Origin of the sequence: Thioalkalivibrio sp. AKL8 (assembly GCF_000380525.1) — a bacterium.
GTDB classification, from domain to species: domain Bacteria; phylum Pseudomonadota; class Gammaproteobacteria; order Ectothiorhodospirales; family Ectothiorhodospiraceae; genus Thioalkalivibrio; species Thioalkalivibrio versutus.
Genome location: NZ_AQYF01000008.1, coordinates 111593 through 167519, shown reverse-complemented (window position 1 = coordinate 167519; position 55927 = coordinate 111593). Strand labels below are relative to the sequence as shown.

The window sequence follows — 55927 nt, the reverse complement described above, 5'->3', positions numbered from 1 at the left end:
CGGAGCCATGCGGCAGCGTGCAGAGGGCAGACCATCAGAGGGCCGTCTTGCGGGCGTCGTTCACCAGGCGGAAGGCGGTCTTCAGGTGACTGCGCTCCAGGGTGGACAGTCCGGCCGGGTCCAGCGCGTTGTCCGGGGGCTGGCCGTTGCGGATCTGGCGAGCCTGATGGCGGGCGCGCAGGTTAGCGATGTACAGCCAGGCATCGGCCAGGTTGTCGGCCGTGCTCTCGTTGATAACCCCCGCCCGGGCCGCGGCGTTCAGGCGTTCCACCGTGCTGCGTGCCGCGCTGCCGGCGTGCAGGGCAAAGACCCGTGCCATGGCGACGATCGGCAGCAGCCCACGCATCTTCAGGTCGAGGGTGTCGGCGTGTGCGCCGCTGTCTTCCAGCACGAACTGGCGGAAGAAGCCGAGCGGCGGGGGCAGGTTGCGCGCCTGGTCGGCCAGGGTGCTCAGCAGGGCCTCGTGGCGCGCACCAACCTCCAATGCCTGTTGGCGCAATGGTTCGAACAGTTCGGCCGCACCGTGGATCACGCGCATGTCGAGGTAGTGGGTGGCCAGCATCGCATCGCGTGGGGCCGGGTGGTGCAGCACGCGTTCCATCTCGCGCGCCCAGTCAGCCGCGGGTCGGCGCCAGTCGGGATGGGTGGGATCGACATCGCCGGGGCAGGCGCGGATGCCGCAGGCGTCGAGGCCGGCGGTTACCCCGCGGGCAAGCTCCGCGAACCAGACGTCGACGTCCGGCGAGGCGTCATCGGCAATGATGAGAGCGGTGTCCTGGTCAGTGAACACGGTCTGCTCGTGGCGGCCCTGGCTGCCGCTCGCAAGCCAGGCAAACGCGCAGGGGGCCGGGCCGCGGTCGCGTTCGTCCAGCTCGATCAGGCGCTGGGTGAGTGTGTCGATCACCGTGGTAACAGTCTGGGTGAGTTGGGCGGCGTCGGCGCCGGCCTCCACCAGTTGCACCTGCAACTGGGGCAGGGCCTGCATTACGCCCTGCAGGCCGGCAAGGTCGTCGGCACGGCGCAGGTCGCGCACCAGGTAGATGGCGCTGGTGCCCTGGTGGCGGATCAGGTCGGTGCTGGAGAGGATGCCGGCCAGGGTCCCGTCGGCCTCGTGGACGACCGGGAGGTGGTGGATGTCGTGGCGCGCCATGCGCAGCAGGGCCTCGAAGGCGGGGGTGCCGCGCTCAACCGTGGTCAGCGGGCTGGCCATGGATTCGGCAACGGGCTGGCCGGGGTCCACGCCGTTGGCGACCGCACGGCGCAGGTCGGTGTCGGTGAGGATGCCGCAGGGTTCGCCCGGGCGCTCGGGCGTGTGCAGCAGCAGCGCGGAAATGTCGCCGCGGTCCATCAGGCGCGCGGCCTCGCGCAGGCTGAGCGTGCTGACCGCCAGTATCGGGTCGCAGGTCATCAGGGCGCGCACTGGCGTGGTTAGCAGGCTGCGGTCCCCGTGCCCGCCCTGTGCTGTGCGGTCGGTGGCCAGTGGGCGCGGGGCGTCGGCGTCGAGGAACTGGGCGATGGCGTCGTCGCGCGCGGCCAGCTCAAGGGCGCGATCCAGCGGCAGGTGGTAGACCAGGGCGTCCTCGGTGACCGGGCCCAGCGGGCGCGCCGGGGTGTTGGGGATGTGCACCAGATCGCCCTCGCCCAGGCGGTCGTGCAGGGTGTCCTGTGCGTCGCGGATCTCCAGCGTGCCGGTGCGCACGATCCACAGGCCGGGTTCGGCGTCCGGGGGAAAGCTGGTGCCCTCACGCAGGTAGCGCAGAGTGAGCTGGCGCAGAAAGGCATCCCGGCTGGCCTTTGGCAGGGGGGCCAGATCGGGGCAGTGGTCGAGAAACTCGCGGATCTCTTCGAGTTCGCCGTTCATGCGTGGGTCCGTGTGGGGTGGGGCAACCGGCAATCGACCGGGGTGGGGTCGATTGCCGCTTGGCCCGCAGACACTGTGCCAGATAAAAGGGGCCGACCCGGTGCACCTGAGCCGACCCCGTCTTTTCTCCTGTCGAATGACCATCCAGTCATGGTGGCAGGGGTCCCGCCATGTTGGTCATGGCGGGACCGTCCATCAGCCTTCGGTACGCGGTACGCGCACGCTTTCCACCAGATCCTGGATGTCCTTCGGCGGCTCCTTGGTCAGCTTCATCACGATGTAGGCGGTGACGAAGTTGAAGACCGCGCCGATGGCGCCGAAGCCGGTCGGGTTCACGCCCAGCAGCCAGCCGTCCGGGTTGTCCGGGAGCATGGCGGTGCCGGAGAAGAAGAACCAGCCCTTGTACGTGAAGATGTACAGAAGGGTGGTCAGCAGACCCACCAGCATGCCGGCGATCGCGCCTTCCTTGTTCATCTTCTTCATGAAGATGCCCATCATCAGGGTCGGGAACAGCGAGGCCGCGGCGAGACCGAAGGCCAGTGCCACCACCTCGGCCGCGAAGCCGGGTGGATTCAGCCCCAGATAACCGGCGAACAGGATCGCGACACCCATGGCGATACGTCCGGCCATGAGCTCTCTCTTCTCGCTGATCCTTGGCATGAACACGCCCTTCAGCAAGTCATGCGAGATGGCCGATGCAATGGCCAGCAGCAGTCCCGCTGCGGTCGACAGTGCAGCGGCGATACCGCCCGCTGCGACCAGTGCGATGACCCAGCCCGGAAGCCCGGCGATTTCGGGGTTGGCCAGCACCATGATGTCGCGGTCGAGGGTGACGATCTCGGAACCTTCCCAGCCGTATTCCTCTTCGGCGAAAGCCGCGAACTCTTCGTTGCCGTCGTTGTAGTACTGGATCACCCCGTCGTCGTTCCTGTCCTCGAAGGCGAGCAGTCCGGTCTGTTCCCAGCGCTCCATCCACGCCGGCCGGTCCGCATGGGCCAGATGCCCCTCTTCGGTGCCGATCTCGCCCGGGTGGACGGTGTTGACCAGGTTCCAGATGGCCATCGCGCCGACTGCCGGGGCGGTGGTGTAGAGGATGCCGATGAACACCAGCGCCCAGCCGGCGGACTTGCGGGCATCACGCACGCGCGGAACGGTGAAGAAGCGGATGATCACGTGCGGCAGGCCCGCGGTACCGATCATCAGCGCCAGCGTCAGCAGGAACATGTTGAGCATGCTCATGCCGCCTACTTCGGTGTAGGCGTGGAAGCCCAGATCGACCATGGTCTGGTCCAGCGCCTCCAGCAGGTAGGTATCCGTCCCCTGCAGGGTGGAGCCCAGTCCCAGCTGCGGGACCGGATTGCCGGTCAGGGTGATGGCAATGAAGATCGCCGGCACCGTGTAGGCAAAGATCATGATCACGTACTGCGCGATCTGGGTGTAGGTGATGCCTTTCATCCCGCCGAGCACGGCGTAGATGAACACCACGGTCATGCCGGCGATCAGGCCGGTGGCCAGTGGCACTTCCAGGATGTTGGAGAAGGCGATCCCGACCCCGCGCATCTGCCCGATCACGTAGGTCACGGACATCACGATCAGGGAGATCACCGCGATAATGCGCGCGGTCTTCGAGTAGAAGCGGTCACCGATGAATTCCGGCACCGTGAACTTCCCGAACTTGCGCAGGTACGGGGCCAGCAGCAGTGCCATCAGCACGTAGCCGCCGGTCCAGCCCATCAGGTACGCACCCCCGGTGAAGCCGAGGAACGCGATCAGGCCGGCCATGGAAATGAACGACGCGGCGGACATCCAGTCCGCGGCCGTGGCCATGCCGTTGGCGATCGGGTTAATGCCGCGCCCGGCGACGTAGAACTCGCTGGTCGAACCGGCGCGCGCCCAGATGGCAATGCCGATGTACAGGGCGAACGTCGCCCCGACCACGAGCAGGCTTAGAGTCTGTTGATCCATGACAGGCTTACTCCTCGTGGACGTTGAACTTGCGATCCAGGACGTTCATGCGCCAGGCATAAACGAAGATCAGGATGATGAAGGTGTAGATCGAGCCCTGTTGCGCGAACCAGAAGCCCAGCGGATAGCCCCCCAGCTGGAACGCGTTCAGCGGCTGGGAGACCAGAATGCCCAGCACGAACGACACCAGGAACCAGATGGCCAGGCAGATGCCCAGCAGACGCAGATGCGCCCGCCAGTAGGCCTGCCGGCTCAGGTCTTCTTGTGACATGACGATGCTCCTCTCGTAAGGTTTTGTTGTTTGCCGTGTTCCATCACAGCTGGTATTGCACCTCAAGCTGTCCCTGCAGCTTGCGGGCCTGCCGGAAACTCTCCTTGAGCACCCGTCCCTCCAGGGCACCCAGCTCTTCCGGCCGGATTCGGTTGTCGTCGTCGCGTCCCTCGCGCAGCGCCTTTTGCTGGGCGCGCAGGCGCAGCATCTGCAGGTAGCGCAGTGCGGCGTGGTAGTCCTGGGCATCGGCGGCGCGCATTACGTCGGCCGCAACGGCCTGGTCCAGACGTTCGTGGGTGCGTGTGGCCGGCAACTCGGCCGCCAGCGCGATCACCCGTGCGCCGTCGACGAAGGGCGTGAGCCCCTGTTTCTTGATATCGATTCCGTTGGACCCGCTCTTGATCTCGCCGAACAGACCCAGCGGTGGGCGGAACATCTGCTGGTTGGCGGCCATCTGGCGGCGGAAGCGGCTGTTGAAGGCGGTCTTCTGCAGCAGGCGGGTGCGCAGCGCCTCGACGGGTCCGGCATCGCCGTCCACGGCGCGCAGATCGAAGAAGATGCTGCTCTTGAGCAGGTGCTCCGGCGTGCCCTGCTCGATCCAGCGGGTGAAACGCTGATCCCACTCCGGGCCGCTCAGGCAGCACTCCGGGTTGCCGGCCATGATGTTGCCGGGGCACAGCATGAACCCGCACTCGGCCAGCGCCTGGTTCACGTCCTTCGCGTACGGCAGCAGGCGCTCGCGGACCGCGTCCGCGTCGCTGGCCGCGGCGTCGAACAGGATGCCGTTGTCCTGGTCCGTGACCAGGGCCTGCTCCTCGCGCGCCTGGGAGCCGAACGCCAGCCAAGTGAAGTCGATGCCCTCGATGGCCTCGTGCTGCGGCCGCAACAGGGCCAGCACCCGGCGGGTGGCGTGTTCGTTGAGACGCGTGATCAGGCGCAGGACCTGATCGGCCTCTGCGCCCTGGCCGGCCACGGCCTCGATCAGGCGTGGCACCTGGCGCAGGCCTTCGGCGACGGCGGTGACAGAGTCGGCGCGGCGGATCGCGCGCACCAGGCCGTCCAGGGTCAGCGGCTGACTGGTCAGCAGGTCGCGCTCGCCCAGCACGCCGACCAGGCGGCCGTCGCGCACCACACACAGGTGGGTCATCCCGTGCTCGGTCATCGCCTCGATACCCTCGAAGCCCGGGGTGCTCTCCTCCAGCGCCACCGGGTCGGGGGTCATCACGGCCGCGACCGGGGTGTCGAGGTCGACATCCGCCAGCGCCACGCGCGAGAGCAGGTCATGCAGGGTGAAGATGCCCACCGGCCGCTGGTTGTCGTCGACCGCGACGATGGAGCCGACCCGTTCGTCGCGCATCGTGGTCAGGACTTCGCGAAGGCGGGTGTCCGGGCGGCAGGTAACCGGGCTGCGCGCCAGGCGCAGGACCAGCGGCGTGTTGAGTTGTCCCGCGCCACCGTCGCGGGCGGACAGGGTGTCAAGGCCCTGCTGCAGGCGGTCCAGCAGGTTGGCCAGGCGGCGCGTGCAGAAGTCGTTAAAGACCCGCGAACGGGCGCGCAGGCGGTCGAAGTCCTCCAGGCTCAGTTCCAGGCAGACGGTGTCCTCCGCCGCGCGATGCACGGTATGTACCGCGCGGCGGCCGAGGAGGGCGCCGATCGGGAAGCATTCGCCGGGGATCAGCTCCCAGGCCTTGCCGGAGAGCTGTTCGTCCTCGCTGGGGGTCTCGCCGCGGATGCGGCCCTGGCGGATGATGTGGAAACGCTGGGCCGGACCGGCCTCGGGGTCGGTGATGCGCGCGCCACGCGCGTAGAAGCGGCTCTCCAGGCGGGGCAGCAGGAACTCCAGCGCATCCGTCTCGAGCTGGTCGAACGGGGCGTGGGCGCCGAGGAACTCCCGGGTGCTGTCGAGCGCGTCGGACATGGCGGTAGCGGCATCCCCAAGTGATGGTGTTCACGTCTCGGGGGTCTACTGCAAGTTGCACGCCAATTCTTTGGTCCCCGCGAATCAGCAGGTTGTGGCCAAGCGGTCTGTTCCGTGCGTTACGTTGCGTAACGTGGGTGTTTCTTCTCGTTACACCGGCCCGCGGCGTAACGGAGGCAAATGCGAATGCCGACCTGTTCGCATTCGCCCCGGTCGTCAGCAAGCCTTCGTTACACCGGGGGGCGCCTGCCGGTGACGAAGAACACCACCGCCAGGATCAGGCCCACGACAAACAGGATCCAGGCGATTTGCGTGGCGGCCCCGGCAATCCCGCTCAGCCCCAGCGCGCCCGCGACGATCGCAACGATCAGGAAAAGTAGTGCCCATCCCAGCATTGGTTCTCTCCTTTCGACTCGTTTGAAATTTCAGTGTAGGCCAAAATTCGCTGTCCCATGGCTTCTTGTATTCGGCTTGGCGTACCAGTTCTCAGTTCCGGATTCCCATGGGCGACCTGGCGTATGCACCAAGGACACACTGGGGGCAGGTGGGTGATGCTCGCTATGGGTTTTCAATCGGATGAACGTGTGTCCGGTCGGGAAATGTGAACCTGTTCAGGACGGCTTCGGTGTATGCCGAGATAGAGGTCGCCTGCGTCGGTACAAAAATGTTGCCTTTTCGATGGATTTGGAAGCATTGATCGGCGCGCCCTGGAAAAGAATTCCTGGAGGGAAAATGCAATGAGCAGCGTTATCCGAAAATCATGCAAGGATGCGGCCGGTCCGTCCCGATTCCTGTCGCTGCCGGTATATGCGGTAGCCCTGGTGCTTGGCGGCATGCTGGCGGGCTGTTCCGATCCGGGCCCGGCGCAGGAGGCCGGCGAGGCAGTGGACGAGACGGTCGAGGAGGTGGACGAGGACCTGCGTGGCTGGATCGAGGATCTGCGCGAGGATGAGGTGCAAGAGGGCGAATCCGGCCGCGGGGGGCATGACGACGCGTTCTCCGAGGAGGATCCGGCGCACGATATGGACTGATCAGAGGTCGCCGTGCCGTGGGGCCGGGTCGGAAAGGGACTCGGCCAAACGGATGCAGCGATCAGGAAACAAAAGGCTGGTGGGTGGGTCGCCATGAGCGGATGGCGGTTCGCCCATCAGCCTTTTTCTTTGGGTTCTGTGGGTGTGCGCGGTATCACGAGTCGGATCTCGGGGTGGTGCTTTTTTCACGTGTTTAAAAATGAGTCACGCATTTCTGCTTTCCCAAACTGGGGTGGTTCGGGAAAATCGCCGGCGTCTTTATGGCAGTCAAGAAATTTTACATTTCGAGCACGATCAGGAAGGAGACGCGAAGATGAAAAAGATTTTGTTGAACACGGTTGTGGTGGCCGCTGCAGGGATCCTGGCGCCCCAAGTGGTGATGGCAGATGAGTCTGATCGGGGCGAGGGCCTGTACATGGGGCTCGGTACCGGTTTCAGCGCTCTGAAGAACGACCGCGATGAAGTCGCCGATTTCATCGGTTCCGGGGCCTCGGACTACCGCCTGGACGACGACGACAACGTCTGGCGCGGGTTTGTCGGGTACAACTTCAATCCGTATGTAGGGGTCGAGGGGTTCTACTCGGATCTCGGAAAGGTGAAGCTGCGCGGTGACGAGTCCGGTGCGCATACCGACATCAAGTCCCGAGCCTATGGCGCGAGCGTCCTCGGCAAACTGCCGATCGGGCAGCATTTCGAGTTCTTTGCGAAGGCGGGCCTCGCCAAGTGGGATGCAGACGTCCGGGGCAACCTGGGTGATGAGAGCATCACCCTGCGCGACAACGATGGCGTGGATCCGGTCTACGGACTCGGTGCTCAGGTGAATCTGGACAGCTTCCTGATTCGCGCCGAGTACGAACGCTATGACTTCGACAGCGACTACAAGGTCGACGCGTTTACTGCCTCGGTTGGCTGGCGATTCTAGAAAATACGGGCACAGACGGCCCACGAGATAACGTCTTGACGCCGCCCCGGTTGGTTGCCGGGGCGGCGTTTTACGTGGGGAGAACGGCGTGACCCTCAGGCGGCCTTGGCAATGCCTTCCTGGCGGCCCGGGCGGCCTTCCTTCAGGGTGACCAGTTCCTCGGCGCTGGTCGGGTGCAGCGGGATGGTCAGGTCCAGGTCGCGCTTGGTCGCGCCCATGCGCACGGCCACCGCGAAACCCTGCAGCATCTCGTCGACATTGGCGCCGATCATGTGGATGCCCACCACCTTTTCGTCGTCCCCGACGCAGACCAGCTTCATTGCCACCGGCGGCACCTCGCCCTCGGCGAAGGCGCGGTTCAGGCCGCCGAACTGGGTCTCGTAGATACGCACCTTGTCTCCGTGCTTCTCCACTGCCTGCGGCTCGGTCAGGCCCACCATGCCCGCGGTCGGGTGCGTAAAGGTGACCGTGGGGATCTGGTCGTAGTCCACCGGCACGGGGTTCGTCTCCGGGGCATACCAGTGCGCGGCCAGGCGGCGACCGGCGGCGATGGCCACGGGGGTCAGCGGCCCCTTGCCGATGATATCGCCCAGGGCGTAGATGCCCTCGACATTGGTCGCCTGCCACTCGTCTACCGGGATGGTGCCGCCGCGGGCGATCTCGACGCCGACCTCTTCCAGGCCCATGTCCTGGGTGGCCGGCTTGCGGCCGACGGCCCACAGCACCTTCTCGTACGGGCCCAGTTCCTTGCCGCCTTCCAGTTTGACGGTGACTGCGCCGGGCTTGCCGCCCAGACCCGCGGCCTTCATGCCTAGGTGGCGTTCGATGCCCTGGTGCTCCATGTGCTGGTCCAGCGTCTGGGAAATCATCGGGTCGGCGATCTCCAGCACGCGGTCCTCCATGGCGACCACCTCGGTCTTCACACCCATGGAGCGCAGCATGCCGGCCATTTCCAGTCCGATGTAGCCTCCGCCGATTACGGCGATGGATTCCGGCAGCTCGGTCCACTCGAAGAAGTCGTCGGAGGTGGCACCCAGCTCGGCGCCCTCGAGCGGCGGTACCAGCGGGGCGCCACCCATGGCCAACACGATGCGCTCGGCGGTGTACTCGGTGCCGCTGTCACTGACCACCTTGTTCTTGTCGGCCAGGCGGGCGCGTTCCGGGATGTGGGTCACGCCCAGCTTCTCCAGGTGCCCGGACCAGAAGTTGTTCAGGTCCTTCAGCATTGCCTGGCGTTTGTTCGCCAGGTCGGCATAGCGGATGCCCTTGATCTCGACGTCCACACCGAACTCGCCGGCCTCGCGGGCGTGCGACAGGTGCTCCGCGGCGTACCAGGTGAGCTTTTTCGGGACGCAGCCCTCGTTCACGCAGGTGCCGCCCAGGGGCTTGGGATCGAACACGGCGACGCGGGCGCCGTGCGGGGCGGCACGTTCCGCAACGGCCAGGCCGCCGCTGCCGCCGCCGATCACGATGATGTCGTAGTGTTCCATGTCGGTTCCTCGAAGGATTCGGTCAACGTTGGGTTTAGTCGAAGTTTCGCATAACGACCGCCGTCGTTACGGTCGTCAGGGTTTGCCATCCGTGTCCGGACGTCCGGATTCGACGTCCGGACACGGATGGCCACCTGTGGGAGCAGATGGCCATCCGGGGCGGGCCGTGGACCCGCCCCGGGTGGTGGTGACGAGTTACGCCGCCTTTTTCTCGCGGGAGATCCACTCCTGCAGATCTTCCGCGCCGCCGATGCGGTGCCCGCCGACGAATACCTGCGGCACGGTCATCGCACCGGTAGCCGCCCGCAGGCTGCGCAGGCTGGCGTCGCGACCCAGCACGATCTCCTCGTAGTCGAGACCGGCGTTCTCCAGCATCTCCTTGGCGCTGGCGCAGTACGGGCAGCCCGGCTTGGTGAAGACCACCACGTCTTCGGGGCAGGCCGCGTCCGGGGCGACGTGGGCGAGCATCGTGTCGGCGTCGGAGACGACGAAGGGGTCGCCCGGCTCGTCCGGCTCGATGAACTGCTTCTCGATCACGCCGTCGCGCACCAGCATGGAGTAGCGCCAGGAGCGGTGACCAAAGCCAAGGTCGCTCTTGTCGACCAGCATGCCCATCTGTTCGGTGAATTCGCCGTTACCGTCGGCGATGAAGGTCACCCGGTCGGCCTGCTGATCGGCCTGCCAGGCTTCCATCACGAAGCCGTCGTTGACCGAGATGCAGACGATCTCGTCGATGCCATGCTGCTTGAGCACCGGTGCCAGCTCGTTGTAACGCGGCACGTGGGCGGACGAGCAGGTCGGGGTGAATGCGCCCGGCAGGGCGAACACGACCACGTTGCGACCCTTGAACAGGTCTTCGCTGCGGACGTCATTCCAGTCGTTGTCCTTGCGGCAGCGGAAGGTGACTTCCGGGACGCGCTGACCTTCGCGATTTTCGAGTTCCATATTTCGTACTCCTGTTTGGGTGTTAATTGCAGTAGACCAGAAAGAAGATTTTGGTTCGGTCGAGGCGATGCCCGACTGCGAGACTCAAGATAAGGGCTGGCCTCTCATTGATCCAGTTTTCGTTCTCTATACGGTTGTTAGTTTCGGGCTATCGTCAGTTCCGGCCCTTTGTGGCGTCTCAAGGTTGACGCGTCCGCCGGAAATGCGGAAGCTTGCCGCCCGGATTCGGAAAGCCCGAATCGCGGTCCGCGTTATGGTGGTCCGTATCAGTCCCCTCGCGACGACAGGTTGTGAACCCCGCCAGGCCCGGAAGGGAGCAACGGTAGCAACTGCGTCGGGCGCCGGGGTGTGGCGGGTGCGGGCCACCACCCTTTTCCTTGCGGCCCAGATTCCTGCGGTGATTGCCCCGCACCCGGGCACGCAACAGACTCCACTGACGGGGGAGGCATGAGTCACCAGGTTCTAGCCCGCAAGTGGCGTCCCTCGCGCTTCGAGGACCTGGTCGGGCAGCCGCATGTGGTGCGCGCCCTGGCCAATGCCCTGAGTGGCGAACGTCTGCATCACGCCTACCTGTTTGCCGGTACCCGCGGGGTGGGCAAGACCTCCATTGCCCGGATTCTTGCGCGCTGTCTCAACTGCGAGACCGGCGTGACGGCCACGCCCTGCGGCGAGTGCCGTTCCTGTGTGGAGATCGCCGAGGGTCGCCACCTCGACTTGATCGAAGTGGATGCCGCCTCGCGCACCCGGGTGGACGATACCCGCGAGCTGCTGGATAACGTCTCCTATGCCCCGACCACCGGGCGCTTCAAGGTGTACCTGATCGACGAGGTACACATGCTCTCGGAGAAGAGCTTCAACGCCCTGTTGAAGACTCTGGAGGAGCCGCCGGAACACGTGAAGTTCCTGCTGGCGACGACCGATCCGCAGAAGCTGCCGGTCACCGTGCTGTCGCGCTGCCTGCAGTTCAACCTGAAACCGATGCCGCCGGCGATGATCGCCGAGCACCTGACCCGGATCCTGGCCGCCGAAGGCGTCGAGGCGGAGCCGGGTGCCCTGCTGCGTCTGGGCGAGGCGGCCGAGGGCTCGATGCGCGATGCCCTGAGTCTGACCGACCAGGCGATTGCCTATGGCGGCGACCGCCTGAGCGAATCCGACGCCTGCGACATGCTTGGATTGCTCCCGCGCACGCGACTGGCCGCGCTGCTGGATGCGGTGTTTGCCGGGGACGGCCTGGCCCTGCTGGCGGGCTTGGCGGAGCTGGAGACGCTGGGACCCGACTGGTCGCGCCTGCTGGACGAGCTCGCCGCGCTGGTGCATCAGGTGGCGGTGCAGCAGGTGGCCGGTGCCACACCGGCGGCGGGCGAGGAGGCGCTGGTCTGGGCACACGAGGCCGCCGGCCGGGTCGACCCGGAAACGATTCAGCTGACCTATCAGATCCTGATCCACGGGGTGCGTGATCTGCCCTACGCGCCGGACGCGCGCATGGGCGTGGAGATGACATTGCTGCGCCTGCTGGCCTTTCGCCCGGAGCCAGCCCCGGGGTATGGGGAGGACGAGGGCCAGGCCGAACGCCGGCCGGCCACGGTGCGCGGGGAAGCGTCTGCGCCGCGCGCCGCGCCCTCCCGTAATGCCGCAGCGGCGGCGCGACCCGCTGCAGTCGAACCGGCCGTGTCGAAATCGGCCGCGCAGGCGGCCTCGCGCAGCGGTGAAAACTCGCCGCCGCCCCGCGAGCGGGTGAGCGAGCCGCCACCTCCGCGGGAGGCACCCACACCGCCGGTGCACGCCGATGAGCCCACGCACCGGGAGTCGTCGCCGCGACAGGCCACGCCGGCGGCGTCTTCGACTGCGGAACCGGTCGCACCCGCCGTGGCCGCAGACGGGATGTTCGACTGGCACCGTTTTGCCGAGGGTCTGCCCATGGGGACGGTGCGCGAACTCGCCCTGCACGCGGAGCTGCGCAAGCATGACCAGGAGTGCGTGGTGATTGCGGTGGCTCCGGGTACGTTATGTACCGACCGGGCCAGGACCCGCCTGAAGGAAGCGCTGGAGAAGACGCTGGGGCACTCCCTTCGCCTGGAGATTGTCAACCAGTCCGAACCGTCGGAGACGACACCCGCGGCGCGGCTTGCGGCGGCCTCGGCAGAGCGTCAGGCTAGCGCCGAGACGACCATGCGCGAGGACCCGGTGGTCCAGGCCCTGGGCCAGGAATTTGGCGCCGAACTGGGCGCGGTGCGCATTCGCGAAACCAACGAAGACAACTCCGCGGGCGACGCGTCGTCGGCCCCGCGCTAACCCGTCGAATACGGACAAACCCGCCTTTGTGCGGGGCAGGAGATCGAACCGATGATGAAAGGTGGCATGGGTGGCCTGATGAAGCAGGCCCAGAAGATGCAGGAAGACATGCAGAAGGTGCAGGCCGAGCTGGCCGAGATGGAGATCGAGGGCCAGGCCGGCGGCGGGCTGGTCAGCGTGGTGTTGACCGGCAAGTACGCCGCGCGCCGCGTGAAGATCGACCCCAGCCTGTTCGACGATGATCGCGACATGCTCGAAGACCTGGTGGCCGCCGCGATCAACGATGCGGTGCAGAAGGTCGAGTCCACCACGCAGGAGCGCATGGGCAGCCTGACCGAGGGCATGGGCCTGCCGGCCGGCATGAAGCTGCCGTTCTGAACCGGCGGAGCGGGCGCGCCTGATGGAAGCGGAACTGGACGAGCTGGTCCAGGCGCTGCGCTGCCTCCCCGGGGTCGGGGCAAAGTCGGCGCGGCGTATGGCGCTGCACTTGCTGGAGCGCGACCGCGAGGGCGCGCGGCGCCTGTCGCGGGCGGTGGACGAGGCCGTGGCGCGCATCGGGCATTGCTCGGTATGCCGCACGCTGACCTCGGCCGAGACCTGTTCGCGCTGCGCGGACCCGGAGCGCGATTCGCGGGTGGTTTGCGTGGTAGAGAGCCCCGGCGACGTGCTGGCGATCGAGTCGGCCACGGATTTCGGCGGTCGCTTTCACGTTTTGCTGGGCCGGTTGTCGCCGCTGGACGGGATTGGCCCGGAGGAGCTGGGGCTCGACCGACTGGAGGCCCGCTTGCAGGCGGAGGGTGTGGAGGAGCTGATCCTGGCGACGAACACGTCGGTAGAGGGCGAGGTGACCGCGCATTACCTCGCGGAGATGGCCGCACGTCACGGGATTCGTACCACGCGTATCGCCCAGGGTATCCCCAGCGGCGGCGAGCTGGAGTACATCGATGCCGGCACCCTGGCGCATGCACTTTCGGGTCGGCGCGAATATTGATGCGTGGTAATATTTTGATACAGGAGTAGCGGCATGACGGATTGCGTGTTCTGCAAGATCGTGGCGGGCGAGATCCCGGCCCGGGTGGTGTTCGAGGACGACGCGGTGCTGGCCTTCGAGGATCTGAATCCGCAGGCGCCCGAACATGTGCTGGTGATCCCGAAAACGCACATTGCCACGCTGAACGATTTGAGCGCTGCGGAGGCCCCGGTGATCGGGCAGATGGCCCGGGCCGCGGCGGAGATCGCACGCGATCGCGGATTTGCGGAGAACGGTTATCGAACCGTGATGAATTGCAACGACCACGGTGGGCAAACGGTCTACCATATACATATGCATGTCCTCGCTGGGCGTGCACTGAGCTGGCCCCCCGGCTAGCGGCCAGGAACGACAACACGGATTGCTGGTGTGACGCGACAAGGATCGAACGGTGCAGCCCTGAAGCGGCCGCAGGCACAATGCCTGCGGCCGCTTCGTGCGCGCGCGTGGCGCTCGGGCTGGTTCGTGGCTTCGCTGGTGGTTGCGGGTCTCGCACTGGGCACGGGCGCTGCCAGCGCCGCCGACCGTTACTCGCTGGTTGCGCCACCCCAGACCCAGGGGATCGGTGGGGCGGGGGTGACGTTGCGCGACGAGCCGGAAACGGGTCGCGACACCGAATCGCGCTACCGCCTGTCGGTGCGCAGTACCGGCGATGCCTCGGCCCTGGACGAGGCCGACAATGCCTTAGGCGGGACACGCCTGTTCGAGGCGGTGGGTGGCTATCACCAGGAACTGGGTGGGGGCTTCGGCTACGGCCTGAATCTTGGGGTGGGTATGGAGACGCGCCCGGACTGGAACGAACTCGGGCCGTCCGGTGAGTCCACCGCGTACTTCACCGATTTCAGCTTCGGGCCCACCTTCGCCTCCGGGCGTTTCGACAGCCAGTTCCGGGTGGGCGTGCGCCAGCCGCTGTCCAGCGAGGATCGGGATCTGGGCTTCGGCTACGGTGATCGCAGTCGCGAGACGGGCCGCACCGCCGGTTACCTGAGCCTGGATGGCCGCCTGCGTCTGCAGAACCAGTCCGAGCTGTCCCTGAGCCTGTACTACGACGACTATTCGCTGAACTCCGCGGATAGCTGGCTGGCCGATCGCCTCGAGTTTGACGGCGTGAGCCGCGAGCCGGCCTCCTCGGTCATCGGCGTCGAGATGGGCCTGACCTTCTGATCCCGGTCCCCCCGGCCGCGACACCTGCCACACGTTCCGCCGCAACTCTCACTGCACGCCACCGTGCGGCCTCCCCGAGTTCGTCTGGCGCAACCACGACGTACACGAAGGCACGAAGAAGCGCTGGAAAAGCGATTCACAGGGCATTGGGAGGTTGGAAGAAATCCCGACTGGAATTCGTTGACTCGCACGGATCGTTGCGGGGCGCCACCGAACACGCGGTTGCCAATGCCTTTCTTCGTCCAGGCTTCCCCTTCCCGTTAATCGCTTTGTAACCCAGGGTGTTCTTCGTGCGCTTCGTCGAGGAAAAGTTACCCGCGCGCGCGGTTCTGGGCGGGGATCTCGGCGGCGAGGGCGTGCCAGGCCTGCAGGCGTGCGGCGGGGAGTTCGCCGGCCTCGATCGCGGCCAGTACCGCACAACCGGGCTCGCTCTGGTGGCGGCAGTCACGGAAGCGGCATTGATCACCGCGCTCCGCGATGTCCGGGAAGCCGCGCTCCAGGGTGTCCAGGGACGGGATTTCGGGCGTGAAATCGCGCACGCCGGGCGAGTCAATCCAGGCGCCGCCGTTGGCCAATGGAAACCACTGGGCGGTGACCGTGGTGTGGCGTCCCTCGCCGGAGGCGGCCAGGTCGCCAGTGGTTGGCGCGATCGCGTCGACGATCCCGTACTGATCGAGCAGCGCGGCGACCAGCGAGGACTTTCCGACACCGGACTGCCCGACCAGGATGTTGGTCTGGCCGGCCGCAGCCGCCGCCAGGTCGTCCAGCCCGAACCCGCTTTTGGCGCTGACGAATAGCGGATCCAGGTCCAGCTGGCGGTAGGCGTCCAGCCACTCGGGCCGGGCCGCGGGCCCCTCGTCCTGCTTGTTGATCAGCAGGCGGGGGCGGGCGGGCAGGTTGAGGATTGCCACCAGAAAGCGGTCGATCAGGTTGCGCGAGGGTGCCGGTTCCGGCGCGATCACAATCCACACGCAGTCGATATTGGCCGCGATGACCTTGCGCCGGCCGAAGCCGTCGCGACGCACGAGCACGTTGTTGCGATCCAGCTGGCGGGTCACCTCGTCGCCGGTGGCATCCAGCTCGACCAGGTCGCCGCAGGCGAGGTCGCGGAAGCGGCGGTGCAGGCGTAACCGACGCGGGGCCGCGTCGGGCCCCGCGATGTCGGCCATCTGGTTGTGGCGGGCGAAGACCCGGGCGATCTGCGTCAAGCTCGTACTCGGCCGTGGCGGGAAGGGTTAGTCGAACAGGGCATCGACGCGCGCGGCACAGATAAAGTCATTCTCGCTCAGCCCGCCGATGGCATGGGTCGAGAACTCCACCGCACAGCGGTTGAAGCCGACCGCCATGTCGGGGTGATGATCCTCGCCATGCGCGATCCAGGCGACGGCGTTCACGAACGCCATGGTCTCGTGGAAGTTCTTGAACTTGAAGCTGCGCTGGATGCTCTTGCCGGTCTCGTCGATACCCCAGGCGTCGTGCAGCTGTCCCAGGGCGCGCTGGGCATCGTCCCGTGGCATCGGGTTGGTAAAGCCTTCGCAGGACTGGCAGTGCTTGGTCTTCAGATCAGTCATCGAACTGGTAGTACTCCGCGTTGAGGTAGGCGACCACGGCATTGACCTCGTCGTCGAACCAGTTGGTCCCGAGATTCACATTGCAGTTGTTAACCTGGGCCACCAGTTCGTCGTGCGAGCCGACCATGCGGTTCGATCGCGTGTAGAGGTCGGAGCCATCGCCTCCGACCATGTCGGCGTGACAGCTGATGCAGTTGTCGCTGTGCAGCTCCTGTCCCATGCGGATGTCATCCGCCAGCGCGATGTTTGCGCCGCCAAGGCTCAGGGCCAGCGCGGCAGTGCCGGCGGCAATACGTGCGTTGGTATGTCGCATTGTTCCCTCCTGATCACGGGGGTTGGAGTCCGGGGCCACAGGCCCCACAACCATGATGATAGACTCCTGCGGCATATGAAAGGGCCGTGGTCGTCACACGACGGCCTCCCCGCGAAGGAGTACGCGACATGGCCGTGAATGCCGAAAACCTGATCTGGATCGATCTCGAGATGACCGGTCTGGAGCCGCAAACCGACCGGATCCTAGAGGTGGCGACCATCGTCACCGACAAGGACCTTAACATCCTGGCCGAAGGGCCAGTCATTGCCCTGTACCAGCCGGCCGAGGTGCTGGAGGGGATGGACGAATGGAACCAGCGCACTCATGGAACATCGGGGCTGATCGAACGGGTGCGCAACAGCTCGTCGGACGCCCGCGATGCGGAGCAGGCGACCCTGGAGTTCCTGGCGCAGTATGTGCCGAAGGGGGCCTCGCCGATGTGTGGCAATTCCATCTGCCAGGACCGGCGCTTCTTGGCGCGCCTGATGCCGGAGTTGGAGCAGTACTTCCACTACCGCAATCTGGATGTCTCCACCTTGAAGGAGCTGGCGCGGCGCTGGGCGCCGGACGTGATCGCGCAGTTGCGCAAGAACGCGTCGCACCAGGCCATGCAGGATATCCGCGATTCGATCGACGAACTGCGCCTGTACCGCGAACGCTTCATCCAGATGCCGCCGGCGTCGCAGAACTAGCCTCCCGTACTTCCAGGTCCCATGGTGCACTCGGCGTGTGTGCTGCGTGGCGCACAGGCCGGGCCCGGTTCTTCCTCGGGTGTTTACGGTGGGCTCTGTCCGCCGCCGACCCGGGAGGCTGGTCCCGGTTCATCCTCAGTGTTTACTTGCCTCTGGTCCGCCGCCTGCCAGGCGCTCTCTCGCGAGCGCACCGCGAGGCACTTTCTTGCTTGCCCAAGAAAGTACCCAAAGAAGGGCACCCGGATTCCGCCCGGGAACCTTGCTCCAGGGCCCTCGGGCCGGCGGCGCTGAACTCGCTGCGCCTTCGGCTTCGCTCAGACATCCAGCGCCTTCTCCCGGCCCGAGAACCCTTCCGCAAGGGGCTCCATACGGGAGGAGAAAGTCAAAACCGACGCTACTCCGACATTCCTGCCCAGCCATAGGCACTGCCACCCGAACACCCCCGGCGCCCGCTACGCGGGCGCGGCACGCAACGGCCAAAGGCCGAGCGTGCCGAAGATGTCCGAAAGCCTAGCCATCATCCATTAGCCATAGCGCCGGGATAGCCGTTGTTTGGACCTTCCTCCCCGTTGTCGTCGCGCCGAGTGGAGAGGCTTTTCGCGGGAGAAAAGGCGCTGGATGTCTGAGCGAAGCGCAGCGTAGCGAGTTCAGCGCCGCCCGCGAAAAGCCTCGGAGCGAGGGAAACCCCGGCCCGCACAGCGGGCCGGGGTCGCGGCAGTCGGGCGTGTTTCTTGGGTACTTCTTTGCACGAGCAAAGAAGTACCTCGCGGTGCGCTGGCGAGTCAGCGCGTGGCAGGCGGCCGGACGCAGCCACCGTAAACACCGGATGGCGAACCGTGGCCAGCCACAACCAGGCAGGTGGCGGACCGGGGCACCGTAAACTCCGCAGGATGAACCAGGCCCGGCCCCAGGCGGTGAACGGCGCGCAGTAATCGCCGGGATCGCAACGCGAAAGCCGCGGGCTAGTCCAGGCGCAGGGAGTAGTCGATGGCGTGGAGGTGCTTGGTCAGCGCGCCAACCGAGATGTAGTCCACGCCGGTGGCGGCGATGGCCGCAAGGGTATCCGGTGTGACCCCGCCGGAGGCCTCGGAGATCGCGCGGCCGCGAATGCGCTGCACGGCCGTGGCCAGATCTGCCATCGACAGCTCGTCGAGCATGATCACGTCGGCCCCCGCGGCCAGGGCCTGATCGACCTCGTCGAGGTTCTCGGTCTCGACCTCTACCCAGCGCCCGGCGCCCAGGGTGCGGGCCCGTTCCACTGCGGCCGCGATGGAGCCGCAGGCGGCGATGTGGTTTTCCTTGATCAGCACGGCATCCCACAGGGCGAGGCGATGGTTGTGGCCGCCGCCGCAGCGCACGGCGTACTTCTGCCCGTGGCGCAGGCCCGGGAGGGTCTTGCGGGTATCGAGGATGCGGCTGTCGGTGCCCTCCAGGCGGGCGACCCAGCGGGCGGTCTCGGTGGCCGTTCCGGAGAGGGTCTGGAGCAGGTTGAGGGCCGCGCGTTCGGCCGCCAGAACGGCCCGTGCCGGGCCTTCCAGGGTGGCGATCACGCGCGGTTCGTCGTCCACTTCCACGTGGGTGCCTTCGGCCACCTGCCAGTCGATCCGGGTCTCCGGCGCGAGGCTGGCGAACACCCGGTCGAACCAGGGCTGGCCACAAACGATCGCGCTCTCCTTCAATAGCAGCGTGGCGCGCGCCACCCGTTCAGCCGGGACCAGGGCGGCGGTCAGGTCGCCGTCGACACCATCGGGGCCCAGGTCCTCCGCGAGGGCGCCTTCGACCTCGCGCACCAGCATGGCCGCGTCCGGACGTGCGGGGCCCTGTGCGAACGGGTCGGATGGACCGCCCGCAAAGCTGTGCTCATCCCTCATGGCGATCCGGCATCGGGCGATGCGCCACGTAGTCGTCGCGCAGCTTCTTGACCAGGCCGGCCAGCAGGATCAGCGCGATCAGGTTGGGTGCGGCCATCAGGATGTTGGCGATGTCGGAGAAGTTCCAGACCACGCCCAGCGGGATGGTCGCGCCGATCACGATGAGGATGACGAACACGACGCGGTAGGGCATCACCGCGCGTTCGCCGAACAGGAAGTAGGCCGAGCGGTCGCCGTAGTAGGACCAGGCGATCATGGTGGAGAAGGCGAACAGCATCAGGCTGATGCCGACTACCATGGCGCCGAACGGACCCAGCGTGGAGCTGAAGGCGGTGGCGGTCAGCGAGGCACCGACCACGTCGTCGGCGCGGTCGATATAGGCCCCGGTGACGACAATGGCCAGGCCGGTCAGGGTGCAGACCACGATGGTGTCGATGAACGGCTCGAGCATGGCCACCGAGCCCTCGCGCGGCGGGTCGCCGTTCTTGGCCGCGGCGTGCGCCATGGCCGAGGAGCCCAGGCCCGCCTCGTTGGAGAACATGCCGCGCGCGACGCCGTACTGAATGGCGAGGCCGATGGCACCGCCGCCGGCGGCCCAGGGGTTGAGCGCGAGATTCAGGATGGTCCCGATCGCGGCCGGGACGGCCCCGATGTTGGCGGCGATCACCACGAAGGCACCCAGCATGTAGATCACGGCCATGAACGGGACGATGGTCGAGGCGATCATGGCGATGCGCTTCACACCGCCGATGATCACCAGCGCCACCAGCACGGCCATGGTCAGGCCGATCATCAGGGCCATCCAGCCCATGATGTCGTCGTCGGCGCGCAGATCCGGCACGATGAAGGTCAGGCCGTCGACCACCGAGTTGGCCTGCACCATGTTGCCGATGCCGAACGAGGCGATCAGGGTGAAGACGGCGAACAGGATGGCCAGCTTCTTCATCTTGAGGCCGTGGAGCAGGGTGAACATTGGCCCGCCGGCGATGCTGCCGTCCGGGGCGATCTCGCGGTAGCGAACGGCCAGGGTGGTCTCGGCGAACTTGGTGGCCATGCCGAAGAAGGCCGTCACCCACATCCAGAACAGCGCCCCGGGGCCGCCCAGCGCGATGGCCGTGGCCACGCCGGCGATGTTCCCGGTACCGATGGTGCCGGACAGCGCGGTCGACAGCGCCTGGAATGGCGAGATCTGCCCGGTGCCGCCGCCGCGTCCATCTGACCCGCGCAGGGCGCGCCAGCCCTCGCGGAATGCGACGACCTGGACCAGCCCCAGGCGAATGGTGAGGTAGAGCCCGGTGCCCAGCAGCAGGATCAGTGTGAGCGGGTTGCCCCAAAGCAGGCCGGCGGTGTCGCCGAGGAACTGGTCGATGGTGTCGAGCATCGGTGGGTCCTTGTGGTCCGGAGCGGCTTTGGCTGAAAACTCTACCGCGCACAACGGGTGTTGACGATAGCTTTTGTCGAACCCGGCCATTGGGCGCGTCTGTGGAACGCCGCGATGGACCCTGTTTCAATGGCGGCTTCGACTCTCAAGGACGACGCATGACCGAACCCTCTCCCGCCGTTTCCGAGCCGGATCACGGCAAACCGGTGCCCCGGATCTTCCTCGTCGGATCGCTGATCGCGCTGGCGGTCTTCATCTGGCTGGTCAGTCTGCTGTGGCCGATGCTGGAAGAGCGCATTGCCGATCTGAACACGCTGCAGATCGGCTTGCTGGCGAGTTTCGTCGCGGGTCTGATGACCGCGGTGGGGGCGATCCCGATCTTCTTCCTGCGCCGCATCAGTCAGTCGGTCGAGGACGCGATGATGGGCTTCGGCGCCGGCGTGATGCTGTCGGCCACGGCCTTCGAGCTGGTGCTCCCCTCGGTGGAGCAGGCCGAGGCGCAGTACGGCGGCGTGGGGATGGCCATTGTCGTGCTGGCGGTGGGGATCGGGCTGGGTGGCGGTGCATTGCTGGCGCTGCACAAGCTGGTGCCGCACGAGCACTTCTTCATCGGGCCGCAAAGCGGTGCCGACCCGCAGAAGATCCGTCGCGTATGGTTGTTCATCTTTGCAATCGCACTGCACAACCTGCCGGAAGGCCTGGCGGTGGGGGTCGGCTTCGGCGGCGATGACGTGAGCGACGGGATCGCGCTGGCCATCGGGATCGGGCTGCAGAATATGCCCGAGGGGCTGGTGGTCGCCATCGCCCTGCTGTCGCTGGGCTACAGCAAGTGGGCGGCATTCGGGGTGACCTTGCTGACCGGGCTGGTGCAGCCGATCGGCGGCCTGATCGGGGCCGGAGCGATCACGCTGATGGAATTCCTGCTGCCCTGGGGGCTGGCGTTCGCGGCCGGCGCGATGCTGTTCGTGATCAGTCACGAGATCATCCCCGAGTCGCACCGCAAGGGCCACGAGGCCCAGGCCACGGTGGGGGTCCTGGTCGGCTTCGTCGTCCTGCTTGCGATCGACATGGCGTTGTAGGGCGCGCCCAGAGTGTCGCCCGCGCAGAGTGTCGCCACTGGCACCGTCATTGCGAGGAGCCGCAGGCGACGCGGCAACCTCCGTCCGAAACCACCGGATGCTGATCGTGACGCACTGCCAGCTTTCGGAGGTTGCTTCGTCGCCTTCGGCTCCTCGCAATGACGGTGCTTTTTGGATGCATGCGGGGGCAGGTGACGGGGCAGGCCGGGGCGTCGGAATAGTGGCGCGGCCCGTCCGGGCTTTCGCAGCGGGGGTATTTTGGTCTACAATTACTTTCGTCTGTGGGCGCCCGACAATGCCCGCACACCGTTCTGGAAGAGATCTGCGATCGCCAGTCGATTGGCAGACGCCGAAGGCGCAACATCCGCCCGGAATCGCTCAGGCTACAGGACCGGAACGGTGCAGGAGACACACTCTGGAGAGCGGCCGGAAACGGCCCACCGAAGGGGGCGGTCACGCAGTCCGACAACGGGCTGACGCGACGCAAACTCTCAGGTTTCAGGACAGAGGGGCGGCTGGCAGATTCATTCTGCCGGCCGCCCCTTTTTTTATGCCCGGAGCGCGGCGGCCGGGCCTCGCGGTTCCACCGGCGGATGCCGGCGAGCCGACCACGACACGCAAGCAAGGCGAGAACTAGATGACGACGTTGAAGACAACTCCGCTCCATGCCGCGCATCAGCGCGCGGGGGCCAAGCTGGTCGATTTCGCCGGTTGGGAGATGCCGCTGCATTACGGCTCCCAGATGGAGGAGCACAAGCGGGTGCGCGAATCCGCCGGCATGTTCGATGTCTCGCACATGCAGGTCGTGGATATCCACGGCCCGCAGGCCCAGGCCTTCCTGCGCTATCTGCTGGCCAACGACGTGGCCAAGCTGAAGACCGAGGGTCGCGCGCTGTACAGCTGCATGCTGAACGAGGCCGGCGGCGTGATCGACGACCTGATCATCTATTGGACCGGTGGCGATACCTACCGCGCCGTGGTCAATGCCGCCACCGCCGAGGGCGACATCGCTCACATGCAGGCGGTCGCGAAGGACTTTGACGTACACGTGGAGCCGCGCCCGGAGTTCGCCCTGATTGCGATTCAGGGGCCGCAGGCGGTGGAGAAGACCCTGCCGCTGTTGCCGGCCGATCTGCGCAATGCGGGGGATCTCAAGCCGTTTTCCGCGGTCTGGAATGACAAGTGGTTTGTCGCCCGCACGGGCTACACCGGCGAAGACGGCTTCGAGGTGATGCTGCCGGCGGAGGAGGCCGACGGTCTCTGGGAAAAGCTGAAGGATGCCGGCGTGCACCCCATCGGCCTCGGCGCGCGCGACACCCTGCGCCTGGAGGCCGGCATGAATCTCTACGGCACGGACATGGACGACCAGACCAATCCGCTGACCGCCAACCTGGGCTGGACCATCGCGCTGAAGGATGCCGAGCGGGACTTCATCGGCCGCGCGCCGATCGAGCAGTCGAAGGCCGAGGGCGTGAAGGAACGCATGGTGGGGCTGGTACTGGATGGTCGCGGGGTGCTGCGTGGCGGCACCCGCATCGAAACCGAGGCCGGCGACGGCGTGGTCACCTCCGGCAGTTTCGCGCCCAGTCTGGGCGTGTCGGTCGCGTTCGCGCGTATCCCGGCCGAGGTCGAGGCCGAGCAGCTGCACGCGGACATCCGCGGCCGCAAGCTGCCGGTGCGCGTGGTCAAGCCGGTGTTCGTCCGCAACGGCGAGCCGCAGATCGATCTGCCGAAAAACTGAAGCGAGGATTGCCTCATCCCGCGTGCACCGGACTACACTGCGCAGGCGGGATCTAACAAGCAAAAGGAAGATGTCATGAGCGAAGCACCGAAGGATCTGAAGTACACCAAAAGCCACGAGTGGGTGCGCAGCGAGGCCGACGGCAGCGTGACCGTGGGCATCACCGATCACGCGCAGGAACTGCTGGGTGATCTGGTGTTTGTCGAGGCCCCGGAAGCGGGCAGCACCATCGAGGCCGGCACGGCCTGCGCCACGGTGGAGTCGGTCAAGGCCGCCTCGGATATCTATGCGCCGATCTCCGGTGAGGTGACCGCGGTCAACGAGGACCTGGCCGACAGCCCCGAGAAGGTCAACGAGTCGCCCTTCGAGGATGGCTGGCTGTTCAAGGTGGAGCCGTCCGATGCCGGCCAGCTGGATGCGCTGATGGACGCGGATGCCTATGCCGCGCACGTCGAGGCGGAATCCTGAGCGTAGCCGCGTATCACCGGTCCCGGCCGCGTCCGGCCGGGACCCAACCGAACTTCGCCGCAATCGGCGAAAGCGAGACCTGACATGCCGTTTATCCCGCATACCGAAGAAGACATCCGTGCCATGCTCGACAGCATTGGCGCCGAATCCGTCGAGGACCTGTTCGACGAGATTCCCGCCGACCTGCGTGCGCCGCCACTCACGGGGATCCCCGAGGGCGAGAGCGAGATGGGCATCACCCGCCTGATGCAGGAGCGGGCTGCGAAGGACGGCATGCCATCGAATTTCATCGGGGCCGGTGCCTACGAGCACCACATCCCGGCCGCCGTGTGGCAGATCGCTACCCGCGGCGAGTTCTACAGCGCCTACACGCCGTACCAGGCGGAGGCCAGCCAGGGCACGCTGCAGCTGATCTACGAATACCAGACGATGATCAGCCGCCTGACCGGGATGGAGGTCTCCAACGCCTCCCTGTATGACGGCGCCTCCGCCCTGGCCGAGGCCGTGCTGATGGCGGTGCGCGTGAATCGCCGTTCCAAGGCCAAGCGCGTGCTGCTGCCGGGGGCGCTGCACCCGGACTATCGCAAGGTGGTGAAGACGCTGATCGGCAACCAGGGCATCGAACTGGTCGAACTGCCGTTCGACGAAACCACCGGCCAGACCCCGGTGGAGGCGCTGGCGCCGTATGCGGACGACGACGTCACCGCCATGGTGATCAGCCAGCCCAACTTCTTCGGCATCCTGGAAGACGTGGATGCCCTGACCGGGTGGGCCGAAGAACGCGGCATCCCGGTTATCGCCGTGGTGAACCCGGTCTCGCTGGCGCTGCTAAAGCCGCCGGGCGAGTGGGGCGCCAATGGCGTGGACATCGTGGTCGGCGAGGGCCAGCCGCTGGGTGCGCCGCTGTCGTCCGGCGGGCCGTACTACGGCTTCATGACCACGCTGAAAAAGCATATCCGGCAGATGCCGGGGCGCATAGTCGGCCGTGCCGAGGACGCCGACGGCAAGCCTGGTTTCGTGCTGACCCTGCAGGCGCGCGAGCAGCATATCCGCCGCTCCAAGGCGACCTCGAACATCTGCACCAACCAGGGCCTGGTGGTGACGGCGTCGACGATCCATATGTCGCTGCTGGGTGACGAGGGCCTGACCCGCGTGGCCGAGGCCTGCTACGCCAACACCCATGCGCTGGTGGAAAAACTGGCCGCCAAGGGCATCAAGCCGCGCTTTACCGGCGAGTACTTCCACGAAGTCGCGCTGGACTTCGGCGGCGATGCCGCGACCCGCGTGCAGACCATGGCCGATGCCGGCGTGCTGGCGGGCCTCGAGCTGAGCCGGGACTATCCGCAGCTGGATGGCTGCGTGCTCGCCTGCGCCACCGAGACCAAGACCGAATCCGACCTGGAGCAGTACGTGACCACTTGGGAGCAGGCCGCCTGAGGCGGTTCGGCTTCCCACGGTCAACGACACCAAGCGCCATACACATCAAGCCGGGAGGCAACCATGGCCGAAATCAAGCTGCAAGGTAATCCGATCAACACCAACGGCGATCTGCCGCACGTGGGCTCGCCGGCCCCGGACTTCAAGCTGACCAACAAGGATCTGCAGGATGTCTCACTGGCCGACTTCGGCGACAAGCGCAAGCTGATCTCCATCGTGCCCAGCCTGGATACCCCGGTCTGCGCCGACTCCACCAAGAAGTTCAACGAGATGGTCGCCAGCCGTCCGGATCTCGAGATCCTGATCGTCTCCGCCGACCTGCCGTTCGCGATGAGCCGCTTCTGCGCCGCCGAGAACCTGGAACGCGTGACCGTGCTGTCGATGATGCGCGATCGCAACTTCGCCCAGGACTACGGCGTGCTGATCCAGGACGGCCCGCTGGCCGGGATCACCGCGCGCGGTGTGGTCGTGTTGGATACCGACAACCTGGTGATGCACGCCCAGCTGGTCTCCGAGATCGGCGACGAGCCGGACTACGACGCCGCGTTCGCGGCCCTGGATGATCGGGCCAACCTGAGCCCGACCCAGTAATCGGCCGGAGTCCCTCCGTGCCGCCGGTGGCCGGGCCTGTGCCCGGTCGCCGTCACCCGAATACGCAAGCGAGAAACCGCTATGAGCACCACTGAAGCCAATCTGATCTTCGAACGTTCCCGCGCCGGCCGCTCGGCCGTGGCCCAGGCGCCGCGCGACCACGCCGCGACCCGCATCCCGGCGAACCTGCAGCGCAAGTCCGCCCCGGGTCTGCCGGCGGCCTCGGAACTGGACGTGGTGCGGCACTACACGCGGTTGTCGCAGAAGAACTTCTCCATCGACACCGAGTTCTACCCGCTAGGCTCGTGCACGATGAAGTACAACCCGCGCGCCTGTAACAGCCTGGCGATGCTGCCCGGGTTCCTGAACCGGCATCCGCTTGCTCCGGCCAGCCACAGCCAGGGCTTCCTGCAGACGATGTTCGAATTGCAGGAGATGCTGAAGGAAGTGACCGGCATGAAGGCCGTGTCGCTGGCGCCGATGGCGGGTGCCCAGGGCGAGTACACCGGTGTGGCCATGATCCGCGCCTACCACGATTCCCGCGGCGATACCGAGCGCCGCGAGATCATCGTCCCGGATGCCGCCCACGGCACCAACCCGGCGACCGCGATCATGTGCGGCTACGAGGTGCGCGAGATCCCCACCGACGATACCGGTGACGTGGATATCGAGGCCCTGAAGGCCGCCGTGGGTCCGCACACCGCCGGGATCATGCTGACCAACCCGTCCACCGTGGGCGTGTTCGAACGGCGCATCAAGCAGATTGCCGGCATCGTGCACGAGGCCGGCGGCCTGCTGTACTACGACGGCGCCAACCTGAACGCGATCCTCGGCAAGGTGCGCCCGGGCGACATGGGCTTCGACGTGATCCACATGAACCTGCACAAGACCTTCTCCACGCCGCATGGTGGCGGTGGACCGGGTTCCGGTGCCGTGGGCGTGGCCGAACGGCTGCTGCCGTTCATGCCGATCCCGCACGTGATCGAAGCCGAGCAGGGCGGCTACCGCTTTGCCGAGGAATCCGATCGTCCGCAGAGCATCGGGCGCCTGTCCGCGTTTGCCGGGAACGCCGGTGTGCTCCTGCGGGCCTATATCTACATGCGCATGCTGGGGCGCGAGGGCATGGTGCGGGTCTCCGAATTCTCGACCCTGAATGCCAACTACCTGGCGCGCGAACTGGCCGCAGCCGGGTTCGACTTGGCCTATCCCAAGCGCCGTGCCACGCACGAGTTCATCGTGACCATGAAGAAGCAGGCCAAGGAACGTGGACTGACTGCGGGCGATGTGGCCAAGCGCCTGCTCGACCACGGCTACCATGCGCCGACCACTTACTTCCCGCTGCTGGTGCCGGAGTGCCTGCTGGTAGAGCCGACCGAGACCGAGTCGAAAGAGACCCTGGACGGCTTCGTCGAGGCGATGGCCTGCATCTTGGCCGAGTCGGAGAACGACATGGACACGATCAAGGGCGCGCCACACACGCTACCGAACCGGCGCTTCAACGAAGTGGCCGCCGCCAAGGCGCTGGATGTCGTGTTCCAGCCCGCCGAGGACGGGGATGCCAGCGCGCCGCGCACCGGTACGCACGGCTGACGGGATTCCCGGGGACCCGCCCCGGGCTTCCTGGTTCGTCCTGTAACGCCCCCGCTTGTCGGGGGCGTTTCCGTTTTGCAGGGCAGTAAACGCCTTATTGTGGGGTCAAGCGGAAACCGGACTGGTTATCTGGTAGGTTTCTGGACTCAGTCTACCAATCCACCGCCAGGTCCGAGGGCAGAAGGCACGCCGGGCGTGTCTTTGACGAAGTCTCTGCAAAGAGAGACGCAGACGGACAAGGAACCCAATGAGCGAGATTTGTGCCATCCACGGCTATGCGGCGCTGTTCGAGCATGCGCCGGTGGGGCTGGCCGAGATGGATACCGAGGGGCGCATCTTGCGCGCCAATCCCCGCCTGGGCGCCTTGCTGGCCTGTGATCCGGCGGATCTGGCGGACGCGATCCTGCAAGACTACGTGTGCCCGGACGACCGCGAGCGTTGCGCGGCGCGGCGTCACGTCCTGCTGAACGGGGATTGCAGCACCAGCAGCTTCGAGGCGCGTCTGCTGGATGCCACCGATCAGGCGCACTGGGTGGAGTTGGCGGTTAGCCGGATCCCGGCCACCGAGGACTGCCCCGAGGCCCTGCTCGTGGCGGTCGCCGATATTGGCGTGCGCAAGGAGACGGAGCAGCGTACCGAGACCCTGCTGCGCGCCAGTCCGGCCGTGATCTACACCATGGACCCCTCGGACTTCGGCACCATGACCTGGCTCAGCCCCAACGTGCAGGCCGTCACTGGCTGGGCGCCAGAGCAGGTTACCGGCCAGCCTGACTGGTTGCAGGCCCACCTGGCTCGCGAGGATTACCAGCGTTGCGCCGGCCAGGTGAAGCGCTGGCTGGCCGATGGCGCGCGCGGATTCTGTCGCCTGAGCTATCGCCAGCGCATGCCCAGCGGGCACTGGCAATGGCTGGAGGATCAGGTGACGGCGATCCGCGACGGTCAGGGCGCGGTCGTCGAACTGGTGGGTGCCTTCCAGGACGTGGGGGCGCGGGAGGAGACTGAGCGCCATCTGGAAAAGATTGCGCACAACCTGCCCGGGGTGATCTACCAGTACCGCCAGTACCCGGATGGCCGGGCGTCGTTCCCGTATGCCAGTGAGGGCATGGCCGATGTGTACGGCGTGACGCCCGAGGCCGTAATGCTCGATGCCCGCCGCGTTTTCGACGTGATCCACCCGGATGATGTCGAGCGGGTCGCCGCCAGTATCGAGGCCTCCATGCGCTGCCTGGAATCGTGGCGTCAGCGCTATCGCGTGCGCCACCCCGAGCGCGGCGAGATCTGGGTGGAAGGGCATGCCAGTCCCGAGGCACTGGAGGATGGCAGTGTGCTCTGGTTCGGGGTGATCCTGGACATCACCGAACGGGTGCAGGCCGAAGAGGTCCTGCATCTGCGCGAGCGCGAGCTGGCCGAGGCCCAGCGCATCGCGCATATCGGCAACTGGGTGTCGGACTTTGTCCGCAACGAGGTTCGCTGGTCGGACGAGGTCTTCCGGATTTTCGGGATGTCCCGCGGTGAATGGGGCGGGACGCACGAGGCCTTTATGCATGCGGTGCATCCGGGCGATCGCGAACGGGTCCAGGCCGAGGTGGATGCCTCGCTGGGTGGGGACGGGGCGCTTGATATCGTGCACCGGGTTCTGCGCCCGGACGGCGACGAGCGCGTGGTGCACGAACGCGGTTATGTAGAGTTCGATGCCGCTGGACGCGTCCAGCGGATGATCGGCACGGTCCAGGACATCACCGAACGCCATCATCTGGAGCAGGAGCAGCGTCTGCTGGCGGCGACCTTCGACAGCAGTCAGGCGATCTTCATCACCGATGTCGAGGGTACGATCCAGCGCGTCAACGCGACCTTTGCCGAACTCACGGGATTCACCGAGGAAGACGCGGTGGGCCAGAATCCGCGCATCATGAATTCGGGCCGACAGGACCGCGGCTTTTATGACGAGATGTTCCAGTCCGTGCGTGAAAACGGCCACTGGTCCGGCGAGGTGTGGAACCGGCGCAAGGATGGCCGGATCTTCCCCCTGCACGAGATCGTGACTGCGATCCGGGATGCCAGCGGTGTGATCGAGTACTACATCGCCATGTTCCACGACATCTCGCGGCAGAAGGAGCTGGAGGCTGCGCTGGAATATCAGGCCTTCTACGACACGCTGACCGATGCCGCCAATCGGGGCCATTTCGAGGCATTGCTGGAGCAGGAGGCCCGGCGGGCGGAGCGCTATGCGGACCCCTGTTCGCTGGTGATGCTGGACCTGGACCGCTTCAAGCGGATCAACGACACCCATGGCCACGACATCGGCGACGAGGTCCTGCGCCGGGTGGTGGCGACGGCCGGCGAACGCCTGCGCCAGTCCGATGTGCTGGGCCGTTGGGGCGGCGAGGAATTCATGGTCATGCTACCCAGTACCGGTGCCGAAGATGCCTGCTGCCTGGCCGAGGACCTGCGCCGGCAGGTGGCCGCGCTGGATCTGCCCCGGGTCGGGCAGGTGACCATCAGTCTGGGCGTGGCGGAGTGCCGTCGTGGCGAGGCGATCAAGGACTGGATCAAGCGTGCGGACGATGCGATGTACCGGGCCAAGCACTCGGGGCGCAATCGCGTGGTATGGCAGGATTGACGGCCACGGCCAAACTCCTGGGGGAGACTTGATGGATCCTGCGGAGCATGCAGGCGCGGGCTTGTTCCACCGGGCCGCCGTGGGGCTGGTGTTTCTGGAGGCCAGTGGCCGCATTCATGCGGCCAATGCGCGCCTGGCGGAATGGCTGGGCTGCGCGGCGGATGACTTCGATGGTGTGCGGCTGGCCGAGTGCGTGCCGCAGGTGCAGCACAAGGCGTTGATGGACGCCCTCGCACGCTCCGGCTCGGCCGAAGTGACCCTGGAGCTTTCGCTCAGGGCGCCGCACGTCGAGGACGCGAAGGCGGTTGCCTGCACGCTGGTGCTGGCGCCCGATCCGGACGGGCGGCTCGCCACCGTGCAGCGCCAGGCGCAAGGCGATTCCGCCGCCCAGGTCTACGACCAGATCTTTACCGCCAATACCGCCCCGAAGCTGCTGATCAACCCCGAGGATGGCGGGATCGTCGATGCCAATCCGGCCGCAGTGGCGTTCTACGGCTATTCGGCCGAGGCGTTGAAGGCCATGTGCATCCAGGACATCAACACGCTCTCGGCGGACGACGTGCGCACCGAGATGGAGCGGGCGGCTCGCGAGGAACGCCGCTTCTTCGGTTTTCGCCACCGCATCTGCGGGGGCGAGATCCGCGATGTCGAGGTGTATTCCGGCCCGGTGGTGCTGGACGGGACCCAATATCTCTACTCGATCATTCACGATGTCTCGGAGACCCGGCGCTACGAGCAGGAGTTGGAGTTCTACGGAATCGCGTTTGGTCGGCTTCCGGTGGGTGTCTACCGTAATACCCCGGGGCCAGAGGGCCGCTTTGTGCGGCTCAATCCGGCCATGGTGGAGCTGTTCGAGGCGGAAACCGAGACCGAACTGCGTTCGACGCCGGTCCACGAGCTCTACCGCGATCCGGTCGAGCGCGAGGCCTTCAGTCGCGACCTCAAGGCCTACGGGCGGGTTGTCGGTCGCGAGTTGGATCTAAGGACACTGCGGGGACGCCCGTTTCGTGCCCGGATCACCGCGTACCGGACCGAGGATGGGGATGGTCGGCATGTGTTCGATGGCGTGATCGAGGATGTCACTGAATTGCGCGCGGCCGAGGCGTTCCAGACGCGCTTGCTGGGCAGTCTGGCCGAAGGGGTCTTTGGGCTGGATCGCTATGGTCGCTATACCTTCCTGAATCCGGCGGCCTGTCGTCTGCTGGGTTTCGAGGGCGAAGGCGATGCTCTGGGGCGGGATGCGCATTCGACCAACCATCACACGCTGGTGGACGGGACCCCCTATCCACCCGAGGCCTGCCCGATCCGCCGTGTCCTCGAGACCGGCAAACCGGTGGAATCCTGGGACGATCACTTCGCGCGTGCCGACGGGACCCTGTTTCCGGTGAGCGTCTTTACCGCACCCACGTTCGACGTATCCGGGCGGGTCGACGGCGCCGTGGTCTCGTTCCAGGACCAGACCGCCCGGCATGAGCGCGAGGCGCGTCTGACCAAGGCAACCAGCCACCTGCCCGGGGCGATCTACCAGTATCGGTTGTATCCGGACGGACGCCACGCCTTCCCGTTCGTCAGCGAAGGCGTCCAGCGGGTGTACGGGTTGTCCCCTGACGAGATCCAGGAGGACGCCGATGCGGCCTTCGCTCGGGTGAACCCCGACGACCTCCCGCGTATCCAGGCCAGCATCCAGGAGTCGGCGCGCTTGCTGGGGCCCTGGCAGGTGCGTTTCCGCGTCCGCCATCCGTTACGCGGGACGGTCTGGGTCGAGGGCCGCGCGACGCCGCAAGTCCTGCGAGCGGACGGCAGTATGGTCTGGCACGGGGTGATGATCGACATCACCGAGCAGGTGGCGATGGAGGAGGCCCTGCGTGAGCGTGGCGAGGAACTGGCCGCGGCGCAGCGCATCGCGCACGTGGGGAGCTGGGTCTGGACGATCCCGGAGGATCGCACGCGCTGGTCGGACGAGGTCTATCGCATCTTCGGTCTGCGGCGGGAGGATTGGGAGGCGAACTATGCGGGCTTCTTGCAGGCCGTGCACCCGGACGACCGGGACCGCGTGGCCGCCACGGTGGAGGCGGCGCTGGAGACCGGGGAGTACGACATTCATTTCCGGGTCCTGCGGCCCGATGGCCGTGAGCGCGTGGTCCACACGCGCGGCGCGGTCGAGCGCGATGCCGGCGGCAAGCCCCGACGCCTGATCGGGACGGTGCAGGACGTGACCGACCGCCGCGCGCTGGAGGAGAACCTGCGCCGGCTGGTCGGCATCCTGGAGTTCACCCCCGATGTGGTCGGCATGCACGGGCCGGACGGGAACATGCTGTTCCTGAATGCGGGCGGGCGTGCATTGTTCGGTCTGCCACCGGCCTCCGGAGAGCCGTGGGACCCCGAAACCGGCTGGAATACCCGAAGCCTGCCGACGGAGGTGGATTCCCTGGAGACCACGGTCCGGCGGTTCCATCCGCCCTGGGCCGCGGACCATATCCTGCAGGAGGCGGTCCCGGTGGCGATGCGCGAGGGCATCTGGCAGGGCGAGACTGTCGTGCTGGATGGCGAAGGCCACGAAGTGCCGGTGTCCCAGGTCATCATGGTTCGCCACGATGGCCAGGGGCAGGTGCGGCAAATCTCGACCATCCTGCGTGATCTCTCGCAACGCAAGGCCGTGGAAGAGGCCCTGCGCGAGAGCGAGGCGCGTTTCCGCCAGCTGGCCGGGTCCGTGAACGAGGTCTTCTGGCTGCAGGACGAGCATTCGATTTTGTACGTCAATCCGGCCTACGAACGGGTCTGGGGGTACAGCCGCGAGCACCTGTACCGCGACCGGACCGAGATGCTGGAGGCCGTGCATCCGGAGGACCGTGCCCGGGTGGAGGCGGTGTTTCTTTCCGGGGCTTTCGGGGACGGAACGGCCGACGAGACCTTTCGAATTCTGCGCCCGGACGGGGAGCAGCGCTGGGTTCGGGTCCGCCGTTACCCGATTGCGGACACAGAGGGTCGGGTGACCCGGGTGGCCGGAACGGCGGTCGACATCACCGCGCTGAAGGCCACCCAGCAAGAGCTGGAACGCAACCAGGCGGAACTCGAGCGTCAGGCCTTCTATGACCGACTGACCGGTGTTGCGAATCGGCGCTATTTCGAAAGCCTGCTGGATCGCGAAGTCGAGCGCGCCGAACGCTACGGACAGGGGTTCTCGCTGGTGATGTTCGACCTCGATCACTTCAAGAAGGTCAACGACACCTATGGTCATGCCGCCGGGGATGTGGTGTTGCAGGAGGTGACCCGCGTGGCGGGCGAACGCCTGCGTGGCGCGGATGTGCTCGGGCGCTGGGGGGGCGAGGAGTTCATGGTCCTGCTTCCGGGCGACCCGGCGGAGGCCGGCGCACGGGTGGCGGAGTTGATCCGGGCGCGGGTGGCCGGGCATGCCTTCCCGGGCGTAGGCAGGGTCACGGTCAGCCTCGGGGTGGCGGCGTTTCACCCCGGCGAGCCCCGCGGTGAGCTGCTGCGGCGGGTCGACGAGGCGCTCTACCGCGCCAAGCGCGAGGGCCGCAACCGGGTGGCCGTGGCGCCGCCGCCCGCCGCATGACGGGGCGCACCGAGGGGAATCCGGGTGGCGCATAGTGGCCGACGCGGTCTGGGCCGGGTGCTGCATGCCTTCGGGTATTCCTGGCGCGGGCTGCGCGAGGCGTATCAGCACGAGTCGGCGTTTCGTCAGGAGCTGGCGTTGCTCGCGGTATTGCTGCCGCTGGCGATCTGGTTGGGCGAGAGCGGGGTGGAGCGGGCTCTGCTGGCCGGCAGTGCCTTGTTGATCCTGGTGGTGGAACTGCTGAACTCGGCGGTGGAGGCGGCAATCGACCGGTTTGGCGACGAACGCCATCCGCTGTCGGCGCGCGCCAAGGACATGGCCTCGGCCGCGGTGCTGGTCAGCTTCCTCCTGGCGGCGCTGGTGTGGGGGCTGATCCTGCTCTGACCGCGGTGGGCATCCGGGCCTTTTCCCTTCGGTTACCCCGGCCGAAGCGAAGCGCAGAGCCGGGATATCCGGCTTCGGGGGCTGTCCCGGCGTGGGAGATCCCGGATAACCGCTACGCGGTTTCCGGGGTGACGGCACAGGAAGGTGGGGCGGCGATGCGCAGCGTCCGGAGGTGGGGCCGCGTGTCCGTCAGGAGCCGTTATGTGCCATGCAGTCGGTGAAGCCGTCCGCCATACCCTGCATCAGCAGGAACCAGGCATCGGGGCCAGGCTCCAGCTCCGCGCCGATTGGATCGAGCATGCCGAGCCGGGTGCCGGTACCCTCGGCCACGGTTTCCGCCAGCGCCGGGCGAAACTGCGGTTCGGTGAACAGGCAGGCGACATCGCCCTCGGCCAGACGGCCGCGTAGTTCGGACAGCCGGCGGGCCCCGGGCATGCGCGAGGGATCGACGCTGATGGAGCCGGCCGCGTTCAGGCCATAGTGCTGCTCGAAGTACTGGTAGGCGTCGTGAAACACCATGAAGCGCTGGTCGCGTACCGGCGCCAGTTGCTCGGCGATCCTGGCGTCCATCTCGTCGATGCGCTGGAGCAGGCCGTCCCGGTTGTCCCGGATCGTTGCGGCCTGTTCCGGATCGAGTTCCGCGAGGCGCTCCGCAAGCTGTTCGACGATGGCCCGTGCGACGCCCGGCGACAGCCACAGGTGGCTGTCGTAATCGCCATGTGCATGCCCGTGCCCGTCGTCATGCGCGGCGTGTCCATGATTATCCGAGCCGTGAGCATCGTGGTCGTGCGCGTCATGGTCGTGTGCGTGGTCCGCGTGTCCGTTGTGATCGTCGTGGGGATGATCGTCATGCCCATGGCCGCCATCGTCGCCGTGGTCATGATGGCCTTCCCATACGCCCCCGGTGCGGCCCTCCAGAAGATCGAGATCGAGGTCGTGCATCAGGCTGATGACCGTCGCGCGGTCGGCGATCCCGTGCAGCGAGCGCTCCAGAAAGCCCTCGAGCTCCGGACCCACCCAGACCACCAGGTCGGCCTGCTGCAGGCGCCGTGCCTCGGAGGGACGCATGGAATAGCCGTGGGGCGAGGCGCTGGCCGGCACCAGCAGTTCCACCTCGTGGGTGTCGCCGGCCAGCGCGGCAACCAGACTGTGAATCGGTAGAATCGATGCGACGATGCGCGGGCTGTCGGCCTGCGCGGGCGTGGCCACCGTCACCAGAAACGCCAGGGCCAGGAGCAGGGCGAGGAAGGTCGGGCGGCGGGCAGCAGAGCGCATGGGAGGATTCTCCATCGGATTCAATAACGTTATAGTATACCAATATGAATCGCGAAACCCCTTCCCCGCACGCGCAACCGGCGACGGACGCCTCGCCGTTGCTGGCCGCCCGCGACGTCTCGCTGGAACGCGGCGGGCGGGTGATCCTGGATCATGTCTCGGTCCAGGTGCGGCCGGCCGAGGTGACCGTGGTGATCGGCCCCAACGGGGCGGGCAAGACCTCGCTGTTGCGAGTGCTGCTGGGACTGTGGAAGCCGGGACAGGGCCGGGTACAACGCCGGCGCGGGCTGCGCATCGGCTACATGCCGCAGCGCCTGCAGATCGAGCCGGTGCTGCCATTGTCGGTGCGGCGTTTTCTGACGCTGCGCCAGCGGGCCCCGGAGGCCGTCCTGCGCGAAGGCCTGGAGCGGGTCGGCGTGCCGCATCTGCTGCACAAGCCGGTGCAGTCGCTTTCCGGCGGCGAGATGCAGCGGGTGCTGCTGGCGCGCGCCCTGCTCAATCGACCGAACCTGCTGGTGCTGGACGAGCCCGCCCAGGGGGTGGATATTGTCGGCCAGGGCGAGGTGTTCAAGCTGATCGATGACATCCGCCACGAGACCGGCTGCGGGGTGCTGATGGTTTCGCACGACCTGCACCTGGTGATGGCCGGGGCCGACGCGGTGATCTGCCTGAACCAGCATGTGTGCTGCACCGGCCGGCCGGAGGAGGTGTCGCGGCATCCCGAGTACCAGCGCCTGTTCCCGGAGACGGACATGCAGGGGATCGGGGTCTACCGGCACGATCACGACCACGTGCACGATGTGGCCGGGGATGTGCACGAACATCACGCCGGCTGCGGCCATGCCCACCGGCCCGGTCCCGGGGGCGACTCCCGATGATGGATGGCCTGCTCGACGATTTCCTGATTCGTGCGCTGCTGGCGGGGCTGATGGTGGCCGCCGTCGCGGGTCCGCTGGGGGCCTTCGTGGTCTGGCGGCGCATGGCCTATTTCGGCGATACCGTGTCGCATTCGGCGTTGCTGGGCGTCGCGCTGGGCGTGTTGCTGGGGCTGAATCTCAACCTGATGGTCACGATCGTGTGCGTGGCCATCGCCATCCTGCTGGTACTGCTGCAGCGGCGGCAGGAACTGGCCTCGGACACCCTGCTCGGGATTCTCGCGCACAGTTCGCTGTCGCTGGGGATCGTCGCCGTTACCTTTATCGAGGGGTTGCGGGTGGATCTGATGGCCTACCTGTTCGGTGACATCCTCGCGGTGGGCACCAACGACTTGATGTCCATCGCGGTCGGCGGTGGCGTGGCGTTGCTGCTGCTGATCCTGCTGTGGCGCCCGCTGCTGGCGCTGACGGTGCACGAGGAGCTCGCCCAGGTGGAGGGTGTGCCGGTGCTGCTGGTGCGGCTGGGCCTGATGCTGCTGATCGCACTGGTGATCGCGGCGGCGATGCAGGTGGTCGGCGTGCTGCTGATCACGGCGCTGATGATCATCCCGGCGGCCAGTGCCCGGCGCTTTGCGGCCACCCCCGAGCAGATGGCGATCCTCGCCGGCATCATCGGCATGCTGGCCGTGGGGGCCGGGCTGTGGGGCTCCTTCCAGTACGACACCCCGACCGGCCCGACCATCGTGGTCGCCGCGATGCTGGGCTTCATCTTGGTCCACCTGCTGCCCGGCCGCCTGATCCCCCACTTTGGCGGGCGCTGACAACACCTTTCTTCACCACGAAGCGCACGAAGGCACGAAGAACGGGCTAAGGATCCGGGCGATTGTGCACCCTAGGGGGCACAGAGAAAGATTGTTCCTGATTAGCCACGAGGGTCAGCCAGTCAGGGGGATCGTCCAGGGGCGCAAATAGCCCGCCGCAGGTCGCTTTAATCCGGGCCTTTCTGGAATGTCCCCGTCCCCGGCCCCGGCCCTTGCCCCTGTACTGTCATCCCGGCCGCAGCGAAGCGAAGGGCCGGGAACCCCGGCCGCCGTGATCCCGGATAACCGCTACGTGGTTTCCGGGATCACGAAGCAGGAGGGGCGTGGAGCCCTGGGGCGTGTACCACTGCGTTCCAGGGCCACCTTCGGCCGCCGGGTGCTGTACATACCCGGGCCCGCACGGTCCCTGGACGGCGCCGGGTCGCGTTCAGCGGCGGCGTTCGAGGCGTTCGAAGGTGAAGGGGCAGGCGTGGCGTTCGTCGGCTTCGTGGTGCTCGGACCAGACGACGTCCCAGTCCGCGGGGTCGAGGGCGGGGAAGAAGGTGTCGCCGGCATGGCACTCGTGCACCCGGGTCAGGTGCAGCACGTCGGCGCGCGGCAGGGTCTCCGCGAACAGCCCGGCGCCGCCGATCACGAAGGCGGGGCCGGCCTCGATGGTGGCCAGCGCCGCATCCAGATCGCGATAGACCTCGATACCCTCCGCTTGCCAGTCCGCCTGGCGCGTCAGCACCAGGTTGCGGCGTTTCGGCAGCGGGCGCCCGATGGATTCGAAGGTGCGCCGCCCCATGATCATCGGGTGACCGGCAGTCATTCGCTTGAAGTGCTGCAGGTCCTTCGGCAGGTGCCAGGGCAGGTCGTTGTCGCGCCCGATCACGTGATCCGGATCGAGCGCGACCATCAGATGAATCTCGGGCTGGGGCATGGGGACTCCGGTAACGCTCAGATCGCGATGGGGGCCTTGATCGGGGGGTGCGACTGGTAGTCGCGCACCTCGATGTCGTCGAAGGTGAAGGCGAACAGGTCGGTGACGTCCGGGTTCAGGTGCAGGGTTGGCAGCGGCAGCGGTTCGCGCCCGAGCAGTTCTTCGACCTGCTCCTGGTGGTTGCGGTAGAGGTGGGCGTCGCCGAAGGTATGGACGAACTCGCCGGGCTTCAGGCCCACCACCTGCGCGAGCATGTGGGTCAGCAGGGCGTAGCTGGCGATGTTGAACGGCACGCCGAGGAAGACATCCGCGCTGCGCTGGTAGAGCTGGCAGGACAGGCGATCGTCGGCCACGTAGAACTGGAACAGGGTGTGGCAGGGCGCCAGGGCCATGCGCCCGGCCTCCGCGTTCGCCTGCGGCGAGATGGATTCGTCCGGCAGGTCGGCCACGTTCCAGGCGCTGATGATGTGGCGCCGGGAGTGGGGGCGGTTCCTCAGGTTGTCGATCAGTTCGGCAAGCTGGTCGTGGCCGGCCCAGTTGCGCCACTGCGCGCCGTAGACGGGGCCCAGGTCGCCGGCCTCGGTGGCCCACTCGTCCCAGATGCGGACCTTGTGCTCGCGCAGGTAGCCGACATTGGTATCGCCGGCGATGAACCACAGCAGTTCGTGGATTACCGAGCGCAGATGGGTGCGTTTGGTGGTGACCAGCGGGAAGCCGTCGGCCAGGTCGAAGCGCATCTGGTAGCCGAAGACCGAGCGCGTGCCGGTACCGGTGCGGTCCGGACGGTCCGTGCCGTGGTCGCGGATGTGCCGCACCAGGTCCAGGTATTGCTGCATCTCAGGCGGTCTCCGGGGCCGGGCGGGGTGCGGGCAGGGGGTTGCGCCGCGACCAGACGATCAGGGCAACGCCGAACAGGATCACCGGCAGGGTCAGGACCTGTCCCATGGTGAGCCAGTCGAAGGCGAGGTAGCCGAGATGGGCGTCGGGCACGCGCACGAACTCGACCGCGAAACGGAAGCTGCCGTAAAGCGTCAGGAACAGCCCGGAGATCAGTCCGGTACGCCGCGGCTGGCGCGAGACGACCCACAACACCACGAACAGCACGAGCCCTTCGAGAAAGGCCTGGTACAGCTGCGACGGATGACGGGGGATGTAGTCCGCGGCCGGGAAGACCATGGCCCAGGGCAGGTCGGTGGGTTTGCCCCACAGCTCGCCGTTGATCCAGTTGCCGATGCGCCCGGCGCCCAGGCCGATCGGGATCAGGGGGGCGATGAAGTCGGTCAGACGGAAGAACGGCTGGCCGATCTTGCGGGCGTATAGCCAGCAGGTGACCAGCACGCCGGCCAGCCCGCCGTGGAAGGCCATGCCGCCCTCCCAGATGCGGAACAGGCTCAGCGGGTCGGCCAGCGTCGTGTCGAGGTTGTAGAACAGTGCATAGCCGAGCCGCCCGCCGACGACGACCCCGAGTACGCCCCAGAACAGCAGGTCACCGACCTGCCAGGGGTGCAGGGGGTCCCAGTTGCGGCTGCGGGTGCGCCATACGCCCAACGCCCAGAAGGCGACGAAGCCGACCAGGTATGTCAGGCCGTACCAGTACAGGGTCAGTGGGCCGATGGACAGGGCGACGGGGTCGATAAACGGGTGTGTGGGCATGGGCGCTTGCGGATGAAAAACCGGCTGCACATGCTACTCGCCCGGGCCCCGGCATGCACCTGTATGCCGCTAGCCCGATCCACCTGCAAGGAGGCCGCGCGATGAATCGACTGGCCGGGGCCAGCAGCCCGTATCTGCTGCAGCACGCCGACAACCCTGTTGACTGGTATCCCTGGGGCGAGGAGGCGCTGGACCGCGCCCGCCGGGAGGACAAGCCAATCCTGCTCTCGATTGGTTATTCCGCCTGCCACTGGTGCCACGTGATGGCGCACGAATCCTTCGAGGATCCGGCCACCGCCGAGGTGATGAACGCGCGCTTCATCAACATCAAGGTGGACCGCGAGGAGCGCCCGGACCTCGACCGCATCTACCAGAACGCGCACATGCTGCTGTCGCAGCGCCCCGGAGGCTGGCCGCTGACCGTCTTCCTGACCCCGGACCAGGTGCCGTTTTTTGCCGGGACCTACTTCCCGAACACCCCGCGCCACGGCCTGCCATCGTTCGTGGACCTGATGACCCGGGTGTCCGATTTCCTCGCCGAGCACCCCGAGGAGATCCAGCGCCAGAACGACTCGTTGCAGCAGGCACTGGGGCGGATCTACAGCCCGGCCGGTGGCGCGATCCCGGCCCTCAGTGTCATCGACAAGGGGCGCGCCGAACTGGCGAAGACCTTCGACGAGCAGTTCGGCGGTTTCGGGGACGCCCCCAAGTTCCCGCACCCAGCGTCGCTCGAGTGGCTGGCCTGGCACTCGGCGCGCCATGGCGATGCCGAGGCGGAGCGCATGCTGGCCCGTACCCTGGGTGCGATGGCCGCCGGCGGGATCTTCGATCAGGTGGGCGGTGGCTTCTGCCGCTACTCGGTGGATGCCCGCTGGATGATCCCGCACTTCGAGAAGATGCTCTACGACAACGGGCCGTTGCTGGGGCTGTACGCCGAGCGCGCCGCCCACGGCGACGAATGCGCGCGGCGGGTGGTGGAGCCGACGGTCGCCTGGCTGGAGCGCGAGATGCGGGATCCCTCCGGGGCCTTTTATTCGAGCCTGGACGCGGACTCCGAGGGCGAGGAAGGACGCTTCTATGTCTGGGACCCGGAGACGGTCCAGGCGCTCCTGACGGAGGACGAGTGGGCCGTCGCCAGCCGGGTCTGGGGACTCCACGGCCCGGCCAATTTCGAGGGGCGCTGGCATCTGCACGAGGTGGCACCAGCGGCGACCGTCGCGGATGCGCTGGGGATCGACGAAGCGGAGGCGAACACGCGTCTGGACCGGGCCCGCGAACGCCTGCTCGCGGCACGCGAGGACCGGGTGCGACCGCATCGCGACGAGAAGATCCTGGGCGCCTGGAATGCGCTGATGATCGCGGGCCTGGCGCGTGCCGCGCGCGCCCTGGAGCGCCCGGAATGGTTGCGCCTGGCACGCGAGGCGATGACCGCCGTGCGCGAGCGTCTGTGGCGCGACGGCCGGTTGTGCGCCAGCGTGCGCGAGGGGGCGACCGGCGCGATGCCGCGCGCCTACCTGGACGATCACGCCCTCTTGCTGGAGGCCACGCTGGCGCTGCTGGAGGCCGAGTGGGACAGCGACCTGCTGGCCTGGGCCACCACGCTGGCCGACACCCTGCTGGAGGACTTCGAGGACCGCGAACAGGGCGGTTTCTTCTTCACCGCCCGGGATCACGAGGCACTGATCCAGCGCCCGAAGGTCTATGCCGACGATGCCATGGCGGCCGGCAACGGGACCGCCGCTCAGGTATTGCAGAAACTCGGGTTCCTGCTGTCCGAACCCCGCTACCTGGAGGCGGCCGAGCGCACGCTGGCGAACGCCGGCCCGATGGTCGAGCAGGCGCCACTGGGCCACATGAGCCTGCTGACCGCGCTGGACATCCATTACCAGGCGCCGGCCCTGGTCGTGCTGCGGGGGCCAGCCGACGAACTTCCCGCGTGGCAGCAGCGACTGCGGGTGCAGGATGCTCCGGTGTGGACCTTCGCGATTCCCGCGCCGGCCGGCGATCTGCCCGCCGCGCTCGCGGAGAAAGCCGCCCCGGAGACGGGCGTGCGGGCCTATGTCTGTCGCGGGTTGCAGTGCGCGGCCCCGGTGACCGATCCCGTTGCGCTGGAAGGTGCGCTCGACGAGGGTTGAATCGCCCGGACTCGCACCCACGGTAGAATGAGAGCCCGTGTGCAGGAGCCTGCAAGCAGGCTCCTGCGGGGGGTAGTCCGATTCATTGCAAAAGGGAATGTTCGAATGAGCGAGAAGAAGCTGATGGATTTCGTCGCCGAGGCGCGGAAGAACGTGAAGGAGATCGCCCCGGCGGATCTTGCCGAGAAGATGGAGAACGGCGAGGACTGGCTGGTGGTGGATGTGCGCGAGCCCTACGAGTTCGAAAAGATGCACGCGCCGAACTCCATCCTCGTCCCGCGCGGCCTGCTGGAAGGTGCGGCCGATCCCAACACCCCGCACCGCATCGACGCGCTGGTGAACGCCCGCGAGAAGCCGGTGGCCGTGATGTGCGCAACCGGCGGCCGTGCCGCGATGTCCGTGCAGCGACTGCAGGACATGGGCTTTACCAACGTGGTGAACATCGCCGGCGGTATCAAGAGCTGGGAAGGCGAGGACCTGCCGGTGGAATCCGGCGCCTACACGGGCCCGCTGCCGTAGCAGAGGCTGGCCGGGCGGGGGCAGGGGCCTCCGCCCCGAACGGTGCCGTATTCGGGCACGGTTCCGGCGGCGGGTTCATCCGACCGTCATCGTTCCTACACGGGGCGGTCAACCACGCGGCGTAGTCTCCGGGACAGTTCAACCGGAGGTCGCCACCATGAGCGAACCGCAGCTGTCCCCAGCTACACCGATCGCGGCGAACGAAACCGCCTACCGCGTCCACCTCGCGTCCAGCCCGTCGGAGCTCGAGGCGGCCCAGCGCCTGCGCCACGAGGTCTTCGCTGGCGAGATGGGGGCTGCGCTTCCGGATGCTGGATCCGGTCTGGACCGGGATCCCCTGGACCCCTTCTGTCATCACCTGCTGGTGCGCGAACGGCACTCCGGTACGGTGGTTGCCTGCACACGCATCCTCACCGAGGAGAGCGCCAGCACGGCCGGTGGCTTCTACTCGCTGTCCGAATTCGAACTGGGCCCGTTGATGAATCTCCCGGGGAAGACCCTGGAGATCGGCCGCACCTGCGTGCGCGCGGATCATCGTCAGGGGGCCGCGATCAACGCGCTGTGGACCGGCCTGGCGCGGTTCATGAACGCCCATCGTTACGACTACCTGATGGGCTGTGCGAGCCTACCATTGAGCGAGCAGACGCCGGCCCAGCTGGCCTGGCTACGCCTGTTCCATCGAGCCCCGTCACGTCTGCGGGTGACGCCGCGCCGGCCGCTGCCCAATTCCCTGACCATCTGCCATGGCACACCCAGCCGTACCGGGCTGCCGCCGTTGCTGAAAGCCTACCTTCGCCTGGGTGCCCGGGTCTGCGGCGAGGCCTGTTTCGATCCCGATTTCAATGTGGCCGACGTGCTTGTCCTGCTGGATGTGCGCGCCATGCCGGACCGTTACCATCGGCACTTCATGGGCGCTATGACGCCCGCAAGCCGAGGAACGGAGCATGACCGGAACACTGCGGGCACTGGGTAGGCTGATGCGCATCGTGCTGCACATGCTGGCGGGGGTCTGGCTGACCTGGCGGATGGTCCGCCGGGGGGCCGACTTCGCGGAACGCAGCCGCATCCGCCGCGCCTGGTACGACCGCGCGCTGTGGATCGTGGGGGTGCGGCTCCGGATCCATGGCGAGGAACCCCGGCGTACATCACTGGTGGTGGCCAACCATGTCTCCTGGCTGGATATCCCGCTAATCGGCGCCGCGATGGACACCTGTTTCCTCTCCAAGGCGGAGATCGCACGTTGGCCGATCATCGGCTGGCTCGGCCGTCAGCATGACACCCGCTTCATCGAACGCGGGGCCAATCAGGCGTCGGCCCACTTCGAGGCGATGCGGGCCGGGCTCGACGAGGGCCTGCAGTTCGTGGTGTTCCCGGAAGGCACGACCAGCCGTGGCGAGTTCGTGCGCCAGTTCCACCCGCGACTGTTTGCGGCCGTGGCCGGCACCCAGCACCCGGTACAGCCGGTGGCGCTGGCCTACGAAGGCATGCCGAACGGCCCGGTGCCGGTGTCCTACGCGGAAGACGATCGCCTGATCTCGAATGTCTGGAAGCTGTTGTGTCGGCGCGAGACGCACGTGGAGCTGCATCTTCTGGCACCGCTGGAATCCGCCAACCAGGATCGGCGCAGTCTGGCCGACGGCGCCCGCAGCGCCATTGTCGATGTGCTCGGCCTGCCGGTCGATCCGCCTTCGGGGCGCGCAAGCGCCCGCGCCTCGTAGCGGCGGGCGGGGAGGGGGTTCACCATGTCGTCGCCGCTACACACGGAATCCCGCCGCCCCTCCCGCCCATGTCTGAACCTGGCCCTGGTGACCGAGACCTGGCCACCGGAGGTCAATGGTGTGGCCCATACCCTCGCGCGCCTGGTTGAGGGGATGCGCAGCCGCGGCCATCGCGTGCAGGTGCTGCGTCCGTGCCAGCCGGGCGAATCGAAGGCCGTCGTCGTGGACCCGCTGGAGACGGACGGTTTAATGGAGGAGCGGCCATTGCCGGGGTTGCCGCTTCCGGGCTACAGCGGTTTGCGCATGGGATTGCCGGCTCGCCGGCGCTTGACGGCGCTGTGGACCGAACACCGGCCTGACGCCGTATATGTCGCGACCGAAGGGCCGCTTGGCCACTCGGCCCTGCGCGCGGCACGGTGCCTCGGGATCCCCGTCGCATCGGGGTTTCACACCCATTTCGATGGCTATGCCCGCTACTACGGCGTGGGCTGGCTGACACCTCTGGTGCGGGCCGTCCTGCGCCGTTTCCACAATCGCTGCGACGTAACCCTGGCCCCCACGCAGGCACTGGCCACAAGCCTTGCAGGCCATGGCTTCGAGCGCGTGCGGGTGATGGCGCGCGGCGTGGATACCCGGCACTTCACGCCGGCACGGCGATCCTCGCGCCTGCGTCGGCAATGGGGGCCCGGGCCGGTGGTCCTGTACGTCGGCCGACTGGCGCCAGAGAAGAATCTGGGGCTGGTGGTGGAAGCCTTCCGAACATTGCAGGAGCGCCTGCCCGACGCCCGCCTGGTGCTGGTGGGGGACGGACCCTCCCGTGTCGCGCTTGAGCGGGCACACCCGGACCTGATCTTTACCGGGCAGCAGGTGGGGCAGGCCCTGGCCCAGCACTACGCCAGCGCCGACCTGTTCCTGTTCCCATCCACCTCCGAGACCTTCGGCAACGTGGTGATCGAGGCCATGGCCAGCGGGCTCCCGGTGCTGGCCTTCGATACTGCGGCGGCTCACGAGCACGTGATCAGCGGCGTGAGCGGCGCCCGGGTGCGCTTTACCGGCGATGTGACGGCGGATGCCGCAGCCTTTGTCACGGCGGCTGCGGAACTCGCACAGACCCCGGAGGGGTGGAGCGAGATGGGGCGCCACGCCCGGGCGTGCGCCCGTGGGCTTGACTGGGTCGAGGTGGTCGCCGAGTTCGAAACGGTTTGTCTGGAACTGCTAGGAGAGGCGCGCGATGCGAGTCCTGCACTGGATGGATGAGTTCGAGCTGGCGGTCTGCCAGCGGTTCAATCACTACAATCGCCGTCGCGCCGTCAGCGGGTTCTTCGGCTGGATCAGCCGCCTGGGCGATGGGGCCATCTGGTATGCGCTGATGCTTGCCCTGCCACTGATCCATGGGCCGCAGGCGGCCTGGGTCAGTCTGCAGATGGCGGTAGTGGGGCTGGCCTCGCTGCCGCTCTACAAGTGGCTGAAGCGGCGCACCAGCCGGCGTCGTCCCTGCCATCGTGGTCGTCCGTTCGCGCGCACCGTGGATCCGCTGGACGAGTTCAGTTTCCCCTCCGGCCATACGATGCACGCGGTGGGGTTTACGGTGATCCTGGTGGCCTGGTTCCCGGTGTGGGCGTGGCTGGTCGTGCCGTTCGCGGTGCTGGTGGCCGCCTCGCGGCTGGTGCTGGCCCTGCACTACCCGAGCGATGTCGCCATGGGCGCCTTGATCGGCGCAACGGTGGCTGCGACCGTTCTTGGACTGGTCAGCCTGCTCTGACAGCGAACCTGCGTCACCCACTTTGTAATCCCGGAAACCGCGCAGCGGTTATCCGGGATCTGGTTGAACGGCCCGGGGCGTTCCCGGAGATCCCGGCTCTCCGCTTCGTTGCGGCCGGGATGACGGGGAGAGGTTTGCTCCGGCCGGGGGGCGGTGACAGCTTCGCTCCGGCCGGGATGACGAGGAGGGCTTCACTCCGGCCGGGATGGCGGGGCGTTCAGGCCTTTCCGGGGTGATGGCCCACGGAATGCCCCGCCGGCTGTGTCCGGAGGCAGGGCGCGGCGTCAGCCGCGCAGGGCGAGCGCTTCCTCGTTGTAGGCGGCGTCGATGGTGACGATGGTCTTTTCCACCAGGCGGAAGCCCTCGACCGGGGCGTCGTCGCCCATGTACTTCAGGCGGGTCGGGCCGATGGACTTGACCGCCTCGGCCCGTTCCATGGTGGCGTCCGGGCTGTCGGAACCGGCGCCGTCCATCAGGGCGACCAGGACCTCGGCCGCGATGGGGTTGCGGTGGTCTCCGCTGCGCGCCTTTTCCAGTGACGCGGCGGGGTCGCCGTCCAGGAACACGCCGTCCATGTGTTCGTCCAGATACTGCAGCAGTTGACTTAGCGTCATGGTGTAGGTCTCCCGTTGGGTCTCGAAGCGCCGTCATCGCTCGCAGGCGATGACGGCGGCCGGTAATGGTTCAGCCTTGCTGCGCGTAGGTGGCGCGGGCGGCGGACAGCGCACGGCCAGGGGTGACCGCGCCCATGTCGGCCAGCACGGCCTCCAGCGCAGACAGGCACAGCAGCACGTTCTTCTCGTTGGCGCCATGGCCCATCAGGCCGATGCGCCAGACCTTGCCCGCGTACGGGCCGAGTCCCGCGCCGATCTCCAGGCCGTAGCGGTTCAGTAGTTCGCCACGTACCGCGGCCTCGTCGACGCCTTCCGGCACGTGAATGGTGTTCAGCTGCGGCAGGCGATGCTCGGCGTCCACCAGGAAGCTCAGGCCCATGGCCTCGAGTCCGGCGCGCAGGGCGTCGTGATGACGGTTGTGGCGCGACCAACTGTTCTCCAGGCCCTCTTCGGCCAGGATCACCAGCGATTCGTGCAGGGCGTACAGGGCGTTGATCGGCGCGGTGTGGTGGTAGGCACGCTTGCCGCCGCCGCCCCAGTAGCCCATGACCAGGTTGAGGTCGAGAAACCAGCTCTGCACCTTGTGGCTGCGTGCCTGGATGCATTCCACCGCGCGTTCGCTGAAGCTGACCGGCGACAGCCCCGGGGTGCAGGACAGGCACTTCTGCGAGCCGGAGTAGATCGCGTCCACGCCCCAGTCGTCCACGTACAGCGGGCTGCCGGCGAGGCCGGTGACCGAGTCGACGATGCTCAGGCAGTCATGCTCGCGGGCCAGGCGGCACAGCGTCTCGACATCCGAGCGCGCCCCGGTCGAGGTCTCGGCGTGCACGAAGGCCAGGATTTTCGCGTCCGGGTTGCCCTTCAGCGCGTCCTCGACCTTCTCGGGGGAGACCGGGGCGCCCCAGTCGTCCTCGATCACCACGGCGGTACCGCCGCAGCGCTCGACGTTCTCCTTCATCCGGGTGCCGAACACGCCGTTGATACAGACGATGACCTTGTCACCCGGTTCGACCAGGTTCACGAAGCAGGTCTCCATGCCGGCGGAACCGGGGGCGGAGACCGGCAGGGTCAGGGCGTTGTTGGTCTGGAAGGCGTACTGCAGCAGGCCCTTCATCTCCTCCATCATGCCGACAAACACCGGGTCCAGATGGCCGATGATCGGGCGGCTCATCGCGGCGAGCACGCGCGGATTCACGTCGGAGGGGCCGGGGCCCATCAGGGTGCGCTGCGGGGGGAGAAAGGATTTTGCCTGCATGGATGCGTCTACCGGATTGGAAAAGGGGGAATCTAGAGTGCTGTCGGGGCTTGGGCAAGCGCCCCTACGCACCGGCGGGAGTTGCGCCGCAGTGGCGTTCGAGCAGTGTGAGCCAGTGCTCGACCGGCGTATCGGTCCCGTACTGCAGGTGCGTCTGGCAGCCGATGTTGGCGGTCACGATGCGCGCGGGGCCGCTGGCCTCGAGGTTGTCCAGCTTGCGCTGGCGCAGACGGCCCGCCATCGCCGGCTGGAGAATGGAATAGGTTCCGGCCGAGCCGCAGCACAGATGCGGCTCGGCGACCGGCACCAGGTGGAAGCCGGCGGCCTGCAGTAGCGGTTCCACGCGGCCGGCCAGGCCCTGGCCATGTTGCAGGGTGCAGGGGGCATGCCAGGCGACGGGCGGGTGATCTGCCGGCGCCTGGATGCCGAGGCTGCGGATGGTCTGGATATCGAATAGCTCAACCGGGTCGCGGACCTGCGCCGTGAAGCGGGCGGCGCGTGCGGCATACGTCGGGTCGTCGGCCAGGATGTGCGCGTAGTCGCGCAGCATCACGCCGCAGCCGCTGGCGGTGCTGACGACGGCGTCCACCCCGTCCGCAAGGATCGACTCCCAGGCGTCGAGGTTGGCCCGGACCCGCTCGCGGGTGCGCTCCGCGAACGCCAGGTGGTGTTCCACCGCGCCGCAGCAGCGGGCCTCGCCGGCCTCGACCACCTCGATGCCAAGGCGCCCGAGCAGGCCCCGGAGTGCGGCGTTGATGCGGGCGTCGATCGCATCGTGCACGCAGCCGCCGAGCAGCAGCACGCGCCCGTGGGGAAAGCCCGCCGGAGTCGCCGCGCCAATGTTGGTTGCACCGGCCCGGGCACCGTGGCGTGCGGGCACGCGGCGCTTCAGGGTGGCGGGCAGCAGTGGGCGGGCCAGGCGGCCCAGCCCCAGGGCTAGACGGAACGGCCAGCGCGCCGGCAGCGCGCGGACCAGCAGGGTGCGCAGCAGCCGGTCGCGCCAGCCGCGCGGGAGGTCTTCCTCGATCACCTCCCGGCCAAAGGCGACCAGGTGGTTGTAATCGACCCCGGAGGGGCAGGTGGTCATGCAGTTGAGACAGGTCAGGCAGCGGTCCAGGTGGGTGCGGGTGGTGGTATTGGCCTCGCCGCTCTCCAGGACCTGCTTGATCTGGTAGATGCGTCCGCGCGGGCCGTCCAGCTCGTCACCCTGTTCCTGATAGGTGGGGCAAGTCGCGTTGCAGAAGCCACAGTGCACGCAGGCACGCAGGGCGTCTTCGGCGATGCGCGCCGCCGGATCATTCTCGAAGCGCGGGTGCAGGCGAGTTTCCATGGCCTCAGCTCGCCGGCACGGTGCGTGGATGAGGGGTGATCAGTGGGGCGAAGAACACGCCGTCAGGGTCCAGGGCGGCGCGGACCTCGCCCTCCAGGCGCGCATGGGCCGGTGCGCGGGGGTGCAGCCAGGCCGCCCCGGCCGGATCGCCGGACCACAGGCGGGCGTGTCCGCCCGCTTGCTCGGTGGCAGCGCGCACTGCGTCCGGGGTGGCCGTGGAGCGCAGCCAGCGCTCGCCGCCGCCCCAGTTGAGCAGCCATTCGCCGGGCAGATCCAGCGGCGGGGTGGCGGGCGGCAGGCTCAGACGCCACAGGCGCTCGTCGCGGGCCATGGGTCGGGTGAGGAAGGGCAGGTGCCGATCGCGCAGTTGCGCCCAGAAGGCCGGGCCGTCGATATCCGGTGCTGCGCCCAGGCGTTCGGCGGCCTCCTGCACGGCCTCCTGGCCACCGCCCAGGCGGATGTGGCCGATACCGTCAGCCCAGGCCAGGCCCGAGAACGGCAGGGCGGTACGGCCCCAGTCGCGCGCCTGCTCGATGAAGGCCGCGGCGGAGCTCTCCTGGCGCAGCCAGGCCTGGTAGGCGGGGGCGGGCAGCAGCTTGAAGCTGACCTCCAGCAACAGGCCCAGGCTGCCGAGGCTGCCGGCCATCAGCCGCGAGACGTCGAAGCCGGCGACGTTCTTCATCACTTCGCCGCCGAAGCGCAGGATCTCGCCGCGACCGTTGACGATGCGGGTGCCAAGCACGGCGTCGCGCAGGCTGGCGGTCCAGGGGCGGCGTGCGCCGGACAGGCCCAGGGCCACCATGCCGCCCACGGTGCTGGACGGCGTGGGCATGGCCGGTTCGAAGGGCAGCATCATGTCCACCTCTTCCAGCGCGGCCTGCAGTTCCATCACCGGCGTGCCGGCGCGCACGGTCACCACCAGCTCGCTGGGTGCGAGGTTGACGATGCCGTGATGGCCGCTGGCCTCCAGTGGCTGGACATCCGGTTCGAAGCCCGTGGGGAAGGCACGCGCGCGCTGACTGCCGCCGCCGGCGATCGCCAGGCGGTGCCCGGCGGCGACGGCCGTTCGGATGCGCTCGGCCAGCCCGGCGGACTGGTCGGTTCCAGTATCCATAGGTGTGCTCGCGAAGCTGGGGACTAGCCAGTCTCGAGGGTCAGGCGCACGCGCTCCAGACGATGGCGTACCTCGCCGGCCAGGTCTTCGACACCGGGTTTGTCGACCAGACCCATGACCGCGACCGGGTCCATGAAGCCGACCGTGCAGGTGCCGTTCTCGTTGTCCTGCACCAGCACGTTGCAGGGCAGCAGCAGGCCGATGTTGGGGTCGGCCTCGACGGCCTGGCGTGCAAGGTTCGGGTTGCAGGCGCCGAGGATGCGGTAGGGGCGATGCTCCAGATCCAGTTTCTTCTTGAAGGCCGCAGCGACGTCGATATCGCTGAGGATGCCGAAGCCCTCCTCGCCGAGGGCGGCCGTGGTCTGCGCGATCACGTCCTCGATGCCGCCCTTCACGATGACATTGAAGCCGTAGTTGGGTTGTTCCATTGCGGTGTACTCCGATTGCGGTTCGTGGTTACGCCGAAAGGGCGGGGGTGTCGGCGGAAGGGCCGCGCCCCGGCGGTTCCGCGCGTCGGCGCTGATTCCAGACTACCAGCAGTCCCAGCGCCAGGGCCGGAAGGTAGAACCAGTATGGGCTGGGGCGCTCGGTCGGCACCAGTACGCCGGTGATGGTCCAGCCACCCTCCAACCCTACTCGGCCGGCCGGGCTGCCGAAAGCGACCGTCTGGATCTGTGCCTTCTGGTCGTCCGGGTCGAAGCGCACGTCCAGCCCGGCGTCGGCCAGACGCTCGCGCGGGGCCAGGTCGGGGTCGCCCAGGGGGAACATCACCGTGCGGGTGATCTCGCGGCCCTCCAGGTCGATGCCGGTGGCCTCCAGGCGCAGCGAGTCGCGGTCCGGGATGGTCTCGACGACCTCGAGCAGGGTCTCCGCCGGCTGGTGCTGATAGGGAGCCGCGATGCGGTCCATCAGCACGGTCGGGACCAGCAGCACGAAGGCGACTACCATCAACGCGGCGGACTCCCAGTAGCGGCTGCGGGTCAGGAACCAGCCCTGGGTGGCCGCGGTAAAGGCGAGGATGCCGGCCAGCGAGCCGAGGAAGACCAGCGCCAGCTGGAACACGTTGTCCACCCCGATCAACAGCAACTGGCTGTTGAAGATGAAGAAGAACGGCAACGCGATGGTGCGCAGGCTGTAGGCGAAGGCCTGGATCCCGGTGCGGATCGGGTCGGCCTTGGCGATCGCCGCGCCGGCAAAAGAGGCCAGGCCCACCGGTGGCGTCACGTCGGCCATGATGCCGAAATAGAACACGAACAGGTGGGCCGCGATCAGCGGGATCAGGATGTCGTGCTGGGCCCCCAGATCGACGATGATCGGGGCCATCAGGGTGGCCACAATGATGTAGTTCGCGGTGGTCGGCAGGCCCAGGCCAAGGACCAGGCTGATCACCGCGGTCAGTACCAGCACCAGCAGCAGGTTGCCGCCGGACAGGGTATCCACCAGGTCGGTCAGCACCAGGCCGACGCCGGTCATCGCGACCGTGCCGACGATGATCCCGGCCGCGGCGGTGGCCAGGCCGATACCGATCATGTTGCGCGCGCCGGTCTCGAAGCCCTGGAACAGTTCCCAGACCCCGACCCACGCGGCTTGCAGGAGACGCCCCTGGCGCCGGAACAGGGCCACCAGCGGGCGCTGGGTCAGCACGATGAAGATCATGAATGCCACCGCCCAGAACGCCGCCAGCCCCGGCGACAGGCGTTCGACCACCAACGCCCAGACCAGCACCACCAGCGGCAGCAGGTAGTGCAGCCCGCTCAGGACCGTGGGGGCGACCCGCGGCAGCGGGCGTTCGGTATCCAGGGCCTCGGGGTCCGGCTCGCGCGCGACGATCCAGACCAGTACCAGGTAGGTGGCGAACAACAGGCCGGCGATGATCCAGGCCGCGGCATCCCCGGCGACGATCTTGATCCAGCCCAGTCCCCAGTACACCGCACCCGCCAGGATGATCAGGCTGGCCACGGTCAGGGCGAAGCTGATCAGGCGCCCGCGCCAGGTCGTCACGGTGGCGCGCTGGAGGCCCTCCATGCCGTTCTTGCAGGCCTCCAGGTGGACGATGTAGATCAGCGCGATATAGGCGATCAGCGCCGGCAGGATGGCGTGCTTGAGCACCTCGACATAGGGGATGCCGACGTACTCGACCATCAGGAACGCGGCGGCGCCCATCACTGGCGGCATCAGCTGCCCGTTGACCGAGCTGGCAACCTCCACGGCCCCGGCCTTGTGCGGGGCAAAGCCGACCCGCTTCATCAGCGGTACGGTGAAGGTGCCGGTGGTGACCACGTTGGCGATCGACGAGCCGGAGACCACGCCGGTCATCCCGGAGGCCAGCACCGCCGCCTTGGCCGGGCCGCCGCGCAGGTGCCCGAGCAGGGCGAAGGCGACGCGGATGAAGTAGTCGCCGGCCCCGGCGCGCTCCAGCAATGCGCCGAACAGCACGAACAGGAACACGAAGCTGGTGGAGACCCCCAGCGCGATGCCGAACACCCCCTCGTTGGACAGCCATTGCTGAGCCATCGCGCGCGGGTAGCTGGCGCCGCGATGGGCGATCAGGTCCGGCATCAGCGGCCCGGCGAAGGTATAGAATAGGAAGATCGCGGCGATGATGGTCAGCGCCGGGCCGAGCACCCGGCGGGTCGCCTCGAGCAGCAGGATCAGGCCGATCCCGGCCATGATCAGGTCCAGCTCGGTGGGGGCGCCGGGACGTGCCGCCAGGGCCTCGTGGAACAGGTAGAGGTACAGGGCACTGAAGGCCGCGACCGCGGCGAACACCCAGTCCCCCAGCGGCACGCGATGGACGGGGTCGTTCCCGCGCAGCAGTGGCCAGGCCACGGCGACCAGGGCGATGCCGAGCGCCAGGTAGACCTCGCCCAGGCGTTCCAGGCCGAGGAACTGCCACAGCCCCAGTGCAATCAGGGCCAGCCCACCCAGGGCATAGAGGATACCGATGGCGTGCTGCCAGCCCTTGCCGCGGGCGGTGGCGCGGACCGCCGGGAACAGCAGGTAGCCGAGGAAGATTGCGAACGCCAGGTGGATCGAGCGGGCCTCGGTCTCGGAGACGACGAAGATGTCCACCCAGTCGGCGATCGGCGAGGCGATCCAGATCTGGAACAGCGACCAGGCCACGGCGGTGAGCCAGATCAGGCTGCGGGTGGCGCGGCCCGGGTGGCGGCCGCCGGTCTCCAGCTCCCCGATGGAGGCGTCATCGAGGGCGGAAGTCTCCGGGCTTTGCGTTCGGCTATCAGTCATCGATCAGCCCCGCTTCACGGAAGTAGCGTCGGGCACCGGGGTGGAGGGGTGCGGACAGGCCCTCGTCCACCATGCCCTCGCGTTCGAGACCGCTGAAGGCCGGGTGCAGGCCGCGGAAGGTCTCGAAGTTGTCGAATACGGCGCGGGTCAGCTCGTAGGCGGCCGTGTTCGAGGTGCGGTCCGAGGTGACCAGGGTGGCGCCCACGCCGTAGGTGCGGATGTCCTGGTCCTGCCCCGGGTAGGTATCGGCGGGGATCACGGCCGTGAGGTAATAGGGCGTCGAGCGGATCAGCTCCTCGATCGCCGGACCTTCGATGGACACCAGGCGGGCGTCGCAGGTGGCGATCGGCTCCTGGATCGCCGCCGATGGATGCCCGACCGAGAAGACGAAGGCGTCGATCCGGTTGTCGCACAACGCCTGCGCCTGTTCGCGCGAGGGCAGTTCGCCCACGCGGCGGAAGGTGTCGTGGTCCCAGCCGAGCTCCGCCATCAGCTGTTCCATCAGGGTGCGCTGGCCGGAGCCGGGATTGCCGATGTTCACCCGCTTGCCCGGCAGGTCGTCCAGGCCTTGGATGTCCGCATCCGGGCGCACCACCAGGGTCAGTGGCTCGGGGTGCAGGCTGAACATCGCCCGCAGGTGGTCGGCGGGCCCGAAGGCCTCGAAGCGGCCGCTGCCGTGATAGGCGTGGTACTGGAGATCCGACTGGGCCACGCCGAAGTCCATGTCGCCGGAACGCACCATGTTCAGGTTGAATACCGAACCGCCCGTGCTCTCCGCGGTGCAGCGCATCCCGTGGCTGTCGCGGCGGGTGTTGAACAGCCGGCACAGGTGCTGGCCGGCCGGGTAGTACACGCCGGTGACGCCGCCGGTGCCGATGTTGATGAAGCGTTGTTCCGCCTGGGCCAGGGGTGCGAGCAGCAACAGGCCGAGGGCAAGCAGCCCAACGGTCAGGTGCCGGGTGCGGCGTCTCGCGGTGCGGTGGTCGGGTCGTCCTCGCATACGGGCTCCGGGGAACAGGCGATTTCGGAAGTGTAGGGAATCGCGTGCCAATGTACACGGTCGCAGCCGGCTGCCAGGGCCGCCTGCATGTAGCCCCGCCGTCGGGCAGGGCGTAGTGTAGGAGGTTCACCCCAAGAGGCCCCGTTCATGTGGCTCGAGACCCGTTGTGACTTCGAGTTCGAGATCGTCGAACCCACGCCGTTTGTGCTGATGCTGCGACCGCGCAGTGGCCCGCTGCAATGGGTCGCGCGCGAGGAATATCGCCTGGTGCCGACGGCGCCGGTGTCCGAGTTCGTCGACATCTACGGCAACCTCTGCCAGCGCCTGATCGCGCCGCCAGGGACGTTCTTCATCCATACCGCGGCGGAGGTGCAGACGGCCGAGGCCCTCGACCGGGCCCCGGGCGCACCGTTTGTCGAGGTGCAGTCCCTGCCGGATGCCGTACTGAGTTATCTCCTGCCGAGCCGATTTTGCGAATCGGATCGCTTCAACCTGATGGCGACCGAAATTACTGCCGGCCAGTGGCTGGGTTACGACCAGGTGGCGGCCATCGAGCAGTGGCTGCGCGAGCGCATCGAATATCTCCCGGGGACCAGCGATATCCCGATCTCGGCCGCGGAGGTGAATCAGCGCGGGAGCGGGGTGTGCCGCGATCTGGCCCACCTGGGCATCGCGCTTTGCCGCAGTCTCAGCATCCCGGCGCGCATGGTGGTCGGGTACCTGCACGGCCTGCAGCCGATGGACATGCATGCCTGGTTCGAGGCCTTCGTCGGCGGGCGCTGGTACACCTTTGATGCGACCCAGGCCGAGTTGCGGGGTGGCTACGTGGTGGTCGGCTATGGCCGCGATGCGGCCGACGTGGCGGTCTATAACCAGTTCGGCCTTCCGGTATACCCGACCCGCCACGACGTCGACGTCCGTCGAATCGAAGGGCCGAACTGAGGCGTTGGAGCAAGCGCACGCGGCCCGTTTTCCGGATGAGCGGAAGGGGTTTGTGCCACTGGTCTTCCCGGGGTGTGGCCGGGCATCAAAGTGCCTGATCGGATTTGTGAAACACGGGTCTTGGAAGGGGGCTCGGTGGTCCGCAGCGGCCGTGTCGGGGGAGCCCCGGCCTGAAAAGAAGGGCCGGATGGCGTATGATTGGCGGCCTTTTTGCGGCAGCGCCCCAAGTAGCTGGCGCGCCGAAATCCGCTGAATCCAACGCTTTGAACGGGAGACCCGAATGTTTTCGATCGACATGAGTATCCACGGCTACGACGACGACCTCTGGAATGCCATCCGCGACGAGTCGCAGCGTCAGGAAGAGCACATCGAGCTGATCGCGTCGGAAAACTACACCAGCCCGCGCGTGATGGAAGCGCAGGGTTCGGTGCTGACCAACAAGTACGCCGAGGGCTACCCGGGCAAGCGCTACTATGGCGGTTGCGAGCACGTCGACGTGGTTGAGCAGCTGGCCATCGATCGCCTGAAGCAGCTCTACGGCGCCG

At 67.3% G+C, this 55927-nt stretch carries 50 protein-coding genes, 1 other RNA gene, 1 pseudogene and 2 riboswitches (1 of these 54 only partly in view); of the genes and pseudogenes, 28 read left to right on the top strand and 24 right to left on the bottom strand.

Going from position 1 to position 55927, the window contains the following annotated elements:
- Positions 1 to 34: 34 nt before the first annotated feature.
- The 5 genes from G335_RS0108090 to G335_RS13880 all read right to left on the bottom strand — a co-directional run bounded on the left by G335_RS0108090 (position 35) and on the right by G335_RS13880 (position 6410).
- On the bottom strand, positions 35 to 1861 hold the full coding sequence (locus G335_RS0108090; protein WP_018176415.1) for a putative nucleotidyltransferase substrate binding domain-containing protein: 1827 nt from the start codon (positions 1859 to 1861) through the stop codon (positions 35 to 37).
- 195 nt (positions 1862 to 2056) lie between these two features.
- Positions 2057 to 3826 (bottom strand): sodium:solute symporter family protein, encoded by a 1770-nt coding sequence (locus G335_RS0108085; protein WP_018176414.1) that lies wholly within the window; start codon positions 3824 to 3826, stop codon positions 2057 to 2059.
- Positions 3827 to 3833: 7 nt separating this feature from the next.
- Complete coding sequence (locus tag G335_RS0108080; protein WP_018146154.1) at positions 3834 to 4097, bottom strand: DUF4212 domain-containing protein; 264 nt, start codon at positions 4095 to 4097, stop codon at positions 3834 to 3836.
- A 43-nt stretch (positions 4098 to 4140) separates the two neighbouring features.
- Entirely contained in the window at positions 4141 to 6015 is a 1875-nt protein-coding gene (locus tag G335_RS0108075) for a DUF294 nucleotidyltransferase-like domain-containing protein (protein WP_018176413.1), read from the bottom strand.
- A gap of 230 nt (positions 6016 to 6245) precedes the next feature.
- Positions 6246 to 6410 carry a DUF1328 domain-containing protein gene (locus G335_RS13880; protein ID WP_018146152.1) on the bottom strand — a complete coding sequence of 55 codons (165 nt, stop codon included), beginning with the start codon at positions 6408 to 6410 and terminating at the stop codon, positions 6246 to 6248.
- A 342-nt stretch (positions 6411 to 6752) separates the two neighbouring features.
- Here G335_RS13880 and G335_RS0108065 point away from each other — a divergent pair, with 342 nt between their 5' ends.
- Both G335_RS0108065 and G335_RS0108060 read left to right on the top strand, forming a co-directional pair.
- A complete protein-coding gene (locus G335_RS0108065) occupies positions 6753 to 7046 on the top strand; it encodes a hypothetical protein (RefSeq protein WP_018176412.1) in 294 nt (97 codons plus the stop codon).
- Positions 7047 to 7359: 313 nt separating this feature from the next.
- Entirely contained in the window at positions 7360 to 7968 is a 609-nt protein-coding gene (locus G335_RS0108060) for a porin family protein (RefSeq protein WP_018169359.1), read from the top strand.
- A gap of 95 nt (positions 7969 to 8063) precedes the next feature.
- On the opposite strand, the gene gorA is transcribed toward G335_RS0108060, so the two are convergent.
- Both gorA and G335_RS0108050 read right to left on the bottom strand, forming a co-directional pair.
- Positions 8064 to 9458, bottom strand: coding sequence for a glutathione-disulfide reductase (gene gorA / locus G335_RS0108055; protein WP_018176411.1), 1395 nt, complete (start codon positions 9456 to 9458; stop codon positions 8064 to 8066).
- A 195-nt stretch (positions 9459 to 9653) separates the two neighbouring features.
- Positions 9654 to 10403 carry a glutathione peroxidase gene (locus tag G335_RS0108050; protein WP_018169361.1) on the bottom strand — a complete coding sequence of 250 codons (750 nt, stop codon included), beginning with the start codon at positions 10401 to 10403 and terminating at the stop codon, positions 9654 to 9656.
- A 264-nt stretch (positions 10404 to 10667) separates the two neighbouring features.
- Between G335_RS0108050 and ffs the strand changes: the two genes are divergently transcribed.
- The 6 genes from ffs to G335_RS0108025 all read left to right on the top strand — a co-directional run bounded on the left by ffs (position 10668) and on the right by G335_RS0108025 (position 14889).
- An RNA gene (gene ffs, locus G335_RS13875) (signal recognition particle sRNA small type) lies at positions 10668 to 10764 on the top strand.
- 86 nt (positions 10765 to 10850) lie between these two features.
- The gene (gene dnaX / locus G335_RS0108045; RefSeq protein WP_018176410.1) at positions 10851 to 12695 is read left to right on the top strand and encodes a DNA polymerase III subunit gamma/tau; all 1845 of its coding nucleotides are present in this window, start codon (positions 10851 to 10853) and stop codon (positions 12693 to 12695) included.
- A gap of 51 nt (positions 12696 to 12746) precedes the next feature.
- Complete coding sequence (locus G335_RS0108040) at positions 12747 to 13073, top strand: YbaB/EbfC family nucleoid-associated protein (protein WP_018146146.1); 327 nt, start codon at positions 12747 to 12749, stop codon at positions 13071 to 13073.
- A gap of 22 nt (positions 13074 to 13095) precedes the next feature.
- Positions 13096 to 13686 carry a recombination mediator RecR gene (gene recR, locus G335_RS0108035; RefSeq protein WP_018146145.1) on the top strand — a complete coding sequence of 197 codons (591 nt, stop codon included), beginning with the start codon at positions 13096 to 13098 and terminating at the stop codon, positions 13684 to 13686.
- Between the two features lie 33 nt (positions 13687 to 13719).
- Complete coding sequence (locus G335_RS0108030; protein ID WP_018169363.1) at positions 13720 to 14064, top strand: histidine triad nucleotide-binding protein; 345 nt, start codon at positions 13720 to 13722, stop codon at positions 14062 to 14064.
- A 30-nt stretch (positions 14065 to 14094) separates the two neighbouring features.
- Positions 14095 to 14889, top strand: a complete 795-nt coding sequence (locus G335_RS0108025; protein ID WP_018176409.1) for a hypothetical protein — start codon at positions 14095 to 14097, stop codon at positions 14887 to 14889.
- Between the two features lie 311 nt (positions 14890 to 15200).
- Here the strand turns inward: G335_RS0108025 and rsgA are convergent, their stop codons facing one another.
- Genes rsgA through G335_RS0108010 form a run of 3 tightly spaced genes read right to left on the bottom strand, consistent with a single transcriptional unit; the run spans position 15201 to position 16773 of the window.
- Positions 15201 to 16097, bottom strand: coding sequence for a ribosome small subunit-dependent GTPase A (gene rsgA / locus G335_RS0108020; RefSeq protein ID WP_018176408.1), 897 nt, complete (start codon positions 16095 to 16097; stop codon positions 15201 to 15203).
- A 27-nt stretch (positions 16098 to 16124) separates the two neighbouring features.
- A complete protein-coding gene (locus G335_RS0108015) occupies positions 16125 to 16460 on the bottom strand; it encodes a 4a-hydroxytetrahydrobiopterin dehydratase (protein WP_018169366.1) in 336 nt (111 codons plus the stop codon).
- The gene (locus tag G335_RS0108010) at positions 16453 to 16773 is read right to left on the bottom strand and encodes a cytochrome c (RefSeq protein ID WP_018169367.1); all 321 of its coding nucleotides are present in this window, start codon (positions 16771 to 16773) and stop codon (positions 16453 to 16455) included. Before G335_RS0108010 ends, G335_RS0108015 begins: the two co-directional genes overlap by 8 nt.
- Before the next feature lie 128 nt (positions 16774 to 16901).
- Between G335_RS0108010 and orn the strand changes: the two genes are divergently transcribed.
- The gene (gene orn, locus G335_RS0108005) at positions 16902 to 17465 is read left to right on the top strand and encodes an oligoribonuclease (RefSeq protein WP_018176407.1); all 564 of its coding nucleotides are present in this window, start codon (positions 16902 to 16904) and stop codon (positions 17463 to 17465) included.
- Between the two features lie 314 nt (positions 17466 to 17779).
- Here the strand turns inward: orn and G335_RS14350 are convergent.
- The 3 genes and pseudogenes from G335_RS14350 to G335_RS0107995 all read right to left on the bottom strand — a co-directional run bounded on the left by G335_RS14350 (position 17780) and on the right by G335_RS0107995 (position 20717).
- Positions 17780 to 17986, bottom strand: a pseudogene (locus G335_RS14350) (hypothetical protein).
- A 441-nt stretch (positions 17987 to 18427) separates the two neighbouring features.
- A complete protein-coding gene (gene nadC / locus G335_RS0108000; RefSeq protein ID WP_018176406.1) occupies positions 18428 to 19261 on the bottom strand; it encodes a carboxylating nicotinate-nucleotide diphosphorylase in 834 nt (277 codons plus the stop codon).
- A 64-nt stretch (positions 19262 to 19325) separates the two neighbouring features.
- Positions 19326 to 20717 carry a sodium:alanine symporter family protein gene (locus G335_RS0107995; protein WP_018176405.1) on the bottom strand — a complete coding sequence of 464 codons (1392 nt, stop codon included), beginning with the start codon at positions 20715 to 20717 and terminating at the stop codon, positions 19326 to 19328.
- A gap of 158 nt (positions 20718 to 20875) precedes the next feature.
- Between G335_RS0107995 and G335_RS0107990 the strand changes: the two genes are divergently transcribed.
- The 9 genes from G335_RS0107990 (at position 20876) to G335_RS0107950 (ending at position 34201) form a co-directional block, all read left to right on the top strand.
- Complete coding sequence (locus G335_RS0107990) at positions 20876 to 21796, top strand: ZIP family metal transporter (protein WP_018176404.1); 921 nt, start codon at positions 20876 to 20878, stop codon at positions 21794 to 21796.
- A 302-nt stretch (positions 21797 to 22098) separates the two neighbouring features.
- Positions 22099 to 22200: riboswitch (glycine riboswitch) on the top strand.
- A 1-nt stretch (position 22201) separates the two neighbouring features.
- Positions 22202 to 22313, top strand: a riboswitch (glycine riboswitch).
- Positions 22314 to 22433: 120 nt separating this feature from the next.
- Positions 22434 to 23537 (top strand): glycine cleavage system aminomethyltransferase GcvT, encoded by a 1104-nt coding sequence (gcvT, locus tag G335_RS0107985; protein WP_018176403.1) that lies wholly within the window; start codon positions 22434 to 22436, stop codon positions 23535 to 23537.
- Positions 23538 to 23612: 75 nt separating this feature from the next.
- Entirely contained in the window at positions 23613 to 24005 is a 393-nt protein-coding gene (gene gcvH / locus G335_RS0107980) for a glycine cleavage system protein GcvH (RefSeq protein WP_018176402.1), read from the top strand.
- Between the two features lie 84 nt (positions 24006 to 24089).
- Complete coding sequence (gcvPA, locus tag G335_RS0107975; RefSeq protein ID WP_018176401.1) at positions 24090 to 25442, top strand: aminomethyl-transferring glycine dehydrogenase subunit GcvPA; 1353 nt, start codon at positions 24090 to 24092, stop codon at positions 25440 to 25442.
- A 63-nt stretch (positions 25443 to 25505) separates the two neighbouring features.
- Entirely contained in the window at positions 25506 to 26033 is a 528-nt protein-coding gene (gene tpx / locus G335_RS0107970) for a thiol peroxidase (protein WP_018146132.1), read from the top strand.
- 81 nt (positions 26034 to 26114) lie between these two features.
- The gene (gene gcvPB, locus G335_RS0107965; protein WP_018176400.1) at positions 26115 to 27623 is read left to right on the top strand and encodes an aminomethyl-transferring glycine dehydrogenase subunit GcvPB; all 1509 of its coding nucleotides are present in this window, start codon (positions 26115 to 26117) and stop codon (positions 27621 to 27623) included.
- Between the two features lie 247 nt (positions 27624 to 27870).
- The gene (locus tag G335_RS0107960; protein ID WP_018176399.1) at positions 27871 to 30243 is read left to right on the top strand and encodes a PAS domain S-box protein; all 2373 of its coding nucleotides are present in this window, start codon (positions 27871 to 27873) and stop codon (positions 30241 to 30243) included.
- Between the two features lie 31 nt (positions 30244 to 30274).
- Positions 30275 to 33817, top strand: a complete 3543-nt coding sequence (locus G335_RS0107955) for a PAS domain S-box protein (protein ID WP_018176398.1) — start codon at positions 30275 to 30277, stop codon at positions 33815 to 33817.
- A 24-nt stretch (positions 33818 to 33841) separates the two neighbouring features.
- Entirely contained in the window at positions 33842 to 34201 is a 360-nt protein-coding gene (locus tag G335_RS0107950) for a diacylglycerol kinase (protein ID WP_018176397.1), read from the top strand.
- A 189-nt stretch (positions 34202 to 34390) separates the two neighbouring features.
- Here the strand turns inward: G335_RS0107950 and G335_RS0107945 are convergent, their stop codons facing one another.
- A complete protein-coding gene (locus G335_RS0107945) occupies positions 34391 to 35476 on the bottom strand; it encodes a zinc ABC transporter substrate-binding protein ZnuA (RefSeq protein WP_018176396.1) in 1086 nt (361 codons plus the stop codon).
- Between the two features lie 44 nt (positions 35477 to 35520).
- Between G335_RS0107945 and znuC the strand changes: the two genes are divergently transcribed.
- Positions 35521 to 36354, top strand: coding sequence for a zinc ABC transporter ATP-binding protein ZnuC (gene znuC, locus G335_RS0107940; RefSeq protein WP_018146126.1), 834 nt, complete (start codon positions 35521 to 35523; stop codon positions 36352 to 36354).
- Positions 36351 to 37172: a zinc ABC transporter permease subunit ZnuB gene (gene znuB, locus G335_RS0107935; RefSeq protein WP_026304790.1), complete on the top strand. Its 822-nt coding sequence runs from the start codon at positions 36351 to 36353 to the stop codon at positions 37170 to 37172. The genes znuC and znuB overlap by 4 nt, the downstream gene beginning before the upstream one ends.
- Positions 37173 to 37599: 427 nt before the next feature.
- Here znuB and G335_RS0107930 read toward each other — a convergent pair whose 3' ends face one another.
- Genes G335_RS0107930 through lgt form a run of 3 tightly spaced genes read right to left on the bottom strand, consistent with a single transcriptional unit; the run spans position 37600 to position 39747 of the window.
- Positions 37600 to 38094 carry a dihydrofolate reductase gene (locus G335_RS0107930; protein ID WP_018176394.1) on the bottom strand — a complete coding sequence of 165 codons (495 nt, stop codon included), beginning with the start codon at positions 38092 to 38094 and terminating at the stop codon, positions 37600 to 37602.
- A 17-nt stretch (positions 38095 to 38111) separates the two neighbouring features.
- The gene (locus G335_RS0107925) at positions 38112 to 38930 is read right to left on the bottom strand and encodes a thymidylate synthase (protein WP_018176393.1); all 819 of its coding nucleotides are present in this window, start codon (positions 38928 to 38930) and stop codon (positions 38112 to 38114) included.
- Position 38931: 1 nt separating this feature from the next.
- Complete coding sequence (lgt, locus tag G335_RS0107920) at positions 38932 to 39747, bottom strand: prolipoprotein diacylglyceryl transferase (RefSeq protein WP_018146122.1); 816 nt, start codon at positions 39745 to 39747, stop codon at positions 38932 to 38934.
- A gap of 101 nt (positions 39748 to 39848) precedes the next feature.
- Here lgt and G335_RS0107915 point away from each other — a divergent pair, with 101 nt between their 5' ends.
- The 6 genes from G335_RS0107915 (at position 39849) to G335_RS0107890 (ending at position 45881) form a co-directional block, all read left to right on the top strand.
- A complete protein-coding gene (locus G335_RS0107915) occupies positions 39849 to 41882 on the top strand; it encodes a thioredoxin domain-containing protein (RefSeq protein ID WP_018176392.1) in 2034 nt (677 codons plus the stop codon).
- A gap of 105 nt (positions 41883 to 41987) precedes the next feature.
- Positions 41988 to 42401, top strand: coding sequence for a rhodanese-like domain-containing protein (locus G335_RS0107910; protein WP_018146120.1), 414 nt, complete (start codon positions 41988 to 41990; stop codon positions 42399 to 42401).
- A 157-nt stretch (positions 42402 to 42558) separates the two neighbouring features.
- Positions 42559 to 43374 (top strand): GNAT family N-acetyltransferase, encoded by an 816-nt coding sequence (locus G335_RS0107905; protein WP_018169385.1) that lies wholly within the window; start codon positions 42559 to 42561, stop codon positions 43372 to 43374.
- A gap of 4 nt (positions 43375 to 43378) precedes the next feature.
- On the top strand, positions 43379 to 44119 hold the full coding sequence (locus G335_RS0107900) for a 1-acyl-sn-glycerol-3-phosphate acyltransferase (RefSeq protein ID WP_018176391.1): 741 nt from the start codon (positions 43379 to 43381) through the stop codon (positions 44117 to 44119).
- A 24-nt stretch (positions 44120 to 44143) separates the two neighbouring features.
- On the top strand, positions 44144 to 45376 hold the full coding sequence (locus G335_RS0107895) for a glycosyltransferase family 1 protein (protein ID WP_018176390.1): 1233 nt from the start codon (positions 44144 to 44146) through the stop codon (positions 45374 to 45376).
- Positions 45351 to 45881, top strand: coding sequence for a phosphatase PAP2 family protein (locus G335_RS0107890; protein ID WP_018176389.1), 531 nt, complete (start codon positions 45351 to 45353; stop codon positions 45879 to 45881). Before G335_RS0107895 ends, G335_RS0107890 begins: the two co-directional genes overlap by 26 nt.
- A gap of 284 nt (positions 45882 to 46165) precedes the next feature.
- Here the strand turns inward: G335_RS0107890 and G335_RS0107885 are convergent, their stop codons facing one another.
- The 7 genes from G335_RS0107885 to G335_RS0107855 form a co-directional block, all read right to left on the bottom strand.
- A complete protein-coding gene (locus G335_RS0107885) occupies positions 46166 to 46495 on the bottom strand; it encodes a hypothetical protein (protein WP_018169389.1) in 330 nt (109 codons plus the stop codon).
- A gap of 70 nt (positions 46496 to 46565) precedes the next feature.
- Positions 46566 to 47750: an alanine--glyoxylate aminotransferase family protein gene (locus G335_RS0107880; RefSeq protein WP_026304789.1), complete on the bottom strand. Its 1185-nt coding sequence runs from the start codon at positions 47748 to 47750 to the stop codon at positions 46566 to 46568.
- 64 nt (positions 47751 to 47814) lie between these two features.
- On the bottom strand, positions 47815 to 49080 hold the full coding sequence (glcF, locus tag G335_RS0107875; protein WP_018176387.1) for a glycolate oxidase subunit GlcF: 1266 nt from the start codon (positions 49078 to 49080) through the stop codon (positions 47815 to 47817).
- Positions 49081 to 49084: 4 nt separating this feature from the next.
- Positions 49085 to 50194 carry a glycolate oxidase subunit GlcE gene (gene glcE, locus G335_RS0107870; protein ID WP_018169392.1) on the bottom strand — a complete coding sequence of 370 codons (1110 nt, stop codon included), beginning with the start codon at positions 50192 to 50194 and terminating at the stop codon, positions 49085 to 49087.
- A gap of 23 nt (positions 50195 to 50217) precedes the next feature.
- Positions 50218 to 50622 carry a DUF302 domain-containing protein gene (locus tag G335_RS0107865; protein WP_018146111.1) on the bottom strand — a complete coding sequence of 135 codons (405 nt, stop codon included), beginning with the start codon at positions 50620 to 50622 and terminating at the stop codon, positions 50218 to 50220.
- A gap of 28 nt (positions 50623 to 50650) precedes the next feature.
- Complete coding sequence (locus tag G335_RS0107860; protein ID WP_018176386.1) at positions 50651 to 53440, bottom strand: TRAP transporter permease; 2790 nt, start codon at positions 53438 to 53440, stop codon at positions 50651 to 50653.
- Positions 53433 to 54440 (bottom strand): TAXI family TRAP transporter solute-binding subunit, encoded by a 1008-nt coding sequence (locus tag G335_RS0107855; protein ID WP_018176385.1) that lies wholly within the window; start codon positions 54438 to 54440, stop codon positions 53433 to 53435. The genes G335_RS0107860 and G335_RS0107855 overlap by 8 nt, the downstream gene beginning before the upstream one ends.
- Before the next feature lie 147 nt (positions 54441 to 54587).
- Here G335_RS0107855 and G335_RS0107850 point away from each other — a divergent pair, with 147 nt between their 5' ends.
- Positions 54588 to 55382, top strand: coding sequence for a transglutaminase family protein (locus tag G335_RS0107850; protein WP_018176384.1), 795 nt, complete (start codon positions 54588 to 54590; stop codon positions 55380 to 55382).
- Between the two features lie 280 nt (positions 55383 to 55662).
- Positions 55663 to 55927 carry the beginning of a serine hydroxymethyltransferase gene (glyA, locus tag G335_RS0107845; protein ID WP_018169395.1) on the top strand. 995 nt of this gene lie beyond the right edge of the window, so only the first 265 of its 1260 coding nucleotides appear in the window; it begins with the start codon at positions 55663 to 55665; the stop codon falls past the right edge of the window.

What these genes read in the sequence shown, in the direction of transcription:
- G335_RS0108090 (WP_018176415.1), bottom strand. Translation starts at nt 1,861, where the DNA reads ATGAACGGCGAACTCGAAGAGATCCGCGAGTTTCTCGACCACTGCCCC.
- G335_RS0108085 (WP_018176414.1), bottom strand. Translation starts at nt 3,826, where the DNA reads ATGGATCAACAGACTCTAAGCCTGCTCGTGGTCGGGGCGACGTTCGCC.
- G335_RS0108080 (WP_018146154.1), bottom strand. Translation starts at nt 4,097, where the DNA reads ATGTCACAAGAAGACCTGAGCCGGCAGGCCTACTGGCGGGCGCATCTG.
- G335_RS0108075 (WP_018176413.1), bottom strand. Translation starts at nt 6,015, where the DNA reads ATGTCCGACGCGCTCGACAGCACCCGGGAGTTCCTCGGCGCCCACGCC.
- G335_RS13880 (WP_018146152.1), bottom strand. Translation starts at nt 6,410, where the DNA reads ATGCTGGGATGGGCACTACTTTTCCTGATCGTTGCGATCGTCGCGGGC.
- G335_RS0108065 (WP_018176412.1), top strand. Translation starts at nt 6,753, where the DNA reads ATGAGCAGCGTTATCCGAAAATCATGCAAGGATGCGGCCGGTCCGTCC.
- G335_RS0108060 (WP_018169359.1), top strand. Translation starts at nt 7,360, where the DNA reads ATGAAAAAGATTTTGTTGAACACGGTTGTGGTGGCCGCTGCAGGGATC.
- gorA (WP_018176411.1), bottom strand. Translation starts at nt 9,458, where the DNA reads ATGGAACACTACGACATCATCGTGATCGGCGGCGGCAGCGGCGGCCTG.
- G335_RS0108050 (WP_018169361.1), bottom strand. Translation starts at nt 10,403, where the DNA reads ATGGAACTCGAAAATCGCGAAGGTCAGCGCGTCCCGGAAGTCACCTTC.
- dnaX (WP_018176410.1), top strand. Translation starts at nt 10,851, where the DNA reads ATGAGTCACCAGGTTCTAGCCCGCAAGTGGCGTCCCTCGCGCTTCGAG.
- G335_RS0108040 (WP_018146146.1), top strand. Translation starts at nt 12,747, where the DNA reads ATGATGAAAGGTGGCATGGGTGGCCTGATGAAGCAGGCCCAGAAGATG.
- recR (WP_018146145.1), top strand. Translation starts at nt 13,096, where the DNA reads ATGGAAGCGGAACTGGACGAGCTGGTCCAGGCGCTGCGCTGCCTCCCC.
- G335_RS0108030 (WP_018169363.1), top strand. Translation starts at nt 13,720, where the DNA reads ATGACGGATTGCGTGTTCTGCAAGATCGTGGCGGGCGAGATCCCGGCC.
- G335_RS0108015 (WP_018169366.1), bottom strand. Translation starts at nt 16,460, where the DNA reads ATGACTGATCTGAAGACCAAGCACTGCCAGTCCTGCGAAGGCTTTACC.
- G335_RS0108010 (WP_018169367.1), bottom strand. Translation starts at nt 16,773, where the DNA reads ATGCGACATACCAACGCACGTATTGCCGCCGGCACTGCCGCGCTGGCC.
- orn (WP_018176407.1), top strand. Translation starts at nt 16,902, where the DNA reads ATGGCCGTGAATGCCGAAAACCTGATCTGGATCGATCTCGAGATGACC.
- nadC (WP_018176406.1), bottom strand. Translation starts at nt 19,261, where the DNA reads ATGCTGGTGCGCGAGGTCGAAGGCGCCCTCGCGGAGGACCTGGGCCCC.
- G335_RS0107995 (WP_018176405.1), bottom strand. Translation starts at nt 20,717, where the DNA reads ATGCTCGACACCATCGACCAGTTCCTCGGCGACACCGCCGGCCTGCTT.
- G335_RS0107990 (WP_018176404.1), top strand. Translation starts at nt 20,876, where the DNA reads ATGACCGAACCCTCTCCCGCCGTTTCCGAGCCGGATCACGGCAAACCG.
- gcvT (WP_018176403.1), top strand. Translation starts at nt 22,434, where the DNA reads ATGACGACGTTGAAGACAACTCCGCTCCATGCCGCGCATCAGCGCGCG.
- gcvH (WP_018176402.1), top strand. Translation starts at nt 23,613, where the DNA reads ATGAGCGAAGCACCGAAGGATCTGAAGTACACCAAAAGCCACGAGTGG.
- gcvPA (WP_018176401.1), top strand. Translation starts at nt 24,090, where the DNA reads ATGCCGTTTATCCCGCATACCGAAGAAGACATCCGTGCCATGCTCGAC.
- tpx (WP_018146132.1), top strand. Translation starts at nt 25,506, where the DNA reads ATGGCCGAAATCAAGCTGCAAGGTAATCCGATCAACACCAACGGCGAT.
- gcvPB (WP_018176400.1), top strand. Translation starts at nt 26,115, where the DNA reads ATGAGCACCACTGAAGCCAATCTGATCTTCGAACGTTCCCGCGCCGGC.
- G335_RS0107960 (WP_018176399.1), top strand. Translation starts at nt 27,871, where the DNA reads ATGAGCGAGATTTGTGCCATCCACGGCTATGCGGCGCTGTTCGAGCAT.
- G335_RS0107955 (WP_018176398.1), top strand. Translation starts at nt 30,275, where the DNA reads ATGGATCCTGCGGAGCATGCAGGCGCGGGCTTGTTCCACCGGGCCGCC.
- G335_RS0107945 (WP_018176396.1), bottom strand. Translation starts at nt 35,476, where the DNA reads ATGCGCTCTGCTGCCCGCCGCCCGACCTTCCTCGCCCTGCTCCTGGCC.
- znuC (WP_018146126.1), top strand. Translation starts at nt 35,521, where the DNA reads ATGAATCGCGAAACCCCTTCCCCGCACGCGCAACCGGCGACGGACGCC.
- znuB (WP_026304790.1), top strand. Translation starts at nt 36,351, where the DNA reads ATGATGGATGGCCTGCTCGACGATTTCCTGATTCGTGCGCTGCTGGCG.
- G335_RS0107930 (WP_018176394.1), bottom strand. Translation starts at nt 38,094, where the DNA reads ATGCCCCAGCCCGAGATTCATCTGATGGTCGCGCTCGATCCGGATCAC.
- G335_RS0107925 (WP_018176393.1), bottom strand. Translation starts at nt 38,930, where the DNA reads ATGCAGCAATACCTGGACCTGGTGCGGCACATCCGCGACCACGGCACG.
- lgt (WP_018146122.1), bottom strand. Translation starts at nt 39,747, where the DNA reads ATGCCCACACACCCGTTTATCGACCCCGTCGCCCTGTCCATCGGCCCA.
- G335_RS0107915 (WP_018176392.1), top strand. Translation starts at nt 39,849, where the DNA reads ATGAATCGACTGGCCGGGGCCAGCAGCCCGTATCTGCTGCAGCACGCC.
- G335_RS0107910 (WP_018146120.1), top strand. Translation starts at nt 41,988, where the DNA reads ATGAGCGAGAAGAAGCTGATGGATTTCGTCGCCGAGGCGCGGAAGAAC.
- G335_RS0107905 (WP_018169385.1), top strand. Translation starts at nt 42,559, where the DNA reads ATGAGCGAACCGCAGCTGTCCCCAGCTACACCGATCGCGGCGAACGAA.
- G335_RS0107900 (WP_018176391.1), top strand. Translation starts at nt 43,379, where the DNA reads ATGCGCATCGTGCTGCACATGCTGGCGGGGGTCTGGCTGACCTGGCGG.
- G335_RS0107895 (WP_018176390.1), top strand. Translation starts at nt 44,144, where the DNA reads ATGTCGTCGCCGCTACACACGGAATCCCGCCGCCCCTCCCGCCCATGT.
- G335_RS0107890 (WP_018176389.1), top strand. Translation starts at nt 45,351, where the DNA reads ATGCGAGTCCTGCACTGGATGGATGAGTTCGAGCTGGCGGTCTGCCAG.
- G335_RS0107885 (WP_018169389.1), bottom strand. Translation starts at nt 46,495, where the DNA reads ATGACGCTAAGTCAACTGCTGCAGTATCTGGACGAACACATGGACGGC.
- G335_RS0107880 (WP_026304789.1), bottom strand. Translation starts at nt 47,750, where the DNA reads ATGCAGGCAAAATCCTTTCTCCCCCCGCAGCGCACCCTGATGGGCCCC.
- glcF (WP_018176387.1), bottom strand. Translation starts at nt 49,080, where the DNA reads ATGGAAACTCGCCTGCACCCGCGCTTCGAGAATGATCCGGCGGCGCGC.
- glcE (WP_018169392.1), bottom strand. Translation starts at nt 50,194, where the DNA reads ATGGATACTGGAACCGACCAGTCCGCCGGGCTGGCCGAGCGCATCCGA.
- G335_RS0107865 (WP_018146111.1), bottom strand. Translation starts at nt 50,622, where the DNA reads ATGGAACAACCCAACTACGGCTTCAATGTCATCGTGAAGGGCGGCATC.
- G335_RS0107860 (WP_018176386.1), bottom strand. Translation starts at nt 53,440, where the DNA reads ATGACTGATAGCCGAACGCAAAGCCCGGAGACTTCCGCCCTCGATGAC.
- G335_RS0107855 (WP_018176385.1), bottom strand. Translation starts at nt 54,440, where the DNA reads ATGCGAGGACGACCCGACCACCGCACCGCGAGACGCCGCACCCGGCAC.
- G335_RS0107850 (WP_018176384.1), top strand. Translation starts at nt 54,588, where the DNA reads ATGTGGCTCGAGACCCGTTGTGACTTCGAGTTCGAGATCGTCGAACCC.